Origin of the sequence: Haemophilus sp. SZY H8, assembly GCF_018829755.1 — a bacterium.
Lineage (GTDB): Bacteria > Pseudomonadota > Gammaproteobacteria > Enterobacterales > Pasteurellaceae > Haemophilus > Haemophilus haemolyticus_K.
In genome coordinates this window covers 115,343-173,013 of sequence record NZ_JAHKJY010000004.1, presented here as the reverse complement: position 1 = coordinate 173,013, position 57,671 = coordinate 115,343, and the positions used below count along the sequence as shown (strand labels likewise).

The 57,671-nt window shown below is 38.3% G+C and carries 53 protein-coding genes (2 of these 53 running past the window's edge); 26 read left to right on the top strand and 27 right to left on the bottom strand.

All coding sequences use genetic code 11. From position 1 onward, the window contains the following. From glgB to glnS, 4 genes are all read right to left on the bottom strand, one after another. Positions 1-1,024 carry the beginning of a 1,4-alpha-glucan branching protein GlgB gene (glgB, locus tag KKW16_RS07855; RefSeq protein WP_065264946.1) on the bottom strand. The gene continues 1,166 nt to the left of window position 1, outside the view, so the window shows 1,024 of its 2,190 coding nt (coding positions 1-1,024); its start codon is at positions 1,022-1,024; the stop codon falls past the left edge of the window. Between the two features lie 9 nt (positions 1,025-1,033). Further along, on the bottom strand, positions 1,034-3,124 hold the full coding sequence (gene malQ, locus KKW16_RS07850) for a 4-alpha-glucanotransferase (RefSeq protein ID WP_165818754.1): 2,091 nt from the start codon (positions 3,122-3,124) through the stop codon (positions 1,034-1,036). Positions 3,125-3,194: 70 nt separating this feature from the next. Further along, the gene (locus KKW16_RS07845) at positions 3,195-3,647 is read right to left on the bottom strand and encodes a YcgN family cysteine cluster protein (protein WP_005631793.1); all 453 of its coding nucleotides are present in this window, start codon (positions 3,645-3,647) and stop codon (positions 3,195-3,197) included. Positions 3,648-3,724: 77 nt separating this feature from the next. After that, the gene (gene glnS, locus KKW16_RS07840) at positions 3,725-5,398 is read right to left on the bottom strand and encodes a glutamine--tRNA ligase (RefSeq protein ID WP_111407895.1); all 1,674 of its coding nucleotides are present in this window, start codon (positions 5,396-5,398) and stop codon (positions 3,725-3,727) included. 303 nt (positions 5,399-5,701) lie between these two features. Between glnS and tdeA the strand changes: the two genes are divergently transcribed. Together tdeA and KKW16_RS07830 are read left to right on the top strand one after the other, a co-directional pair. Beyond that, on the top strand, positions 5,702-7,069 hold the full coding sequence (gene tdeA, locus KKW16_RS07835) for a toxin/drug exporter TdeA (RefSeq protein ID WP_111407894.1): 1,368 nt from the start codon (positions 5,702-5,704) through the stop codon (positions 7,067-7,069). A gap of 89 nt (positions 7,070-7,158) precedes the next feature. Further along, positions 7,159-7,788: a histidine phosphatase family protein gene (locus tag KKW16_RS07830; protein WP_111407893.1), complete on the top strand. Its 630-nt coding sequence runs from the start codon at positions 7,159-7,161 to the stop codon at positions 7,786-7,788. Between the two features lie 159 nt (positions 7,789-7,947). Here KKW16_RS07830 and pepT read toward each other — a convergent pair whose 3' ends face one another. Further along, positions 7,948-9,186, bottom strand: coding sequence for a peptidase T (pepT, locus tag KKW16_RS07825; protein ID WP_111407892.1), 1,239 nt, complete (start codon positions 9,184-9,186; stop codon positions 7,948-7,950). A gap of 296 nt (positions 9,187-9,482) precedes the next feature. Here pepT and potA point away from each other — a divergent pair, with 296 nt between their 5' ends. From potA to KKW16_RS07805, 4 genes are all read left to right on the top strand, one after another. Continuing rightward, complete coding sequence (gene potA / locus KKW16_RS07820) at positions 9,483-10,601, top strand: spermidine/putrescine ABC transporter ATP-binding protein PotA (RefSeq protein ID WP_165818753.1); 1,119 nt, start codon at positions 9,483-9,485, stop codon at positions 10,599-10,601. Continuing rightward, complete coding sequence (potB, locus tag KKW16_RS07815; protein ID WP_005638601.1) at positions 10,585-11,445, top strand: spermidine/putrescine ABC transporter permease PotB; 861 nt, start codon at positions 10,585-10,587, stop codon at positions 11,443-11,445. The genes potA and potB overlap by 17 nt, the downstream gene beginning before the upstream one ends. Beyond that, positions 11,445-12,215, top strand: a complete 771-nt coding sequence (gene potC, locus KKW16_RS07810) for a spermidine/putrescine ABC transporter permease PotC (RefSeq protein ID WP_005628794.1) — start codon at positions 11,445-11,447, stop codon at positions 12,213-12,215. The genes potB and potC overlap by 1 nt, the downstream gene beginning before the upstream one ends. 126 nt (positions 12,216-12,341) lie before the next feature. Beyond that, positions 12,342-13,424 carry an extracellular solute-binding protein gene (locus KKW16_RS07805; RefSeq protein ID WP_065264952.1) on the top strand — a complete coding sequence of 361 codons (1,083 nt, stop codon included), beginning with the start codon at positions 12,342-12,344 and terminating at the stop codon, positions 13,422-13,424. A gap of 48 nt (positions 13,425-13,472) precedes the next feature. Here KKW16_RS07805 and KKW16_RS07800 read toward each other — a convergent pair whose 3' ends face one another. From KKW16_RS07800 to pheS, 4 genes are read right to left on the bottom strand one after another with little or no spacing between them, the layout of a single operon-like run. Further along, positions 13,473-13,958 carry an NlpC/P60 family protein gene (locus KKW16_RS07800; RefSeq protein ID WP_204714030.1) on the bottom strand — a complete coding sequence of 162 codons (486 nt, stop codon included), beginning with the start codon at positions 13,956-13,958 and terminating at the stop codon, positions 13,473-13,475. A 52-nt stretch (positions 13,959-14,010) separates the two neighbouring features. Continuing rightward, positions 14,011-14,301 (bottom strand): integration host factor subunit alpha, encoded by a 291-nt coding sequence (locus KKW16_RS07795; RefSeq protein ID WP_048953654.1) that lies wholly within the window; start codon positions 14,299-14,301, stop codon positions 14,011-14,013. A gap of 1 nt (position 14,302) precedes the next feature. After that, entirely contained in the window at positions 14,303-16,690 is a 2,388-nt protein-coding gene (pheT, locus tag KKW16_RS07790) for a phenylalanine--tRNA ligase subunit beta (RefSeq protein ID WP_215768158.1), read from the bottom strand. Positions 16,691-16,723: 33 nt separating this feature from the next. After that, entirely contained in the window at positions 16,724-17,713 is a 990-nt protein-coding gene (pheS, locus tag KKW16_RS07785; protein WP_021035163.1) for a phenylalanine--tRNA ligase subunit alpha, read from the bottom strand. Between the two features lie 262 nt (positions 17,714-17,975). On the opposite strand from pheS, the gene KKW16_RS07780 reads away from it, so the two are divergent. Then, positions 17,976-21,257, top strand: coding sequence for a TonB-dependent receptor domain-containing protein (locus KKW16_RS07780; protein ID WP_065264965.1), 3,282 nt, complete (start codon positions 17,976-17,978; stop codon positions 21,255-21,257). 60 nt (positions 21,258-21,317) lie between these two features. Here the strand turns inward: KKW16_RS07780 and KKW16_RS07775 are convergent, their stop codons facing one another. Next, positions 21,318-21,995, bottom strand: coding sequence for a hypothetical protein (locus KKW16_RS07775; protein WP_226385877.1), 678 nt, complete (start codon positions 21,993-21,995; stop codon positions 21,318-21,320). Positions 21,996-22,043: 48 nt separating this feature from the next. On the opposite strand from KKW16_RS07775, the gene yfaE reads away from it, so the two are divergent. Next, positions 22,044-22,292, top strand: a complete 249-nt coding sequence (gene yfaE, locus KKW16_RS07770) for a class I ribonucleotide reductase maintenance protein YfaE (protein WP_044232385.1) — start codon at positions 22,044-22,046, stop codon at positions 22,290-22,292. Here yfaE and dapB read toward each other — a convergent pair. The 6 genes from dapB to ribH form a co-directional block, all read right to left on the bottom strand. Beyond that, positions 22,287-23,099, bottom strand: a complete 813-nt coding sequence (gene dapB / locus KKW16_RS07765; protein WP_065264967.1) for a 4-hydroxy-tetrahydrodipicolinate reductase — start codon at positions 23,097-23,099, stop codon at positions 22,287-22,289. The two genes, yfaE and dapB, sit on opposite strands and share 6 nt — an antisense overlap. Positions 23,100-23,115: 16 nt before the next feature. After that, positions 23,116-23,745, bottom strand: coding sequence for a LysE family transporter (locus KKW16_RS07760; protein ID WP_048953643.1), 630 nt, complete (start codon positions 23,743-23,745; stop codon positions 23,116-23,118). Beyond that, positions 23,745-24,236, bottom strand: coding sequence for a phosphatidylglycerophosphatase A family protein (locus KKW16_RS07755; RefSeq protein WP_048953642.1), 492 nt, complete (start codon positions 24,234-24,236; stop codon positions 23,745-23,747). Before KKW16_RS07755 ends, KKW16_RS07760 begins: the two co-directional genes overlap by 1 nt. Beyond that, positions 24,233-25,219, bottom strand: a complete 987-nt coding sequence (gene thiL / locus KKW16_RS07750; RefSeq protein ID WP_048953641.1) for a thiamine-phosphate kinase — start codon at positions 25,217-25,219, stop codon at positions 24,233-24,235. The genes KKW16_RS07755 and thiL overlap by 4 nt, the downstream gene beginning before the upstream one ends. A gap of 66 nt (positions 25,220-25,285) precedes the next feature. Further along, positions 25,286-25,720: a transcription antitermination factor NusB gene (gene nusB / locus KKW16_RS07745; RefSeq protein WP_005628659.1), complete on the bottom strand. Its 435-nt coding sequence runs from the start codon at positions 25,718-25,720 to the stop codon at positions 25,286-25,288. A gap of 3 nt (positions 25,721-25,723) precedes the next feature. Beyond that, positions 25,724-26,197 (bottom strand): 6,7-dimethyl-8-ribityllumazine synthase, encoded by a 474-nt coding sequence (gene ribH, locus KKW16_RS07740; protein WP_048953640.1) that lies wholly within the window; start codon positions 26,195-26,197, stop codon positions 25,724-25,726. A 156-nt stretch (positions 26,198-26,353) separates the two neighbouring features. Here ribH and KKW16_RS07735 point away from each other — a divergent pair, with 156 nt between their 5' ends. From KKW16_RS07735 to KKW16_RS07690, 10 genes are all read left to right on the top strand, one after another. Continuing rightward, on the top strand, positions 26,354-27,022 hold the full coding sequence (locus KKW16_RS07735; RefSeq protein ID WP_048953638.1) for a curli polymerization inhibitor CsgI-related protein: 669 nt from the start codon (positions 26,354-26,356) through the stop codon (positions 27,020-27,022). Between the two features lie 101 nt (positions 27,023-27,123). Then, positions 27,124-29,256 carry a YccS family putative transporter gene (gene yccS / locus KKW16_RS07730; protein WP_048953637.1) on the top strand — a complete coding sequence of 711 codons (2,133 nt, stop codon included), beginning with the start codon at positions 27,124-27,126 and terminating at the stop codon, positions 29,254-29,256. Between the two features lie 91 nt (positions 29,257-29,347). Next, positions 29,348-29,926 (top strand): electron transport complex subunit RsxA, encoded by a 579-nt coding sequence (rsxA, locus tag KKW16_RS07725; protein WP_048953635.1) that lies wholly within the window; start codon positions 29,348-29,350, stop codon positions 29,924-29,926. Between the two features lie 87 nt (positions 29,927-30,013). Beyond that, positions 30,014-30,595: an electron transport complex subunit RsxB gene (gene rsxB, locus KKW16_RS07720; RefSeq protein ID WP_048953632.1), complete on the top strand. Its 582-nt coding sequence runs from the start codon at positions 30,014-30,016 to the stop codon at positions 30,593-30,595. Then, entirely contained in the window at positions 30,596-32,971 is a 2,376-nt protein-coding gene (rsxC, locus tag KKW16_RS07715; RefSeq protein ID WP_048953630.1) for an electron transport complex subunit RsxC, read from the top strand. Between the two features lie 4 nt (positions 32,972-32,975). Continuing rightward, on the top strand, positions 32,976-34,052 hold the full coding sequence (rsxD, locus tag KKW16_RS07710; protein ID WP_048953628.1) for an electron transport complex subunit RsxD: 1,077 nt from the start codon (positions 32,976-32,978) through the stop codon (positions 34,050-34,052). After that, the gene (rsxG, locus tag KKW16_RS07705) at positions 34,052-34,675 is read left to right on the top strand and encodes an electron transport complex subunit RsxG (protein WP_048953626.1); all 624 of its coding nucleotides are present in this window, start codon (positions 34,052-34,054) and stop codon (positions 34,673-34,675) included. The genes rsxD and rsxG overlap by 1 nt, the downstream gene beginning before the upstream one ends. A gap of 1 nt (position 34,676) precedes the next feature. Next, positions 34,677-35,375, top strand: coding sequence for an electron transport complex subunit E (locus KKW16_RS07700; RefSeq protein ID WP_048953625.1), 699 nt, complete (start codon positions 34,677-34,679; stop codon positions 35,373-35,375). 1 nt (position 35,376) lies between these two features. Further along, positions 35,377-36,012, top strand: coding sequence for an endonuclease III (gene nth / locus KKW16_RS07695; RefSeq protein ID WP_005626177.1), 636 nt, complete (start codon positions 35,377-35,379; stop codon positions 36,010-36,012). Between the two features lie 59 nt (positions 36,013-36,071). Beyond that, entirely contained in the window at positions 36,072-37,445 is a 1,374-nt protein-coding gene (locus KKW16_RS07690; RefSeq protein ID WP_048953623.1) for a sodium-dependent transporter, read from the top strand. Between the two features lie 51 nt (positions 37,446-37,496). Here KKW16_RS07690 and qseC read toward each other — a convergent pair whose 3' ends face one another. The 4 genes from qseC to KKW16_RS07670 all read right to left on the bottom strand — a co-directional run bounded on the left by qseC (position 37,497) and on the right by KKW16_RS07670 (position 40,964). Beyond that, a complete protein-coding gene (qseC, locus tag KKW16_RS07685) occupies positions 37,497-38,852 on the bottom strand; it encodes a quorum sensing histidine kinase QseC (protein WP_048953622.1) in 1,356 nt (451 codons plus the stop codon). Then, positions 38,853-39,515, bottom strand: coding sequence for a response regulator (locus KKW16_RS07680; protein ID WP_048953620.1), 663 nt, complete (start codon positions 39,513-39,515; stop codon positions 38,853-38,855). Positions 39,516-39,579: 64 nt separating this feature from the next. Next, positions 39,580-39,945: a YgiW/YdeI family stress tolerance OB fold protein gene (locus KKW16_RS07675; RefSeq protein ID WP_005636761.1), complete on the bottom strand. Its 366-nt coding sequence runs from the start codon at positions 39,943-39,945 to the stop codon at positions 39,580-39,582. Between the two features lie 131 nt (positions 39,946-40,076). Continuing rightward, the gene (locus KKW16_RS07670) at positions 40,077-40,964 is read right to left on the bottom strand and encodes a Dyp-type peroxidase (protein WP_048953618.1); all 888 of its coding nucleotides are present in this window, start codon (positions 40,962-40,964) and stop codon (positions 40,077-40,079) included. A gap of 203 nt (positions 40,965-41,167) precedes the next feature. On the opposite strand from KKW16_RS07670, the gene KKW16_RS07665 reads away from it, so the two are divergent. From KKW16_RS07665 to KKW16_RS07630, 8 genes are all read left to right on the top strand, one after another. After that, the gene (locus KKW16_RS07665) at positions 41,168-43,051 is read left to right on the top strand and encodes an FTR1 family iron permease (protein ID WP_048953690.1); all 1,884 of its coding nucleotides are present in this window, start codon (positions 41,168-41,170) and stop codon (positions 43,049-43,051) included. Positions 43,052-43,078: 27 nt separating this feature from the next. Further along, on the top strand, positions 43,079-43,600 hold the full coding sequence (locus KKW16_RS07660; RefSeq protein WP_005626197.1) for an iron transporter: 522 nt from the start codon (positions 43,079-43,081) through the stop codon (positions 43,598-43,600). A 96-nt stretch (positions 43,601-43,696) separates the two neighbouring features. Continuing rightward, complete coding sequence (locus tag KKW16_RS07655) at positions 43,697-45,112, top strand: Fe-S-containing protein (protein WP_048953616.1); 1,416 nt, start codon at positions 43,697-43,699, stop codon at positions 45,110-45,112. A gap of 2 nt (positions 45,113-45,114) precedes the next feature. Beyond that, positions 45,115-46,455: an ABC transporter permease gene (locus tag KKW16_RS07650; protein WP_048953614.1), complete on the top strand. Its 1,341-nt coding sequence runs from the start codon at positions 45,115-45,117 to the stop codon at positions 46,453-46,455. After that, positions 46,442-47,596, top strand: a complete 1,155-nt coding sequence (locus KKW16_RS07645) for an ABC transporter permease (RefSeq protein ID WP_111407878.1) — start codon at positions 46,442-46,444, stop codon at positions 47,594-47,596. The genes KKW16_RS07650 and KKW16_RS07645 overlap by 14 nt, the downstream gene beginning before the upstream one ends. 41 nt (positions 47,597-47,637) lie before the next feature. Next, entirely contained in the window at positions 47,638-48,312 is a 675-nt protein-coding gene (locus KKW16_RS07640) for an ABC transporter ATP-binding protein (RefSeq protein ID WP_005636775.1), read from the top strand. Next, positions 48,299-48,781, top strand: a complete 483-nt coding sequence (locus tag KKW16_RS07635) for a TlpA family protein disulfide reductase (protein WP_111407877.1) — start codon at positions 48,299-48,301, stop codon at positions 48,779-48,781. Before KKW16_RS07640 ends, KKW16_RS07635 begins: the two co-directional genes overlap by 14 nt. A 33-nt stretch (positions 48,782-48,814) precedes the next feature. Continuing rightward, positions 48,815-49,102 carry a c-type cytochrome gene (locus KKW16_RS07630; protein ID WP_373454881.1) on the top strand — a complete coding sequence of 96 codons (288 nt, stop codon included), beginning with the start codon at positions 48,815-48,817 and terminating at the stop codon, positions 49,100-49,102. A 42-nt stretch (positions 49,103-49,144) separates the two neighbouring features. On the opposite strand, the gene KKW16_RS07625 is transcribed toward KKW16_RS07630, so the two are convergent. The 7 genes from KKW16_RS07625 to KKW16_RS07595 form a co-directional block, all read right to left on the bottom strand. Beyond that, a complete protein-coding gene (locus KKW16_RS07625; RefSeq protein ID WP_215768157.1) occupies positions 49,145-50,320 on the bottom strand; it encodes a multidrug effflux MFS transporter in 1,176 nt (391 codons plus the stop codon). A gap of 20 nt (positions 50,321-50,340) precedes the next feature. Continuing rightward, a complete protein-coding gene (locus KKW16_RS07620; RefSeq protein ID WP_215768156.1) occupies positions 50,341-51,681 on the bottom strand; it encodes a replication-associated recombination protein A in 1,341 nt (446 codons plus the stop codon). A gap of 60 nt (positions 51,682-51,741) precedes the next feature. Next, entirely contained in the window at positions 51,742-52,359 is a 618-nt protein-coding gene (gene lolA, locus KKW16_RS07615) for an outer membrane lipoprotein periplasmic chaperone LolA (RefSeq protein WP_106014212.1), read from the bottom strand. A gap of 17 nt (positions 52,360-52,376) precedes the next feature. Beyond that, a complete protein-coding gene (locus tag KKW16_RS07610; protein ID WP_215768155.1) occupies positions 52,377-55,184 on the bottom strand; it encodes a DNA translocase FtsK in 2,808 nt (935 codons plus the stop codon). Between the two features lie 8 nt (positions 55,185-55,192). Beyond that, positions 55,193-55,672 (bottom strand): leucine-responsive transcriptional regulator Lrp, encoded by a 480-nt coding sequence (gene lrp, locus KKW16_RS07605; protein WP_048953599.1) that lies wholly within the window; start codon positions 55,670-55,672, stop codon positions 55,193-55,195. Between the two features lie 122 nt (positions 55,673-55,794). Further along, the gene (gene radA, locus KKW16_RS07600; protein ID WP_215768154.1) at positions 55,795-57,171 is read right to left on the bottom strand and encodes a DNA repair protein RadA; all 1,377 of its coding nucleotides are present in this window, start codon (positions 57,169-57,171) and stop codon (positions 55,795-55,797) included. Positions 57,172-57,296: 125 nt separating this feature from the next. Beyond that, on the bottom strand, positions 57,297-57,671 hold the 3' portion of the coding sequence (locus tag KKW16_RS07595; RefSeq protein ID WP_215768153.1) for a CYTH domain-containing protein. It continues 663 nt past the right edge of the window; only the last 375 of its 1,038 coding nucleotides appear in the window; the start codon falls outside the window, past its right edge; the stop codon is at positions 57,297-57,299.

The following is a 57,671-nucleotide window of genomic DNA, read 5'->3' as shown; positions in this document are numbered from 1 at the left end:
GGAAATGCCCTGGCACCCAATCTAAAATCACGTTGATGCCTGCTTCGTGAGCACGTTTTACTAAACAGCGGAATGCCTCAGGTGAACCAAAGCGACTGGTTGGAGAATAAAGTCCAAGTGGTTGATAGCCCCAAGAACCATCAAATGGAAATTCAGAGAGCGGTAAAAATTCTATATGGGTGAATCCCATATCTTTTACATAAGGAATTAATTCATCAGCAATTTGATCGTAATCTAGCCAAAAATTATTTTCTAAATTACGACGCCAGGATCCTAAATGCACTTCATAAATGGAAATCGGTTGATTCGCTTGATTTGCTTGACGACGTTGTTCCGTCATTTCCACCACATTTGGTAATGCACTGACTTGCGATGCTGTATCAGGGCGAAGTTGCGAACTAAAGGCAAATGGATCGGCTTTCAAACGCAAGTTTCCAAAGCAATCAATCAATTCAAATTTATAAAGCTGACCAAGACAAACTTTCGGTAGGAATAGTTCCCACACACCGCTTTTCGGGTGGAAACGCATTGGGTGGCGGCGACCGTCCCAATAGTTAAAATCGCCCACGATGGAAACCCGTTTCGCATTCGGCGCCCACAAACGGAAATTCACCCCGCTCACACCATCACATTCCATAAAATGCGCACCCAGCACTTCATACGGGCGGAGCATCGAGCCTTCAGAAAGCAGCCATTGTTCTAAATCATCAATCATAGGATGAAAACGATAAGGATCTTCGACTATTTGCGATTCATTGCCCCAAAAAACCTGTAATTGATAAGCAAAAAAATGACGACAATTTGGAATAACACCAACAAAAAAGCCACGCTCATCGACACAATCCAGTTCCGTTATTTCTTTACCACTTTCACGCTCAATCACCACCACTCGATTGGCATCTGGCAATAACGTACGGATTTCAATTCCTCGCTCAGTTTCGTGCATACCAAGCGTAGCAAAAGGATCGCCATTGCTCGCATCAAAAAAACCATCAATAATTGCTTGTGTTACTGCGGTTGTCATATTTACTCCTTATACATTTCGCCCTTGGTTAATTTGCACAAAGAACGTTTTTAAAGCTTCATTGCTAAAAATAAACTCTAACAGTTGAGCAAGTTTCTTACACCAATTTGGGTATTCATTTGAGGTGCCCGGCAAATTAAAACTGATTTCTTGGCTAAGTAAATTTTCTAATTGCACACCAATCAATCGGCTGTTACTTTCCGCTAAATAATGATGAATCATTCGGTTTAAATGATCATGCATCGCCATAGAAAGCGCATCACCTTCATAATGCGGTGGTAAATAATTATCACGATGTAAACTATTTAATAAGGCTTGTTTATCCATGACGCGTTGATCATATTTTTGCTTGAGCACTTCCCCATTCAGAATACCGAGTTGATTAAATAATTCTAAATCACGGCAATGCCAAAAACTTTGTAATGAGGGAACATCATGCGTGCCAATGGTGGCATAAGCATTTCGAGGATAATCAGATATAAGAGGAAATTCGCCATTTCGTTGGGCAAAATACAATACAAAATAAGAGAAAATTTGAAACTCGTTTAATTTCCACCGCACTTCATCAGGCACGGTGCCGAGATCTTCACCAATAATTAAACATTCATTACGTACACTTTCAATGGCAAGAATCGCCATTAATTCATCAAAAGGATAATGAACATAAGCGCCATCAGCCGCGTTTTTTCCTTCTGGAATCCACCACAAACGGAATAAGCCCATAACATGATCGATGCGTAGCACACCGAAATATTGCATATTGGCACGTAGCATATCAATAAATGGTGCAAAGCCACGTGCTTTTAGCACGGTTGGATTATAAGGTGGCAAATTCCAATTTTGCCCGACTGGGCCTAAGGGATCAGGCGGTGCGCCAATAGAGGCATTTACACAATATAAATCAGGATCGCTCCATACATCAGCACTACCACGAGAACTATTCACCGCTAAATCGCCATAAATACCCAACTTCATACCAGATTGTTTACAAAGATTTTGTAATGCGGAAAGCTGTTCTTCCGAAAGCCATTGCAACCAAGCAAAAAATTGAATTTGCTCATGGTGTGTTTTTAATAGGGCTTTTCTTTTTGCCGCACTTAAATGTTGCCATCCCTTACGCCAGCCAAGCCAACCGATGGTATTTTCTTCTACTTGATGGTCGGCATGTTCTTGTAAATCTAATACATTAAATAAGCCCTGCAACAACAAAGGTTCACCTTTATTTTTTAAATAATCGGCAAAGATTGTTCGACGTGTCACAATTTCAGCGGATTGACTACGTTGAAAGAAATCAAACAGGGACTCAAGTGCGGTTAATTTTAAAGCCAGTATTGAAGAATAATCGACGCAATCACTTTCACGTAAAGCAGCAATTTTTGCTTGAATATCCTCACGCTTAAACCAATTTTGCACTGAACGGCAACGCTTAAATTCTGGTAAATCAGGAATTGCCAAATATAAGAAATTCAACCAACGACGAGAGGATGAACTATAAGGACTGGCCCAGTTTGGCACAGCAGGATATGGCAAATGTAATGGATTAATTCCCACATAATCCGCACCTTGTTTTGCACTTTGTTCGATCAAATAAGCTAAATCACCAAAATCGCCAATGCCCCAGTTTTGTTCTGAGCGTAAACTGTAAAGTTGCACATTCACGCCCCACACTTTTTTATTTTTTAATACGGGTGGTTGAAAAGCTGCTTTAGGAGAAATAAGTAAACGAACGCGGTACTCTTCAGTATCGGAAAAAATAGATAATTGATAATAGCCAAAAGGAAGTGGAGGCAAGGAAAGTGCGGATAAATTTGAAAGTGTTTTTTCTAACAGAATAGCATTAGATTCATCAATCAGATGATAACGATATTCATCGGCAGGAGGCAAATCTAGACGATTTAGTCGATAATCAATCGGTTCATTTTCAAATGCAGCCAGTACATCGTCAAACTGTACTTTCGCTTTTGGCGGAGGTTGCAAAAGCTCAACAAAAGTTGAAATCGTCTTTTCATCTGCGAAAATAAGATGTCCATCAATATCATAATGAGAAAGCGCGATACCGCATTTTTCTGCTTTTTGTTTGAGAGAATCCGAGATTTGCATAGACACCACATGACAACTGTATAACTCTTGTTAGGGATTATAACCAAGCTGAAAGTGATGACAACCGGCTTTATTTAAAAGTGTGATCTTCGTCAATAATAAATTCAAACCAATCAATTACATCGCGTTCATGCACACCATTTTTGATTAAAACATCAGCATTTTTTAAGGAATCCGCATGGCCAGAAATGAGTGGATGCCATTCAGGGAGTGTCTTTCCTTCATAAAGCAAACGATAGGCACAAGTATCAGGCAACCAATGAAAATCAGGTAAATTCTTTTTGGTGAGTTTGGTGCAGTCGGTTTCAATTTTAAAACGCTCTGAATAATTACCGCACTTTCCTGTTTCCACATCTAAAAGGTTGCAAGCAATTCGGGTGTAATAAAGTTTTTGGCGTTTTCCTCGCCCTTGAATATATTTGCGATAACAGCATTTGCCGCAGCCATCACATAAGGCTTCCCATTCAGATTCGGTCATTTCAAGCAGGGATTTTGTTTGCCAAAAATTAGGTTCAAGTTGCATACTGGATTGCATAGTAGATACAAATAAAAAGTGCGGTCAAAATCGCATTTATTTTGACCGCACTTGGTTGATTAAAATTAGAAGCCTTCTTTTAAACTTACTGTTAAGTTAAACACCAAATGTTCAGGTCGGCTATCTTTACTATCCGCACAGAAATAACCTTCACGTTCAAATTGATAACCTTTCTCTGCTTCCGCAGCCGCCAAGCTTTGTTCTACAAAACCATGTTTTACCACGAGAGAATGCGGATTTAACACGCTTTCAATATCATCTTCAGCACCTGGATTTGGTACGGTAAATAAGCGATCATACAAACGGAATTCAGCTGGGTGATTATGTGCTGCAGAAACCCAGTGAATGACACCTTTGACTTTACGACCATCAGCAGGATTTTTACCTAAAGTTTCAGGATCGTAAGTACAAAAGATCGTAGTAATTTCATCATTTGCATCTTTTTCGACACGTTCAGCTTTAATCACATAGGCGTTACGCAAACGTACTTCTTTACCTAATACTAAACGTTTATATTGCTTGTTCGCTTCTTCACGGAAGTCTGCGCGATCAATATAAAGCTCTTTCGTAAACGGTAATTGACGCTCCCCTAATTCAGGACGATTAGGGTGATTTGGTGCCGTTAAGGTTTCTTCCCCTTCAAAGTTTTCAATCACAACACGAACAGGATCAATCACCGCCATTGCGCGTGGTGCATTTTCGTTTAAATCTTCACGAATGCAGGCTTCAAGTGCAGAATACTCTACGACGTTATCTTGTTTCGTCACACCGATACGACGACAGAATTCACGTAACGAAGCCGGCGTATAACCGCGACGGCGTAAACCAGAAATCGTCGGCATACGCGGATCGTTCCACCCATCAACAATGCCATCATTCACTAATTTCAATAATTTACGTTTAGACGTTAACGTGCCTTCTAAATTCAAACGAGAGAATTCATATTGATGCGGTAATGGACGCTCAATACTGATATTTTCCAATACCCAGTCATATAAACGACGGTTATCTTGGAATTCTAATGTACAGATTGAATGTGTGATACGTTCGATTGCATCAGAAATACAGTGGGTGAAATCGTACATTGGATAAATGCACCATTTATCACCTGTTTGGTGATGGCTCGCAAATTTAATACGATAAATTACTGGATCACGCATGACCATAAATGGCGATGCCATATCAATTTTTGCACGTAAACTTGCTTTACCCTCTGCAAACTCACCGTTCTTCATTTTTTCAAATAAAGCTAAGTTTTCTTCAATAGTGCGGTCACGATATGGGCTATTTTTACCAGGCTCGGTTAAGGTACCGCGATATTCACGCATTTCTTCTGGAGAAAGCTCATCCACATAGGCTAAGCCTTTTTTGATTAATTCAATAGCATAACCATAAAGCGCATCAAAATAATCAGATGCATAACGCGGTTCGCCTTCCCATTTGAAACCTAACCATTCCACGTCAGCTTTGATGGAATCCACATATTCCACGTCTTCTTTTACAGGATTGGTATCGTCAAAACGTAGGTTACATAAACCTTGGTATTCTTTGGCTAAGCCAAAGTTTAAACAAATAGATTTCGCATGACCGATATGTAAATAGCCGTTCGGCTCAGGCGGAAAACGGGTATGAACGCTTTTATGTTTACCCGAAGCTAAATCTTCATCAATAATTTGAGTAATGAAGTTATGTGTGCGGGTATTTTCCGCATTTTCTAGAGTGTGTTCTGTATTGCTCATAAATTTCTCAATAAATTGAAAATAATTTTCCCATTCTATACGAAAAGTCAGGCGTTGTGAATTTGATCCCAAAACTAACCGCACTTTCTATTTAATAGCTTATGACTTTTTCAGCATTTTTTGTTTAACCGCAAGATTTTTCGTGCAAAAAATAGAATAAATCATTACAATGCCGCCTCTCATGAACAATCGTTCAGTGGTTTGTTTTATAATTGGGTTCGCAAGGGAATAATTTTGTAAAACACAAAAGTGCGGTTAAAATCATCCGCACTTTCCACTCATTTTCGTAAGAAGGAAAACTCAATGTTTAAAATGAAAAATATCACGCTTACTTTGTTGATGTCTAGTGCATTGGTGGGATGTGCCAATATTGGCGATTCTTATCAAGCAAGCCTTGAAGATTACAAGCAATATGAAGAAATTACCAAGCAATATAATGTAAAAGAAAATTGGTGGTCATTGTATAACGATGTGCAATTAAATCGCGTCGTAGAACAAGCGTTAATAAACAACAAAGATTTAGCTAAAGCAGCTGTGGCAGTAAACCGTGCGCTTTATAGTGCAAATTTAGTGGGCGCAAATTTAGTGCCTGCATTTAATGGTTCAACTTCATCAGCGGCACAACGTCGAGTTGATACCAGTGCAAACTCTGCCATTTCACACAAAGGTTCTTTAAATGTGAGCTATACATTGGATCTTTGGCAACGTTTAGCCAATGCCGCTGATGCTGCGGAATGGTCGCACAAAGCAACCGCAGAAGACATGGAATCTGCTCGTTTATCATTAATCAATTCTGTAGTAACAACTTATTATCAAATTGCTTATTTAAATGATGCAATTAGCACAACCAACGAAACGATCAAATATTACACTGACATTGGTAATATTATGCAAACGCGTTTAGCACAGGGTGTGGCAGATGCGGTCAGCGTAGATCAAGCGCAACAAGCAGTATTAACGGCGCGTAATAACAAATTAAATTTTGAAACCCAACGCAAAACGGCAGAACAAACCTTGCGCAATCTGCTAAACTTAAAACCAAACGATGCGTTAAATATCACTTTCCCACATATTATGAATGTGAAAACAGCTGGGGTGAATTTGAATGTTCCTGTATCTGTGATTGCAAATCGTCCTGATGTAAAAGCAGCACAATTCCGTTTAAGTAGTGCATTCAAAAATGCGAAAGCAACTCAAAAAAGCTGGTTCCCAGAGGTTAATTTAGGTGGAAGTCTATCTTCAACAGCAAGTACTGTTGGCACGGCGTTACACAATCCTGTGGCTGCAGGCACGGTCGGAATTAGCTTGCCATTCTTAAATTGGAACACCGTAAAATGGAACGTTAAAATTTCTGAAGCTGACTATGAAACCGCGCGTTTAAATTACGAACAACGTATTACCACCGCTCTCAATAATGTGGATACCAACTACTTTGCATTTACCCAAGCGCAAAGCACATTAAGTAATTTACAGCAAACCCATAGTTACAATCAACGTATCACGCAATATTATCGAAATCGCTATAATGCGGGCGTGTCCGAATTGCGCGAATGGTTAGTTGCAGCCAATACTGAAAAATCATCACAACTTGCAATTTTGAATGCAAAATATCAAGTGTTGCAAAGTGAAAATGCGGTATATAGCTCAATGGCGGGATATTACTCTCGTTAATAAAACTAAACATAGGGCGTTTTTAAACGCCCTTTTTAATATTACATTCCTCATTAAGGTATAAACCTTACCAATAAATATTCCTAAAAATGAAAAAACAACTTACTTTTTATTTTATTCGTCATGGCCGCACTGTTTGGAACGAACAAGGATTAATGCAAGGCAGTGGAGATTCTCCATTAACAGAAGAAGGCATTCAAAGTGCGGTCAAAACTGGGCAAGCTTTACAAAATGTCGATTTTATTGCGGCCTATTCGAGCTGTTTACAACGTACCATTGACACGGCCAATTATATTATTGGCGATCGAAACATTCCCTTATTCCAACATCGTGGATTAAATGAACATTATTTTGGTAGTTGGGAAGGAACAAATGTGGAACTGATCCGACCTTTGCCCGAATTCCAACAAATGATTAATGATCCTGCAAACTATAAAGCTGAATCGAATAGTGGAGAAACCTATGAACAACTAGCCAAACGCGCTATCGTAGCTTTACAAGATATTATTAAGATTCATCAAGAAGGGAATATTTTAGTGGTATCGCATGGCCATACCTTGCGTCTATTGATTGCTTTACTCAATGGCGCAACTTGGCAAAATCACCGAGATAAAGATAAATCAGTATCTTTATTAAATACTGCTATTAGCATCATGCATTATGACAGTGAAAAAGGCTTTAGCCTTAAAAAACTAAATGACACAACGCATTTACAATAGGTAAAAAAAAGCCCCTAAATAATTAGGGGCATCAAAAAGGAATTTATGAATAAAATCTCTAAAGTTTAGCTTTATCAAAGGAATCTCGATAAAACAAGGTCATTATATTGATTAATCTAAAGAATAGCAAGAGAAACCCTTACATTTCTTTACAAATCTTTACAGTTCTTTACATTTTAACATTTCGATAATTACTTGGACCGTCTTTTCCATGCCTTGTAAAGAAACCAACTCGTGTTTACTATGGAAATTATAGCCGCCCGTAAAAATATTGGGACATGCTAAACCTTTAGAGGCTAAAAATGCTCCATCTGTACCGCCTCGAATCGGCTTATGACTTGGTTTAACCCCTACCGCTTTCATTGCTCGATCAGCAAGTTCAATTGATTGAGGAACATTTTTTACCACATCATACATATTTTGGTAGCTATCTTGAATGTCTAACTCAATAGGCTTTTTCAAACCTTTTTTAGCATTAAATTTTTCCACCTGACTTTTAATAAAAGCTTTTCTTTGTGCGAAATTCTGCTCATCAAAATCACGAATTAAATAAGTGAGCTCTACTTGCTCAATATCGCCAGAAAAATCTTCTAAATGATAAAAGCCCGCTTTCCCATCTGTTTTTTCTGGTACTTCATCAACTGGAAAAACTTGCTGGAACTCGCAAGCTAAAGTCAGTGCATTCACCATTTTTCCTTTTGCGTAACCAGGATGAATACTCCGCCCGAAAAACCGCACTTTTGCCGTGGCAGCATTAAAGTTTTCGTATTCTAATTCCCCTACTTCTCCCCCATCAATGGTATATGCCCAATCACAGTAAAACTTTTCCATTGGGAAATAATGGATTCCCAAGCCAATTTCTTCATCAGGCGTAAAAGCAACGCGAATATTGCAATGAGGAATATTCTCTTTTTGAAGAATGGAAAGTGCGGTCATAATTTCTGCAATTCCCGCTTTATTATCCGCCCCAAGCAAAGTGGTTCCATCGGCAACAATCAGAGTCTGCCCGACCAATTTTTGCATAAAAGAATAGTAAACAGGACTAATAAATTCCTCGCCAATACCTAATGCAATATCTCCGCCACGATATTGCTCTATCACTTCAGGGCGTACATTTTTACCACTACATTGCGGAGATGTATCAAGATGCGCAATTAAACCAATGGTTTTCGTTAAGTTAGGATCATTAGCCGGTAAAAATGCGGTCACAACCGCGTATTTACTTACTTGAACATTCTCTAAACCAAGTTGGATGAGCTCTTTTTGCAACTGCATGGCTAACTTCATTTGCCCGACAGAGCTGGGGGAATGCTTCGCATTAGGTTTTGATTGAGTGTCAAAAGACACATAATGTAAAAATCGTTCTAAAAGTTCTGTTTTATCTGTTTGAGAAATCATATTCTCGCTCCTTTTAAAAATATCTTTTTTAGTTTAACGAGAAAAATAGAAAACATCTTGATATATAACAATATTTATAAAATTAATGAAGTAAAATTCATCGAAAGTGCGGGTAAATTTCTTGTTATTTTTATGAACGGCAGTTTTTTTACTTTCTAAGGTATTAAGTCCTTTTAATTATTAACAATTCACTATATCATAGGCGTCTATTTTTATATGTCGCCCCTGCAGTCTTGCAGGTTTTATTTCTACTCAGTACCAAATCATTGGTGAAATTAGGGAGAAAACCAAAGCTAGTGGAAAATCAGCTTCAAAACAAGCCTATTATTGAGCTTCGTTCAATCAAAAAATCCTATGGTTCTAACACCATTATTAACGATTTCAATCTTACAATTAATAACGGTGAATTTGTCACTATTCTCGGCCCTTCAGGCTGTGGTAAAACCACAGTTTTACGCTTACTTGCAGGCTTAGAAGAATTGGATTCAGGTAGCATTATTTTAGATGGTGAAGATATCACCAATGTACCAGCGGAAAAACGTCACATTAATACTGTATTCCAAAGCTATGCGCTATTTCCACATATGACAATTTTTGAGAACGTGGCTTTTGGTTTGCGTATGCAAAAAGTACCAAACGACGAAATTAAACCGCGTGTTTTAGAAGCCTTGCGTATGGTACAGCTAGAAGAAATGGCTGATCGTAAGCCAACCCAACTTTCTGGCGGACAACAACAACGTATTGCCATCGCTCGCGCCGTAGTAAATAAACCAAAAGTGTTGTTACTTGATGAGTCTTTATCTGCATTGGATTACAAATTGCGTAAACAAATGCAAAATGAACTCAAAATGTTACAACGTCAGCTTGGCATTACCTTTATTTTCGTCACCCACGATCAAGAAGAAGCAATTACAATGTCTGATCGTGTTGTGTTGTTGCGTAAAGGTAAAATCGCACAAGATGGTTCTCCACGTGAAATCTATGAAGATCCAGCTAACTTATTCGTTGCTCGTTTCATTGGCGAAATTAACGTATTTGAAGCAACGGTGATTGAACGTAAGTCAGAACAAGTTGTACTCGCGAATGTTGAAGGTCGAGTTTGTGATATTTACACAGACATGCCTGTTGAGAAAGATCAAAAACTTCAAGTACTCCTTCGCCCTGAAGATATTGTGATTGAAGAATTAGATGAAAATGAACATTCTAAAGCGATTATCGGCCACATTGTTGACCGCACTTACAAAGGAATGACATTAGAATCAACTGTAGAATTTGATCATAATGGCATGCGTGTACTTGTAAGTGAATTCTTTAACGAAGACGATCCACATATGGATCATAGCGTAGGTCAACGCGTAGGCATCACATGGCATGAAGGCTGGGAGGTTGTTCTCAACGATGAAGATAATCAATAATAAATTCCAGAAAATTACTGTTGCGATTATCTTCAGTTGGCTCATCTTCTTTGTGTTGATTCCAAACTTATTGGTATTCGCCGTAAGTTTTCTGACTAGAGACGGTAGCGACTTTTACGCTTTCCCAATCACCATTGAAAACTACACAAACTTGTTTAATCCGCTTTATGCACAAGTTGTGTGGAATTCATTGTATATGTCGGGCATAGCTACCATTATTTGCTTATTAGTTGGCTATCCATTTGCTTTCATGATGAGCAAAATTAATCCTAAATATCGACCGCTCTTATTGTTCCTTGTGGTTTTACCATTCTGGACAAACTCGTTGATCCGTATTTATGGAATGAAAGTGTTTCTCGGTGTGAAAGGTGTGCTTAATACCATGTTGATGGATATGGGAATTTTGAGTGAACCAATTCGCATTTTGAATACAGAAATTGCGGTAATCATAGGCTTAGTTTATTTGCTATTGCCATTTATGATTTTGCCGCTCTACTCTGCGATTGAGAAATTAGACGGTCGCTTATTAGAGGCAGCAAGAGATTTAGGTGCAAATGCATTCCAACGTTTCTTCCGTGTTATTTTACCACTAACCATGCCAGGCATCATCGCAGGGTGTTTATTAGTGTTATTACCAGCAATGGGTATGTTCTACGTTGCAGACTTACTTGGCGGAGCAAAAGTATTGCTAGTTGGTAACGTAATTAAGAGCGAATTCTTAATTTCTCGTAACTGGCCATTTGGTTCTGCAATCAGTATTGGTTTAACTGTTCTAATGGCATTGTTGATTTTCGTGTACTACCGCGCGAACAAACTATTGAATAAGAAAGTGGAGTTAGAATAATGAGTCGTTTACTACGTAATGCATTTATGTTTGTGGTATACGCTTATTTGTATATCCCAATTATTATTTTAGTCACTAATTCCTTTAACGAAGATCGTTATGGTTTAAGCTGGAAAGGCTTTAGCTGGAACTGGTACGAGCGTTTATTTAATAACGACACCTTAATACAAGCAGCGATTCATTCGGTAACTATTGCATTTTTTGCGGCTACACTAGCGACTATTGTAGGTGGATTAACTGCAATCGCACTTTATCGCTATCGATTCCGCGGTAAACAAGCGGTAAGCGGTATGTTATTTATCGTCATGATGTCACCAGATATTGTAATGGCAGTATCTTTGCTTGCATTATTTATGGTTGTGGGTATTTCATTAGGTTTCTGGTCTTTATTATTGGCTCATGTGACCTTCTGTTTACCGTATGTGACCGTAACTATCTTCTCTCGCTTAAATGGCTTTGACTCTAGAATGTTAGAAGCAGCGAAAGACTTAGGTGCAAGCGAAGTGACTATTTTACGTAAAATTATCCTTCCTTTAGCATTACCTGCAGTTGTATCTGGTTGGTTATTAAGTTTCACTATTTCACTAGATGATGTTGTGGTTTCATCATTCGTCAGTGGTGTAAGTTATGAAATCTTACCATTGAGAATATTCTCTCTGGTGAAAACCGGTGTAACACCTGAAGTTAATGCTTTAGCAACAATTATGATCGTGCTTTCACTGGCTCTTGTCGTTTTAAGCCAGCTAATTACACGAAAAAATAACCATTAATAAACAAAAGGTTTCACAAACCTTTGAATTTAAAATAGAATACGCCTTGACGCACAATCAAGGCGTTTTTTATGCCTGTCATTCGGCAGGTGGTTTTTTACGACTCTTTACGGAGAACAAACAAAAATGAAAAAATTCGCAGGTTTAATTACTGCAGGCTTAGTAGCTGCAACTTTAACTGCTTGTAATGATAAAGATAGCAAAGCTGAAGCTGCAAAATCTCCGGCTACTGCCAATGACACCGTGTACCTCTACACATGGACTGAATATGTACCAGATGGTCTTTTAGATGAGTTTACTAAAGAAACTGGCATCAAAGTTATCGTTTCAAGCCTAGAATCAAACGAAACAATGTATGCAAAACTCAAAACTCAAGGTGCTGCTGGTGGCTATGATGTGATTGCACCATCTAATTACTTTGTTTCTAAGATGGCTAGAGAAGGCATGTTAATGGAGCTAGATCACAGCAAATTACCTGTTATTAAAGAATTAGACCCTGATTGGCTTGATAAACCTTATGATAAAGGTAACAAATACTCTCTTCCACAATTATTAGGTGCACCAGGTATTGCATTCAATACCAACACTTATAAAGGCGCTCAATTCACTTCTTGGGCTGACTTGTGGAAACCAGAATTTGCAAACAAAGTTCAGTTATTAGACGATGCACGCGAAGTATTCAACATCGCTTTGTTGAAAATTGGTCAAGATCCAAATACTCAAGATCCAGCCATTATCAAACAAGCCTATGAAGAATTATTAAAACTACGTCCAAATGTACTTTCTTTCAATTCCGATAACCCAGCGAACTCTTTCATCTCAGGTGAAGTTGAAGTAGGTCAATTATGGAATGGTTCTGTACGTATTGCTAAAAAAGAAAAAGCACCTTTAGACATGGTATTCCCGAAAGAAGGCCCTGTACTTTGGGTTGATACTCTAGCAATTCCTAAAACCGCTAAAAACCCAGATGGCGCTCATAAACTTATTAACTACATGTTAGGCGCTAAAGCTGCGGAAAAATTAACCTTAGCAATTGGCTATCCAACAGCTAACTTAGAAGCGAAAAAAGCATTACCAAAAGAAATAACTGAAGATCCAGCGATTTATCCACCGGCTGATGTATTAAAAAATAGCCACTGGCAAGATGACGTTGGCGATGCAATTCAATTCTATGAGCAATATTATCAAGAATTAAAAGCAGCTAAATAATTCTAATAAATATAAGTGCGGTTAAAACCGCACTTATACTTAAATCATCTAAATCCGTCTAACCTGCCAAAATGCCTTAGACCAATAAGGATTATTCATTGAAGAATAGACAACTCCCCCTCTGGTGGAAGCATGAAGGAATTTATCTTCTTTTACATAAATTCCCACGTGATAGCCATTAGGGCCTCGTCCAGTTTTAAAGAAAATTAAATCACCAGTTTGAATATCTTCTTTGCGTACATGTTTACCATAATTAGCTTGTTCAGTTGTACTTCTTGGCAAATGAAGATTAAAACGATCGAAGAAAGTTTTCTGCACAAAACCGGAACAATCTACGCCACGACGTGAAACACCACCGAGCACATAAGGTGTACCCGCCCATTCATGTTGTTGTTCGCTCAACATGGCTATGGCCATAATAGGATCACCGATTTGACCTTTATAGTTCATCGCATAATCATCGTTTTGAAAGCTGGAACAAGCGAATAAAAACAGCGAGGCAGTAGCGATTAAAAATGATTTATATACTTTCATACCTTTTCATATGAAAAGTGCGGTAGAAATTCACCGCACTTTTTGTTGCTTACTATTTAGTTTTTTCTACACGAGCACGTAACTTTTGCCCTGGTTTAAATGTTACCACTCGGCGAGCAGAAACTGCCACTACATCTCCAGTTTTAGGATTACGTCCTGGACGTGAAGCTTTATTACGTAATTCAAAGTTACCAAACCCTGATAATTTTACATCATGACCAGATTCAAGTGATACCCGGACTTCCTCAAAAAAGTTTTCTACAACTTTTTTTGCTTCATTTTTAGGTAACTGATATTTTTCAATTAAATTCTCAGTAATATCAATTTTAGTTATCGTAGCCATATTAATCCCTTAATTCAGCATTAAAGCGTTGTTTTACCTCCGCTAATACTGCTGAAATCACTGCATTAATTTCTTCATCTTCAAGTGTTTTTTCATTATCTTGGACAGTCAAGCTAATGGCTAAACTCTTATAGCCTTCAGCGACGCCCACACCTTGATATACATCGAACAAGTTCACTTGCACCAATTTTTCGCCGCCTGCTTGTTTACATGCTGCGATTAATTCCCCTGCTGGTACGCTATCCGCGACGACTAAAGCTAAATCACGACGGTTTGCTGGGAATTTAGAAATTTCTTTTGCTTGCACCACATTACGTGCCGCAATTGCATTCCAAAGAATTTCAAATACAAAAGTTTTGCCATTTAAGCCAAGTTTTTGACTAATAGATGGATGAATTGCACCAATAAAACCAATTTCTTGACCATCTAATTCAATAACAGCTGATTGGCCAGGGTGTAATGCATCAAATTGTTTTGCAACAAAACGAACTCTATTACCACCTTCTGTTAAAGAAAGTACTGATTCTAAATCACCTTTAAGATCAAAGAAATCAACAGACTCTGCTTTGCCTGCCCAATGTTCAGATTTTGCCGTTCCAGTAATCACCGCACTTAAAACAAATTCTTGACGCACGCCAAATTCAGCATTGGCATCTGGTACAAAACGTAATCCTGTTTCAAATAAACGAACACGAGATTGTTGGCGATTTTGGTTATAAAGCACCGCACCTAATAAACCACTCATTAAAGACACGCGCATTACTGACATTTCCACAGAAATTGGGTTTGGCAATACAAGTGCTTCTTGATGTGGATGTAATAAACTTTGAATTTTTGGATCTACAAAGCTATAAGTAATGGCTTCTTGGTAATCAGCATCCACAAGTGCAGTCTTAATTCGAGCTAAATCTAAATCAGATTCTTTATGCTCACGCATGCGGAGATGCGCTAATGGCGCATTGTTTGGAATGCTGTTATAACCATAAATACGCGCCACTTCCTCAATTAAATCTTCTTCGATTTCAATATCAAAACGCCAGCTTGCAGAAGTTACCGTCCAAATATCATTTGCATAAGTAACATCGAAACCAAGACGATGGAAAATTTCTGTTACGCTTTCTGTTTCAATATGATGACCTAAAAGTGCATCTAATTTACTACGGCGAAGTTGAACGGTATTGACTTTAGGAAGATGAGCTTCACTGCTTGCTTCACAAATCTCACCCGCTTCACCACCACAGATTTCAAGCAATAATGCGGTTGCGCGTTCCATTGCTTTACGTGCTAATTCAAAATCCACACCACGTTCAAAACGGTGTGATGCATCCGTATGTAAACCATATTGTCTTGCACGGCCAGCAATAGCTAATGGAGCGAAAAATGCGGATTCTAAAATCACATCTTTCGTTTCGCTATTCACGCCACTGGCTGCACCACCAAAGATTCCTGCCATTGCTAAAGGACCATTTTGGTCGGCAATTAATAAAGTATTTGATTGAAGTTTTGCTGTTGAGCCATCTAATAATACTAATTCTTCACCTTCTTTTGCGAATCGAACTTGAACAGGTTGCGCAACTTTAGCCGCATCAAACGCATGCATTGGCTGACCAAGCTCAAGCAAAATATAGTTAGTAATATCAACAATCGGATCAATAGAACGAATACCACAACGGCGCAATTTTTCTTGCATCCACATTGGCGATTCAGCCTTCACATTAACGTTTTTCACCGCACGCAATAAATAACGCGGGCAGGCTTCTGGTGCTTGTAAATCAATTTGAACTTTATCAGAAATTGTTGCGGGAACCGCTTCAAAGTGCGGTTGATTTACTGGCTGTTTATTTACCACACCAATTTCACGCGCAATACCCGCAATGCTCAAACAATCCGCACGATTTGGCGTTAAGCTAATTTCGATGGCATTATCGTTTAAACCTAAATATTCACGTAAATCTGTACCGATTGGTGCATCAACTGGCAGCTCAATAATACCGTCTGCTTCAACATCAATACCTAATTCAGAAAATGAACAAAGCATTCCTTCTGATGGTTGACCGCGTAATTTCGTTTTCTTAATTTTGAAATCGCCCGGTAATACCGCACCTTCTGTTGCACAAGCGACTTTTAAGCCTTGACGACAATTTGGTGCGCCACACACGATATCCAATAAACGATCACCACCTACGTTCACTTTAGTTACACGTAATTTATCTGCATCTGGATGTTGTGCACATTCCACTACTTCACCAACAACGACACCATTAAATTTACCCGCAACGGTTTCCACGCCATCTACTTCTAAGCCAAGCATGGTAATTTGCTCGCATAATTGCTCGGTGGACACCGCAGGGTTCACCCATTCTCTTACCCACTGTTCACTAAATTTCATTTGTTGTTATCCTTTTAATTCAAATCCGAGAAATTACTTAAATTGTTTTAAGAAACGTAAGTCGTTTTCAAAGAACGAACGTAAATCTGTTACGTTATAACGTAACATTGTTAAACGCTCAACGCCCATTCCCACGGCAAAACCAGAATATTCATTCGGATCAATACCAACGTTACGCAACACATTTGGGTGCACCATACCGCAGCCCAACACCTCTAACCATTTACCGTTTTTCCCCATCACATCCACTTCGGCTGAAGGTTCTGTAAACGGGAAATAAGATGGACGGAAACGTACTTGTAAATCTTCTTCAAAGAAAGCGCGTAAGAAATCGTGCAATAAACCTTTCAATTCTGTGAAATTTGCTTTTTTATCCACATAAAGTAGTTCAATTTGATGGAACATTGGCGTATGCGTTTGATCGTAGTCATTACGATATACACGTCCTGGAGCCATAATGCGAATTGGTGGCTGCATTTTTTCCATAGTACGAATTTGCACGCCAGAAGTTTGAGTGCGGAGTAATAATTCTGGATTAAACCAGAAAGTATCGTGATCGGCACGTGCTGGGTGATGTTTAGGAATATTTAAAGCATCAAAGTTGTAATAATCACTTTCAATTTCAGGGCCATTTTCAACTGAAAAGCCAAGTTCTGAGAAAAATTTTGTTACGCGATTAATCGTCATAGTGACTGGGTGTAAGCCACCTGTTTCAACTTTGCGACCAGGTAAACTGACATCAACACGTTCTTTTTCTAATTTTGCGTTAAGTTCAGCCTGTTCCCACTCCGTTTTTTTTGCATTTAAAAATTCTAACGCAGCTTGTTTTGCTTCGTTAATTTTTGCACCCATAGCCGGACGTTCTTCTGCTGACACATTACGCAATTCTTGCATTAATTGAGTAAAATGCCCTTTCTTACCAAAATATTCGACACGGATTTCATCCAAAGCCGTTAAACTTTTATCCTGAATGGATTCAATCGCTAATTTCGCTTTCTCAACAAGCTCGTTCAGATGTTGCATAGTTTCCCCTGCTTCTCTTTTCTCTATAAAATAAAAAACCGAGTAATGATAATACCAAGTACTTAAAAAGTAAAAGAATAATACGAAAAATCATTGGTTTATCAGATGATAATATTTAAAGTATTTAAATGTTGACTCAAACTCTAAAAACAAAAATTGTGATCATCTTCTCATTTTTAATGTAAAACCAAGTTATATAGTAGGATTTTCATTAACTTAAGCGTATGATAAGCGTTATCATTCTCAAAATTAAGGGGTTTATATGAATGATCCACAAAAACGATATAACACTGCTACTTTATTATTTTTATCTTTAATCGGAATCCTCCCATCTCTTAGCCAAGCTGAGTCGATACGTCAATTAGACACAATTAATGTTAATGCTTCATCAGATGATATAGCATTAAAAGGAAAAGATTCCATTTATAGCAAAAACAACGTAACAGAATATAAAAGCAAAAAAGAAATTGAAACTTATCATTCTCAATCTGTATCTGATTTATTAAGTGGTATTACAGGCGTCTATAGTGGCGATGCGCGTAATGGCGGTGCGATTGATCCAATCATTCGAAGTTCTTGGGGGCAAGGGCGAATTCCTGTATTAGTTGATGATACTGAACAAGCGATTACCGTTTGGCGTGGTTATTCTGGAGTAAGCAATCGTAACTATCTTGATCCATTTTTAGTGAGTGAAGTGAATGTGGAAAAAGGCCCAAATTTAGACCGCACTTTGCGCTCTGGGGCGGCAGGCACGATTCGTATGTCGACGCTAAATCCTAATGAGATCATTAAGCCTGGCAAAAAATGGGGTATTGAACTTAAAACGGAGACAGCCAACAATTCCATTAAGGCTCATCCTTATGAAGGTGTACCTATTGGTCAGGATTATCGACTTGTTTCACCAGACGGGCGTGCAGAATTAGCTGAATGGGCGTTGTATTTTAAAGATGATGATCGGATTAGCCCAAGAAAAAAAGGCAGAAACAAACCTTTACACGATAATGCCGTACGTTTGGCGTTAGCCGCAAAAGATGATGGTTATGAAGTCTTAGGGGCGTATGCTTATCGCAACAAAGGCAATTATTTTGCTGGTAAACGGGGAGGGAAAAAATACGGTGAAGGAACAACTGGCCCGCTTGATTTAGATAAAAACTCCGATGACCCTTATATTCCACTCATTGCTCGAATTTATAAACCGGGTGAAGAAGTACCAAATACATCTTATGAAAGCCGATCTTGGTTATTAAAGGGGAAACTCCACTTTAATAAATATGCTTCACTTTCTGCGAACTTCCGAGACACGCAAATAAATTACGGCGACATTATGCCTTCCCGACTTGGCTATAACTATGCTGCGCGTAATACCGTCACACAATGGCCACTAGCAGATGTAAAACAAAAAACAGGTAATGTTGAGTTTTCCTATAACCCGCCGGATAACAAATGGCTTGATTTAAAAATAGGTGTATGGGCAGTAAAAAATGATACGGCAACTAATACATCGGGCGGCTCACCGGGTGATGTACTTTTTAGTGATTATAATACTCAACTGATTGGTACTTTATCTCAATTTGATCTCGCAAATGAGTTTGGTGATAAAGCCTATGAATTAGATCAAGTGAAAGATCCCGTTGAATATAAACGTATAAAAGATCGTTTTTACGAAATTTTTAATAGCAAAATAAAGGAATATATGAAAAATCCTAAATTTAAAAATATTGATGGGATTTTTAATACTCAACCCGCGCAAGTGCAATTTGCCCGTGATAATCATATGGGAATAACCTTTAGCAATGTCACGGAACTAAGTCCAAAACTTCGTTTAAGTGTCATGACAAATTATCGTCGTGAAACTTTAGACAGTACCAATGTTTATGAACTTTGGGATAAATATCAACTTACTGCATTTAATCAATACGAGACTGATGCTAAAATAGAAGGGGAAAATTATACCTGTGTGGAAGGCGATATACATGGTATTTGCCGAGTATCAAACACTGCTCGTTCAGGAAATCGAAAAGGCAACCGAAATGAATTTAATGCAGGCTTCAAATTTGAATATTCACCAACCGATTGGTTATTACTGACTGCTGGGATGAAATATACCCATTACAAATCTAAAGATCGCGGTTTGCAGGAAAAAATTGCACACTTAAAACAGGAAGAGGTATTAACCGAATCACGTATTCCATTTACAGTAAGAAAATTGAAGCAAGTCGCCCCTAAAATAACACAAGACTATATAAATTTTGAAAGGAAAAATGATTTAATAATTTCACTTCAGGAAAAATTTAAAGAATTATATCCAATACCTGCTGATGATTCACCAGAATTACAAAAATGGCTTGATGATCGTGATGAGTATGTTGTTTCACATGGCGGGACTCCAACCACAGATGAGGAATATGATAGTTGGTCACAGCTCAGTGGTGATAAAGGTGAATGGGATCAATCTGCAACGCAGACCATTTATTGGGAACGAGACGAATATGGTAATTTTTCTGTTGAGCATTTTCCGCTTACGGATGGACGCATTACAAAAGAAATGTTAGAAAAAAAAGTAATCCATCCACAAACTGGGAAAGAAGATTATTTATATGACATTAGTACTGATTTTTCCGGTTCGCCAGAAAAAACACCAGTAACCAAAGAACAGTGGGAAAAAATGAAAAAGGCGGAGCGTAAAGATCACGCTTGGGCACCTTCCTTTAGTGCTACCGCATTTTTAAGTGATAACGCCAGAATTTATGTGCGCTATGATGAAACCAAACGTATGCCGAGTATTTTTGAAGATACCATTGGCTATTCCATTGATATTCTCACGCCGCTCTATAAACGTAAACCGGAACACAGCAAAAATATTGAAGTGGGATATGTGCATGATTTACGTGGTTTCTTCCCAAGTTTACGCCGTGCGGATATTCGACTAAATTGGTACAAAAATACCACGAAAAATATTTTTGACCGTGATATTAATTATGAGATGAAGCAGTTTGATAAACGGATTTTAGAAGGTGTAGAATTATCCGCTCGTTATGATCAAGGTCGAATCTTCGGTGATATCGGTATTAGCTACAACATCAAAAATAAATTCTGCGATAAAAGTTCAGCAATTCGAGATGTTGGTGGTATAGGTGATATACATACATTTGAAGCCTATCCTGAATGCGTTAATGGTGGTAATGAAAACGGCTACTTAAAAAATGCCATTTTGCCGAAATACAGCATTACCTCAAATCTCGGTGTACGTTTCTTAGATGAGCGATTAGAAGTTGGCACCCGTATGGTATATCACACTAATGTGAAAGAAACTCGTAACAAATCTTTACGTGATGCAGGCTGGTTTGCCAATAGCAATAACAACCCACGTTGGCAGCCAGTGTTCTTGGTTGATGCGTATATGAACTACAAAGTGAATGAGAATCTTGCGCTGTCATTGTCTGCGACAAACTTAACTGATCGTTATTATCTTGATCCAATGACTCGTTCATCTATGCCAGCGCCAGGAAGAACCATTAAATTTGGTTTAACAAGTACATTCTAACCATATATGGTTTATCATACTAAAAATGGAATAACGTTATCGCTATTCCATTTTTTCTTATTACCAACAAAATCGTTCATTCACAAAATTTTCTGACCGCTCTTTTTGCCATTTTTCTTTATTGTTTGGATTGGCAAAAAAATGTGCTTGTTCCTGTAAACGTTGAACTAATTTTTCTTCTGCTTCTTTTAACGCTTTTCTACGATCTGCAAATTTTGCGGACAATGTTGGTAAGAAAATAACTTCATAAGGATGCGTAATTGTCCATTTCACCGCATTTTCGGCGGCACGACTTTGTTTATCAAAATTGCAAAACGCATAAGCATTAATAAACTGCCCTACAACATGGCTGAACCCTGTATTATCCTGCACCGTTTGTTTTGGTAAATCCAACACATAAAGTGCGGTAATCAAACGGTTTTGTCCACGATAAAACCAAGTAACAGCTTCATCTCTTAATCCAAAATCGTACGCCCGCGCGGCTAACGTGAACATCGTCATTGGTGAAATGCGAGCCGGATTTTCTTCTACAAATTTCACCGCACTTTCATAACCTTTTATCGTATTTTCACGTAGCATAGGATCGATTTCTTTATGTACAAATACATTTTCTGCTTTTCCATTTTCAGCAGAATAATAAGGTTTAATATAAACATCCACCGTCTTCACTGGTTCTTTGCTAATAGAACTACAAGCCGTAATAAAAAGTGCGGTTATAAAACACAGTATTTTTAACATATGGATTTTCCTTATATAATGCCCAGCAAATTTCACTGCATTGTTATTATGAAAATTCATCTAATCTACAGTAAAACCACATTAGAATTCAATAATGAAACAAGTTTACTCGATCATCTCGAGAAAAATAATATTCATCATGAATATCAATGCCGTAGTGGCTATTGTGGTTCTTGTCGTGTGAAGATCAAAAAAGGCAAGGTATCATATAAAGATACGCCCCTTGCCTTTATTCAACCTGATGAGATTTTATTATGCTGCTGTCACGTAGAAAGTGACATTGAAATTGATTTATAAATTATTTAAATCTAATACATCGGTCATATCAAATAAGCCATTCGCTTTATTTTCTAACCATTTACCAGCACGCACTGCACCATTAGCGAAAGTCATACGACTTGATGCTTTATGGGAAATCTCTACACGCTCGCCGATATCAGCAAACCACACCGTGTGTTCCCCCACCACATCCGAAGCGCGAATAGTTGAAAAACCAATTTCATCGCGTTTACGTTCGCCTGTGATTCCTTCTCGGCAGAAGACTCCGTGAGTTTTTAAATCGCGACCTAAGGTTTTTGCGATATGTTCGCCCATAGAAAGTGCGGTGCCAGATGGCGCATCAACTTTATGACGGTGATGTGCTTCGATCACTTCAATATCGCAATAATCGCCCATCACTTTTGCTGCTTTTTCTAAAAGCTTGAAGACTAAATTCACACCAACACTGAAATTTGATGCAAACACAATAGCAATTTTATCTGAAGCGGTTTTAATCGCCGCTTTACCATTTTCATCAAAACCAGTTGTACCGATCACCATTTTTTTATTATTCGCTACGCAAAATGCAATATGTTCAAGGGTGCCTTCTGGTCGAGTAAAATCGATTAATAAATCGAATTTATCTTTTTGGCTTTCAAGATCGTCTGAAACTGTTACACCAAGTTGACCAATTCCCGCCAATTCTCCCGCATCCGTCCCGACTAAAGATGATCCTTTGCGTTCAAACGCCGCACCTAGTTCTACACCCTCCGCAGAATGAACCGCTTGAATTAATTGACGCCCCATTCTTCCGCCAGCGCCGGCGATTGCAATTTTTAATGTCATTTTACTTCCTTTTTTATTAATGAATTATTTCGTTGATGCCATTATAAACAAGCACACAACCAAAAAATAAAAATACAATACCTGCCATATTATCAATATAACGACTGTATTGACTGTATAAACGCTTGGCAATATTACGTGAAAAAATCAATGAAATCACATAAAAATAACAAAATGTTTCAACCACAATTACCATAAAAGCCAAGATAATTTGCCACATTTCAGTGATATTTACTAAGACAAGCGACATCACGCTACTAAAATACACCACGACTTTTGCATTGGATAAATTCACTAAAAGCCCTTTCACAATTTCTTTTTTAATCGTGGTTTGCTGATTAAATTCAGTATCAGAGTGCGATTCAAATTGAGCGTGTTTTTTACTGCGAGCCATTAAAAAACCGAGATATGCTAAGTAACTACCGCCTAGCAACATAATAACGCCATGTAATGCAGGAATAGTAACGAATAACACCGCCAATCCCAACATAGAAAGCATTCCCCAAAAGGCGATGCCAAGCGTTATGCCTAAAATGCCACAAACTGTATTACGACGAGAGTTACTTGCCGCCATTCGGCTTACATAGAAGAAATCTGGCCCTGGTGTCATTAATCCAAATAAATGCACAATGATTAAATTTAGCATCACAACATCCAATACTGAATAGCAAATACGACAATCACCGCATAAATTGCCGCTAAAACATCATCGACCATAATGCCAAAACCACTTTCTAGTCTTTCGTCAAAATAACGAATTGGGAACGGTTTTAAAATATCGAAAAAGCGGAATAACGCAAAAGCAGTCAAAATCCATTGCCAAGATAATGACGGTATCGACGCTAATACAATAAATACACCGACAAATTCATCCCAAACGATAGAACCATGATCGTGAACCCCCATATCTGCAGTAGTTTTTTGACAAAGGTAGCAGCCGAGCAGAAAACAAAGTGCGGTAAAAATTAAAAAGGTTTTTACGTCTAGTAAAGAAAGTAAAATCACGCCTAAAATTGTTCCAGCCAAACTCCCCCAAGTACCGGGAGCAGGATGAATTAAGCCCGATCCAAAACCAACGGCAAGCAAATGAATAGGATTTAAAAGAGAGATTTTTTTAAGAGGATTATTTTCTGTCATTTTGATTCCTTAAAATGATCGAAACCACTTGAAAAAGTTATATTCACAGGTTTTCCATCCCATAAAAAACGGGTCGAAAAGTCACCGTACTTTTCAATGATTTTACCAATGCAAGTGCAAGGTATGTTCAATTTTTTCAAGCGTAATTCTAATTCATCTTTAGATTCGGGCGGTATGGTAAAACAAAGTTCATAATCTTCTCCACCACTTAAGGCAAATTGTTCCGCTTGAGTGCGATCATATTTATGCAAAATCGCGGATGAAAGAGGTAAAGCAGAAAGTTCAACTTCTGCGCCACATTGACTTCGTTCAAGAATATGCCCTAAATCAGAGATTAACCCATCGGAAAGATCAATGGCAGCATGAGCAATATCAATTAACGCCTGTCCAAGTTCTATTCTAGGTGTGGGTCTAAGATGACGTTGTTGCAGAAAAACATCATCAGAATCAACCGCACTTTTGCTCGATAAAATTTGCGTTAAACCCGCCGCACTATCGCCTAATGTGCCTGAAACATAAATTAAATCACCAACTTGCGCTTTATGCCGACAAATTCCTTTGCATTTTTCGACAAAACCTTGTGCCGTAATCGTAATAGATAAGTTGCCTTTTGTGGTATCACCACCAATTAATGTGACGTTGTATTGTTTTAACGTGTGCAATAAACTTTGACTAAATATTGAAATCCAATTTTCATCTACATTTGGCAAAGTTAATGCCAGAGAAACCCATTTGGGCTGTGCCCCCATTGCAGCAAGATCACTTAAATTTGTTGCAACGGCCTTATAAGCTAAATCTTCAGGTGAAATGATTGGTAAAAAATGTGTATTTTCCACCATTGTATCAGTCGTAATGGCAAGCTGATAATTCTCTGGCACGGAAACCAGCGCACAATCGTCGCCAATAGATAATTGAACTGAATCATCAACTAATATTTGTGGCTGAAAATATCGTTTAATTAAATCAAATTCACCCATTGCCATTTTTCACCTATCTTATAAAAGAAAAGGCACGCGTTAAAAACGCGCGCCATTTTCAATTTAAAAGGATTATTTACGCCCTAATGCTGGTGCGATTTTATCAAGTACGCCATTGATATATTTATGGCTTTCATCTGCACCGAATACTTTTGCCACTTCAATCGCTTCATTGATAACCACTTTATATGGCACATCTAACTCGAAGCGCAATTCATAAACGGCCAAACGTAAAATTGCAGTTTCAATAGGATCAAGCTCATCAAAAGCGCGGTCAATATAAGGCGAAATTGAAAAATCAACGGTTTCAATATTTTCTACTGTTTGACGAAATAATTTACGGAAGTAAGGTTTATCTACCCCATCCATATCTTGATCTAACACAAAGGCTAATTCAACTTGTTCTGCAGTATTGCCAGATACCGCCCAAGAATACAAGGCTTGAACAGTGCATTCACGCGCACGACGACGAGCAGAAGGCTTTTTCACTTGTTTTTGTTCTGTCATGATTTATGCCGCATCAATTTGTTGAATAAGATTAACCATTTCAAGTGCGGTTAAGGCTGCTTCTGCACCTTTATTACCTGCTTTAGTACCAGCACGTTCAATTGCTTGTTCAATATTTTCTGTGGTTAATACACCAAAAGCTACGGGGATTTCAGCATCCATTGCAACTTTTCCTAAACCGCTGCTTGCTTCCCCTGCTACATATTCAAAATGCGCAGTACCACCACGGATAACTGTACCTAATGCCACAATCGCATCAAATTTTTTACTTTCAGCTAAACGACGCGCAACTAATGGCAACTCATACGCACCCGGGGCACGCACGATAGTGATATTTTCATTTTTCACTTGGCCGATACGTTTTAATGCATCAATTGCACCATCTAATAAACTTTCATTAATAAAACTGTTAAAACGAGCAATTGCTACTGCAACTTTTGCATTAGGTGCTGCGACTGAGCCTTCTAAAACTTTCATATTTTTTCCTATTAAAAAATCGCTATCGTTAATTTAGTAGAGAATTCTAGCATAAAAAAACTTTTTTAAAACCAACCGCACTTTTTTATTTTCATTTTAGTGAATTTAGCATAGCATAAGCATTGTTCTCATTTTTATCTATTAAAAGGAGCAATTATGAAATTACGCACTATTGCATTAAGCCTAGCGGTATTATGTGCTAGCTCAACGAGCTTTGCTGGAATGGTTTCAACGTCATCTAATCTTGAGTTTTTAGCCATTGATGGACAAAAAGCATCAAAAGCATTATTAAAAGAAACAAAATCATTTAACATCAATGATACTGAAACACATCAAGTAGTTGTTCGTTTAGGTGATATTGTTGGTTCAGGTTCTAATCAATCTTTATTTGAATCTAGTCCTATCATTGTTACATTCAAAGGTTCCCCAGAAGATATTACTATCTCTGCACCTTCAATCCGTAGCCGCTCCGAAGGTGAAAAATTTAATAGTACACCAACAATTAATATTACTAGCAAATCAGGTAATACTATTGCAGCGAAAGTGGATGTTTTAAAACAAGAGGGTTTATTCCCTAGTGCAAACGTGGTAAACGATCTTTCTACATATAATTCCTCAGGTGCAATCGCATCTGTTGCAGCATTTTCGACTGCAGCAATACCAACCACAATGCCAATTGCTTCTGCAAGCAATGCTAAAATAAACAAAGGGAAAGTTGTTGTTCAAGGTGAGAATGTTGCAGAACAGCAACTTCAATACTGGTTCCAACAAGCAGATAAGGAAACTCAAATACGTTTCTTAAACTGGGCAAAATCCCACAATTAACGCATCATCTCGTTCAAAAAGCTTTGATGTTTGAGTACGCTTATATAGATAATAAAAGTGAGCCTTGCTGCTCACTTTTTCTATTGTAATAAGGATGAATAATGAACAACTGGTTAAATGCTAAAGTGATTGCTGCCATTCCTATTTTTATTGCTGTAAATATTGCCGCAATTAGCGTATGGGCATTTAATATCTCTCAACAGTCTATGCCTTTAATTCTAGGTATTATTGCAGGAGGGTTAGTTGATTTAGACAATCGTTTAACTGGGCGTTTAAAAAATGTCTTTTATACATTGATAGCTTTCTCTATTTCATCCTTTATTGTCCAATTAAATATCGGCAAGCCAATACAATATATTGCCTTGATGACTGCGCTTACATTTATTTTTACTATGATAGGTGCTGTTGGGCAACGCTATAGTACCATTGCATTTGGTACACTAGTTGTGGCACTTTATACTACACTAACCTATACACCTGAAATACATGAATGGTTTATCAACCCTGTCATGATTCTATGTGGTACACTACTTTATAGTGTAATAACACTCATTGTCTATTTATTCTTTCCAAATCGTCCCGTACAAGAAAGTGTTGCTAAAGCTTTCTGTGCGCTAGGTGATTACTTAGATGCCAAATCTTATTTTTTTGATCCCGATGAAATAAATGAAATAGAAAAAAAACATCTTAATTTCGCTATGAAAAATGCAAATGTAGTTTCTGCATTTAATATTGTTCGTACAGCACTATTCTATCGTATTCGTGGTCAACATCGACATCCTCGCACACAACGAATGCTCCGCTATTATTTTGCTGCGCAAGATATCCATGAACGTGTAAATTCTACTCATTTTGATTATCAGCAAATTACTGAAAAACTAAAAAATACAGACTTAATTTTTCGTATTCAGCGCTTACTAGAATTACAAGCACAATCTTGCCGAGAAGTAACAACGAGTTTACGCCAAAATAAAAACTATCAATTCAATGAACGAGTTGAGCGCGCACTATCGGGGACATTGCACTCATTCCAGCTATATCGAGAACAACACATCCACGATAAAGATCAGCTTATTGAGATTCAGACCCTACTAGACAACTTGCAAAGTATTAACTGGCAACTTCGACAACTTACTCAAGAAACAGATGATGCTGATCATTTAGCAAGAATTCATACGGATCAAATTACAGGCTTAAAAAATATCTCTACTGCAATTTTTAGCCACTTTACCTTTGAATCTCAACTCTTCCGCCATGCAATACGTTTATCGATAGTGGTTTTTTTATGCTGTGTCATCGTAGAGTTTTTCCAATTTAATCTTGGTTATTGGATTTTACTCACCGCTGTCTTTGTCTGCCAACCAAACTATTCTGCCACCAAAACACGTTTACGCCAGCGGATTATCGGCACTTTTCTTGGCGTGGTAATAGGATCGCTTTTACCCTATTTTAATCCAACCTTAGAACTTAAGCTGGGTCTTGTAGTCCTTACTAGTACACTATTTTTCTTCTTTCGCAGTAATAATTACAGCTTCTCTACCTTTTTTATCACATTACAGGTCTTGTTAAGCTTTGATGTTATGGGTTTTAATACTTCAGCTGCACTCATGCCTCGTTTGTTTGATACATTACTAGGTTCGGCTATCTCATGGTTTGCTGTTTCTTATTTATGGCCTGATTGGAAATATTTACAATTAGATAAAGTTAGCCATAAAGCGGTTCAAAGTGATGCAACTTATCTTTTACATATTATTAGTCAACTACAATTTGGTAAAAGTGATGATCTAAAGTATCGCATTGCTCGTCGTAATGCACATCAATATGCAGCAGCACTTAGTACAACGCTTTCAAACATGAATAATGAACCTGAAAAATACAAAGCATTTTTACAACAAGGGTTTGATTTACTTAAACTGAATTATTCCTTATTAAGTTATATTTCTGCGCTAGGTTCCTATCGTGAAAAAATGAATACTCTACAACAAACTACACAATTTTTATCTGGTTTCTATCCTGTTGCCAAAAAAATTATTTATTCTCTTGAAAATATCGAAAAAATACCGCCAGATATATTTGCTAAACTCCAAAAAAACATTGAAACCCACCTAAAGGAGTTAGAGAAACAAGAAATGACAGAACAAGATCGCACAGCATTTAGCTTGCCTTATCAGCAACTAAATTTAATCACACAATTATTGCCCGCTTTTTATGGTTATTTTCACAAAGAATACTGATAAATAGTAGGGTTATCCGCATTTAAAAATACCTATTGTTCTTCAATTCATAAATAGCGATAATACTTCCCTACATAAAAGGCAAAGAAAAATGACAAATTATATTTTATTGATTATCGGTACTGCATTAATTAACAACTTTGTACTTGTAAAGTTCTTAGGACTATGCCCGTTTATGGGGGTATCAAAGAAAATTGAAACCGCAGTAGGTATGGGACTAGCAACAATGTTTGTATTAACCGTCGCCTCCCTTTGCGCATATTTAGTTGATCATTATATTCTTGTTCCCTTGAATGCTACTTTTTTGCGTACATTAGTATTTATTTTGGTTATTGCCGTAGTGGTACAATTTACCGAAATGGTAATAAATAAAACTAGTCCAACGCTATATCGTTTACTTGGAATTTTCTTGCCTTTGATAACCACAAACTGTGCAGTTCTCGGTGTCGCATTATTAAATGTAAATCTTGCTCATAATTTAACGGAATCTGTCGTTTATGGTTTTGGTGCATCTCTTGGGTTTGCACTTGTATTAGTGCTTTTTGCTGCGCTTCGTGAACGTCTTGTAGCGGCCGATGTCCCTTTAACTTTTAAAGGTTCATCTATCGCACTTATCACAGCTGGTTTAATGTCTCTTGCTTTTATGGGATTCACAGGACTAGTGAAGTAATAAAATGATCTATCTTTTAATGGCTATTACCATTTTGATTTTATTTATTGGGTTCTCTCAGTATTTTTCAGGAAAAAGAAAGAAATAATGACCCTTCTATTCATCATAATCACTTTACTCGCTTTAATTTTCGGTGCGATTTTAGGCTTTGCTTCACTTAAACTCAAAGTTGAAGCCGATCCCATTGTGGAAAAAATCGACGCTATTTTGCCACAAAGCCAATGTGGACAATGTGGTTATCCTGGATGCAAACCATACGCTGAAGCTATTTGCAATGGAGATGACATCACAAAATGTATTCCTGGAGGTCAACCTACTATCGTAAAAATCGCAGAGATTTTAGGTGTTGATGTGCCAGCTATGGACGGCGTAGAAGAACCTATCGAGAAAGTCGCTTTTATTGATGAAAATATGTGTATTGGCTGCACAAAATGCATTCAAGCCTGCCCTGTTGATGCCATTATTGGTACAAATAAATTCATGCATACGATTATTCCAGATCTCTGTACAGGTTGTGAACTTTGCGTAGCGCCCTGCCCGACAGATTGTATATCAATGATTCCCGTGAAAAAAAATATCGATAATTGGGATTGGAAGTTTGATGCAAAATTAGTCATTCCAGTAATAAATGTAAATGGTACTGAAAAAAAATTGGTTGTGGGGGAATAAATGGCGGACGTATTATCTCGTTTCAATTCCGGTAAATTATGGGATTTCAAAGGTGGCATTCATCCACCTGAAATGAAATCACAATCTAATACACAACCATTACGTCATCACCCTTTAGTCACAGATTTTTATATTCCTCTTAAACAGCACGCAGGAACAACAGGTCACCTTTTAGTAAAGGAAGGCGATTACGTATTAAAAGGTCAAGCTTTAACGCAAGGCGATGGCTTGCGTATGCTACCCGTTCATGCGCCAACTTCAGGCACAATTAAATCAATTAAACCTTATGTTGCCGCGCATCCGTCTGGTCTTGATGAACCTGCAATTCATTTGCAAGCGGATGGCTTAGATCAATGGCTAGAGCGTAATCCTATTGATGATTTTTTAACACTCTCGCCAGAACAACTCATTAACAAAATCTATCAAGCTGGTATAGCTGGCTTGGGCGGTGCAGTATTTCCGACGGCCGCTAAAATTCAATCAGCAGAGAAAAAAGTCAAACTTTTAATTATCAATGGTGCTGAATGTGAGCCTTATATTACTTGTGATGATCGTCTTATGCGTGAACGCGCCGATGAAATCATAGAAGGCATTCGTATTTTGCGTTATATCCTACGACCTGAAAATGTAGTCATCGCCATTGAAGATAACAAACCTGAAGCAATAGAGGCAATCCGCAAAGCGCTACAGGGAGCAAATGACATTAGCATTCGAGTGATTCCAACAAAATATCCTTCGGGTGCCGCAAAACAGCTTATTTATCTGCTTACAGGAATGGAAGTACCTAGTGGTGCACGTTCTTCTAGTATTGGCGTACTGATGCATAATGTTGGTACAGCCTTTGCAATTAAAAGAGCGGTGATAAATGACGAACCTTTAATCGAACGTGTCGTCACCCTTACAGGTGATAAAATTCCTGAAAAAGGTAATTATTGGGTCCGACTTGGTACACCAATTTCTCAAGTATTGACGCATGCGGGCTATCAATTTGATGAACGTTATCCAGTGTTTGCGGGTGGCCCGATGATGGGATTGGAACTTTCCAACCTCAATGCACCGGTGACAAAAATTGTCAACTGCTTGCTTGCACCAGACTATTTTGAATATGCAGAACCAGAGCCTGAACAAGCTTGTATTCGCTGTTCTAGCTGTTCTGATGCCTGCCCAGTCAACTTGATGCCACAGCAACTCTACTGGTTTGCTCGTAGTGAAGATCACAAAAAATCGGAAGAATACGCCCTCAAAGATTGTATCGAGTGCGGGATTTGCGCCTACGTATGCCCAAGCCATATTCCACTGATTCAATATTTCCGCCAAGAAAAAGCAAAAATTTGGCAAATCAAAGAAAAACAGAAAAAATCAGATGAAGCCAAAATTCGCTTTGAAGCGAAACAAGCGCGAATGGAACGCGAAGAACAAGAGCGTAAAGCACGTTCACAACGTGCAGCAGAAGCACGTCGAGAAGAATTAGCGCAAACCAAAGGTGAAGATCCTGTTAAAGCAGCGCTAGAACGCTTGAAAGCGAAAAAAGCCAATGAAACAGAATCAATACAAGTTAAAACAATTACCTCAGAAAAAGGGGAAGTTTTACCTGATAACACTGATTTAATGGCACAACGTAAAGCCCGTCGTCTGGCTCGTCAGCAAGTAGAATCTCAAGTTGAAAACCAAGAACAACAAACTCAACCAACCGATGAGAAAAAAGCAGCGGTTGCAGCCGCACTTGCTCGAGCAAAAGCGAAAAAACTTGCACAAGCAAATGAAACCGCTGAATCAGTCTCAAATATTCAAACCGTAGAAAATGCGGTAGAAAAAATAGACGACAATTCAACCGCACTTGATCCGAAAAAAGCGGCGGTAGCGGCAGCGATTGCCCGTGCAAAAGCAAAAAAACTTGCACAAGCAAATGAAACCGCTGAATCAGTCTCAAATACTCAAACCGTAGAAAGTGCGGTAGAAAAAACAGAAGAAAATTCAACCTCACTTGATCCGAAAAAAGCAGCGGTAGCTGCAGCGATTGCCCGTGCAAAAGCAAAAAAACTTGCACAAGCAAATGAAACCGCTGAATCAGTCTCAAATACTCAAACCGTAGAAAGTACGGTAGAAAAAACAGAAGAAAATTCAACCGCACTTGATCCGAAAAAAGTGGCGGTAGCCGCTGCGATTTCTCGTGCAAAAGCAAAAAAACTTGCTCAAGCAAATGAAACCTCTGAATCAGTCTCAAATACTCAAACCGTAGAAAGTGCGGTAGAAAAAACAGACGAAAATTCAACCGCACTTGATCCGAAAAAAGCAGCAGTAGCTGCGGCTATTGCTCGAGCAAAAGCGAAAAAACTGGCAAAAACACAAGCAACATTAGAAAACAATCAGGAATAAAATAATGTTTAAAATGGTTAGCTCTCCTCATACTCATTCGGGGAAACTCACAGCACGTATTATGCTTTGGGTCATGTTGGCAATGATGCCAGCTTTTTTCACGCAAATTTATTATTTTGGATTTGGCGTGGTGCTCCAATCCGTATTAGCTATTGGTACAGCAATCATTGCAGAATTTATTGCAATAAAATTACGTGGTAAAAAACCGCTAAATTATCTTTCAGATTTCAGCGTATCCCTAACTGCTTTAATTTTGGCGATGGCTATTCCACCTTATGCGCCTTATTGGATCATCATCATTGGAACACTTTGTGCAGTTTTATTAGGTAAACAGGTTTATGGTGGCTTAGGACAAAATCCATTCAATCCAGCGATGATTGGCTATGTAATTCTTCTAATTTCATTTCCGTTACAAATGACAACTTGGATGCCAGCAATTAATTTATTACAGGAACCACCGACTTTTTCAGATGCGTTCTCATTAATATTTTCAGGTTTAACCACTGATGGATTTACGCTTTCACAACTTACACATAACATTGATGGCATCACCCAAGCAACGCCTTTGGATAGTGCAAAAATTTTCTATAAAAGTCACACTCAATTAAATGATTTTTATGAATTAATTAAACTCCCGATTTTTATGGGTAATGGAACCGACTTTGCTCAAGGCTGGTGGCAAGTCAACGTGGCTTTCTTAGTGGGCGGAATTTTCCTTATTTTAAAACGTGTCATTCATTGGCAAATTCCAGTGGCGATGCTTGTCACCTTTTTCTGTTTAGCCACCGCGACCGCTTTTACTGGCTTCACGCATTTAAGTGCAATTAGCCAACTAGTTAGTGGCGCAATGATGTTTGGCGCATTTTTTATTGCGACAGATCCTGTCACAGCTTCCATTACACCACGAGGAAAAATTATTTTTGGCGCATTAGTGGGGTTATTTGTCTATCTCATTCGCTATCACGGAAACTTTCCAGATGGTGTAGCATTCGCAATTTTATTAAGTAATATTTGCGTTCCACTTATCGATCATTACACGCGTCCTCGAGTATCTGGTTATCCAACAAAAGGGAAAAAATAATGGGCACAGTAAAAATCACATCGCGTTACGGGATATTATTAGGCTTTGTCGCCCTACTCTGCACAGCAATTTCTGCGGGTATTTTTTTCCTAACAAAAGATAAAATTGACGCGGTGATGGCGGCACAACAACGAGAATTACTTTTACAAGTCATTCCACAAGATTATTTCAATAATAATTTGCTAGAAAGTGCGGTTATCCCTCAAGATAAAAATTTGGAGGGCATTCAGAAAATTTATTTTGCGAAAAAAGATGGAAATGTTTCTGCCTATGCCTATGAAACCACTGCACCTGATGGCTATTCTGGCGATATTCGCTTGCTTGTGGGATTAGATCCAAAAGGTGAAATATTAGGTGTACGAGTAATCGAACACCATGAGACTCCTGGTTTAGGCGATAAAATTGAACTCCGTATTTCCAACTGGATTCTAAATTTCACTCATCAATCGATTAATGAGCATAATTTAAGCGAATGGGCGGTAAAAAAAGATGGTGGGAAATTTGATCAATTTTCTGGTGCAACCATTACACCTCGCGCAGTGGTGAATCAAACTAAACGATCCGCATTAATCATGCTAAATAACCAAGCCTTGTTACAACGGCTTTCAACACAAGTGAAATAATATGACAGATTTAACTGAAAAAAATACCGCACTTGAAGAAGAAAAAATAGAAAGTACGGTTGAAAATCAACAAAAATCCATGTGGAAAGAAATCTTTGCTCAAGGAATTTGGAAAAATAATCCAGCGGTTGTTCAACTTCTCGGGCTTTGTCCGCTTTTAGCGGTGTCTAGCACCGCCACCAATGCACTTGGTTTAGGTTTAGCGACAATGCTTGTGCTCACTTGCACAAATACGGTTATTTCACTTTTCCGTAAATATATTCCGAATGAAATCCGCATTCCAATCTATGTGATGATCATTGCGACAACAGTAACTGTCGTTCAACTTTTAATGAATGCTTATACCTATACGCTTTATCAATCACTTGGGATTTTTATTCCACTCATCGTTACCAACTGTATTGTGATTGGTCGAGCAGAAGCGTTCGCCTCAAAAAACAGCTTACTCCATTCCGTTTGGGATGGTTTCTCAATGGGATTAGGGATGGCACTTAGCTTGACAGTACTTGGTGCATTGCGTGAAATTATTGGGCAAGGTACGGTTTTTGATGGTATCGAAAATCTATTTGGCGAACAAGCTAAGTTTTTAACGCTCCATATTTACCATACAGACAGTAGCTTTTTACTTTTCATTCTGCCACCAGGCGCATTTATAGGATTAGGCTTGCTCCTTGCAATAAAAAATCGAATTGATAAATAAGATGAATAAATTAAAAAGAATCGAAATATTAACCCGATTAAGAGATCAAAATCCCCACCCGACTACAGAATTACAGTATAATTCGCCTTTCGAATTATTAATTGCGGTAATTCTATCGGCACAAGCAACTGATAAAGGTGTGAATAAAGCGACAGAAAAACTATTCCCTGTTGCAAACACGCCTCAAGCGATTTTAGATTTAGGATTAGATGGTTTAAAAAGCTATATTAAAACTATCGGGCTTTTTAATAGCAAAGCAGAAAATATTATCAAAACCTGCCGTGATTTAATTGAAAAGCACAACGGCGAAGTGCCCGAAAATCGCGAAGCCCTAGAAGCATTAGCAGGTGTGGGTAGAAAAACAGCCAATGTTGTACTAAATACGGCATTTGGTCATCCAACCATTGCGGTGGATACCCATATTTTCCGTGTATGCAATCGAACTAATTTTGCACCGGGTAAAGACGTGGTAAAAGTAGAAGAAAAACTGCTTAAAGTCGTACCTGATGAATTTAAAGTGGATGTTCACCATTGGTTAATTTTACATGGGCGCTACACTTGTATCGCACGTAAACCTCGTTGTGGCTCATGCATTATTGAAGATCTGTGTGAATATAAAGAAAAAATTGAGTTTTAATTTTTGCGATAAAACACTCTAATTATTTACCGCACTTTTTATTAAAAATAGGAAAACAAATGACAACAAATAATAAACAGCGACAAACTTGGTCGAGCCGACTCACTTATGTCATGACTGTCGCAGGCGCAACTGTCGGTTTCGGCGCTACTTGGCGCTTCCCTTACCTTGTGGGCGAAAATGGTGGCGGAGCCTACGTTCTACTTTTCTGTATCGCAATGATCGTAATCGGTATTCCGATGATTCTCGTTGAAAACGTGATCGGTCGTCGATTACGTGTAAATTCCATTGATGCCTTTGGCGATAAAATTCTGGATAAAGGAAAAGGCATTTCCAAATATTGGAAAATCCTTGGCTACATGGGCTTACTCGGTTCATTCGGTATCATGGCGTATTATATGGTGCTTGGTGGCTGGGTTATTTCTTATATCATTAGCCTAATCAGCGGTACCTTAGATATCTCAACACCTATTACTAAAGATGTCGCCAAAGATTTCTACGAACTTCATATCGGCAATAGCCCTTATGAAATTATGCTGTACACCTTCTTATTTGTTGTGGTGAATTACATTATTTTAGCTAAAGGGATCATTGGTGGGATTGAGCGTTCTGTAAAATATTTAATGCCATTGCTATTCATCTTCCTCATTGGAATGGTTATTCGCAACGTCACATTACCAGGTGCAATGGAAGGAATTACATTCTATTTGAAGCCAGATTTCAGCAAAATTACACCACAATTATTTATCTTTGTTTTAGGTCAAGTATTCTTCGCATTAAGCCTTGGTTTTGGCGTATTAATTACGCTTTCCAGTTACTTAAATAAAGAAGAAGACTTAATACAAACTGCAGTTATTACAGGTTTCACCAACACAATTATTGCCGTACTTGCTGGCTTTATGATCTTCCCATCACTTTTCACCTTTGGGATTGAACCAAATGCAGGTCCAACTTTAGTATTCCAAAGTTTACCTATCGTATTCTCTCACTTATGGGCGGGTAAATTCTTTGCAATTATTTTCTTCGGCTTATTATTAATAGCTGCGCTAACTACTTCTATCACAATTTATGAAGTAATCATTACCGCATTACAAGAAAAGCTCAGAATGCGCCGTGGCAAAGCGATTGTCTTAACCCTTGGTGGTATTTTTGTCTTAGGTAATATTCCAGCAATTTTAGGGGATAATGTATGGAAAGATGTCACCATTTTCGGCAAAAGCATTTTTGATTTCTATGATTATGTCAGTGGAAATATTCTCTTTATGCTGACCGCACTTGGTTGTGCTATTTTCGTTGGTTTCGTGTTAAAAGATGAAGCGAAAAAAGAACTTTCTCCAACACCTAAGTCAACATTTACTAAAATCTGGTTTAACTATGTGAAATTCGTTGTACCAGTGATTATTTTAGTCATCTTTATCAGCAACCTATTCTAAAAAAGAAAAACCGAGTCTTTACTCGGTTTTCTTTTTTTTTAAAGAAAATGTCTATAAAAATATTTGTGCCTTTAAGCCAATTCGCTGCCCTTCTTTTATCACATTTTCTAACCGCACTTTGAATCCGTGTAATTCTGCAATTCGCATGACAATAGAAAGCCCTAGACCACTGCCCTTTTCATTTTGCCCAGCTGGGCGATAAAAACGCTGACCAAGTTTTTTCAAATCTTCAGGTTCAACACCACCACCATTATCTTCAATAATAATCTGAGAAGATGCGATTTTCACTGAAACAATTGTGTCTTCTGGGCAATATTTAATGGCATTATCGAGTAAATTTCTAAGCATCAATGAAACTAAAATTGGTTGCCCTTGTTTCTGCTTTGGTTCAGATTCTTTCTCAAAAGCCAAGGTAATTTTACGCTTTTCAGCCACAAAATAACGCTCAGCAATCAGCGATTGAATGATGCCTTCCCAATCAATAGGCTGTAATTCTTCCAATTCTTGTAAATTATCCAGTTTTGAAAGCGTCAAAAGTTGCTCAATTAACTGCGATGCACGATCAATCCCTTGTGTTAAATGCAAAAGTGCTTGTTCTCGCAATTCCCCATCATCACCCGCCAGTTGAGCAACTTCAGTTTGAATACGCAATGCCGCCAATGGACTACGCAATTCATGGGCGGCATCAGAGGTAAAACGGCGTTCACGTTGTAGCATAGCCGAAGTGCGGTCAAAAAATTGATTTAAATTTTTTACTAAGGGTAAAATCTCAACAGGTAAGCCCTCTGTATTCAACAATGACACATCACCAGATTTTCTCGTTTGAACTTCTTGGCTTAAACGTTTAATCGGTCGAAGTTCTTTATGAATCAACCATCCTAAAACGATGATCAAAATAGGCAAACTCGCAAACCAAATCCACATTTGCCCAAAGATCATTTCCTCAATTAGATCTTCTCGATAATCAAGCTCTTGCCCAACGGCAATAATCAAATTTCCATTTGCTACAGGCTGCCAGAAAATACGCCATTCATCGTCATCATTCAGCATATAGCCTTTCGCAAATCCAATTTCATTATCAAACACAAAATTATCGCCATTACGTCCATCTGTTAATAAACGTTTGCCATCCTTAGAAAAAATAGCAAAAGCTAATGCGTCATCATCATAGTTTTTCTTGAACGAATGTGGCTGGATTTTATTAATATCTTCCACATGCTCTAACAGAATATGACTAAGATCTGAATTGGCAAGGCGTTCAGCAAAAAGGATTTGTTGGGCATCGAAAACATCATTCACTTCACTACGCACCTGCCACCATGCGACAGCAGTAGATACGCCCCACACAAAAAGTGCGGTGAAAGAAAGAACAGAAATAAGACGAAAACTTAAACGTTTGTTTTTCATTTATTGGGTTACTCCCAACGCATATCCAACGCCGTGTACTGTTCGAATAAATTGCTTACCTAATTTCTGACGCAAATTATAAATATGCACGTCTAACGCTCCGCTGCTAATTTCTTCATCCCAGCTTGATAATTTTTCTTCAATAGATGCGCGAGACAGTACGCGATCTTTATTCAGCATAAATAATTCAAGTAATTTATATTCACGGCTTGTTAAAGAAATGGGTTGATTATTCAACCAAACAGAACGCTGATTTGGATCGAGTTTAACGCCAGCATGCTCAATCACAGAATGATGATGACCATAACGACGACGAATAAGCGCTTGCAAGCGCGCTGCAACTTCAGCCAAAGCAAAAGGCTTGCAAAGATAATCATCCGCTCCACTTTGCAATCCTTTTACACGTTCATCTAAGGTATCACGGGCAGTCAAAATTAATACTGGGACATCTTGATGCTTGGAGCGCCATTGTTGCAATACATCTAATCCATCAAGCTTCGGCAAAGTTAAATCTAACACAACCGCATCATAAGGCGCAGAGGTTAAGGCATCCATTCCTGTTTTTCCATCCGTAAACCAATCCACAGCAAAACCTAGTTTCGTTAAACCAATCTGTAAACCATTGCCGATTAGATTATCGTCTTCTATCAATAAAATTCTCATAAAAAATTGACCGCTCTTTATAAACAAAAACAGCGAGCTAATGCTCGCCATTTTCAAAGAATGATTATTTTACTTTTTCGATACGTAATACTTCAAGATCTGCTTTCTCGAATGCTTCGTTATCTAGTTTACCGTAAACCTTCACTTTATCGCTTGGATCTACATTTAATCCATTCCAAACGTGACGTTCAATTTCTACTTTGATTTGACCTGTGCCATCGCTAAACCAGAATTCATCGTCATCAATTTGTTGTGTGATATTACCCACTAAAGTAATCATTGAATTATCTGCTGCAGATAAAGCTTGTTTTACACTAATTGCTGAAGGGGTTGCTTGTTGAAAACCGCCTTGAGTATTTCCGCCGTTAAAACCCGCAAATGCAGAAGTGGTTGCTAATGCGAAGATTGTTGCTAATGCAAATTTTTTCATAATGTTTCCTTTTTAATTAAGTTAATTTCAAGCACCATTGCTTGGATGTGTGTATTAAAACAAATAAATCTTAAGAAAAAGTTAAGAAACATAAAAAAACCTAAATTTTTTTAATTTAGGTTTTTCATAAATTAAAGTTTATTCAACTGCTCAATAGATGGTGCGTAATAATAAGCGCCCGTTACAGCCTTGGTGAAACCTAAAATGCGGTCAGTTTTTCCGTCTTTTTCACCAAACATATTAAGCAACTGTTGTTCAATGTTATAAAGCGTTGCACAGTAAGCAATAAAGAATAATCCGTGCGTACCGCTCGCTGTACCATAAGGTAAGCTTTGACGTAAGATTTTTAATCCCTTGCCATTCTCTTTCAAATCTGTACGACCAACATGAGAAGTATCCGCCTTGTCTTCCATTTCTACGCTATCCGTTTTAGTGCGTCCAAACACATTTTCTTGTTTTGCTGTATTTAATTTTTCCCATTTAGCGAGATTATGTTCATAACGTTGAGTAAACACATAACTCCCATCTTTATCATTGCCATTTGAAATTAAGGCAACTTCTGCTCGCTTTGCATCTTTTGGGTTTTCAGTTCCGTCAATAAAACCGGTGAGATCTCGTTCCTCCACCCAACGGAAACCATGAATTTCTTGCTGAACATCAATAGCTTGAGCAAAAGCATTCACTGCAGCTTGTGCCACAGAAAAATTAACATCAGGGCGTAACGATTGAATATGCACTAAAAGATCAGTTTGCGTACTAGGCGCAGATAGATCACCTTTGCCTAAGGTTACGAAAGGTTTAAGCTCTGCCGCACTTTGACCACCTAACTTTTTCCATGCGCTATCACCAAAAGCGAGCACAGCACCTAGACGAGCATCAGGATACGCTTGTTGTAACTGTTCAAGACTATCAAGGAATTGATGAATAGCTTTAGAGACAACAGAATAATCCGTAATATTTGCTTCTAAAAATACACCTGCTTTACAAGATTCAAGTAAAATACCCGTTTGCGCAGTCATAAAAATCTCCGTACATCAATAAAAAAACGGTCAAATTATACAAAAACACTGTATAAAAATCCTAAATATTTCAGCATAAATTGATTTCCATCACAAAAATACGATTTCATTATTGCGGTTTTTTATTATTTAATATAACCTCTAAATAAGAATAAATTTCATTTAAAGGATTAACTCTTATGTTTCGCGTTTTTCGTTACGTAATGATTCCCTTCCTCTTTCTTTTGTCTCAATCTGTTTTTGCAAACAACTATCAAAAATGGGTAGATGACATCACTCAACGCTTGAATCACACCGAACAACTTCTTAAAGAAAACAAAATTGATGATGCCAAAACAGAAGTACAAATGGCCTATTTTGAAATATTTGAAAATTTAGAAGGTCCGATTCGCATTAATTTTTCAGCGCAAAAAAGCTATCAAATGGAAGCCACTTTTGGTGAGATTCGCAAGATGATTGGCGAAGGTAAACCAATGAATGAGGTTCAAGCCAAAATCAACGGTTTAAAAAATGAATTACACCAAGTTTTACCTTCTCTTGTTGAAGGGCATCAACTCAATGCTGATAGTCAGCACGGCGTTTATGATAATCAAGCCATCAAACCTTATTGGCAACAAAGTTTCAAAACCATTGATGATTTTATTGCACAAGCCATTACCGCTTATGAAAGCGGTGATTTTGCCAATGCTAAAAAAGCATTCCAACAAGCTCAATATGACGGCTACAAAAACTCTGAAATGGAAATGTCGGTTAGAACTAACCGCTCTTCTGAAATTTCAGCCGCGATCAATCAACAATTCTATAATTTGATTCGTTTGAGTGAACAACCTGATCAAATGACAGAAATTGCTTACCAAAGCACACAACTCTTGCAAGATATTGAAGAGCAGCTTCCTAATTTGCCTACCACTCGCGATGAACAAAACGCTCAAGCGACACAATCACAAGCGCAAACTTCAGATAACGTTGCAGAGCAAGATTGGGCAAAAATTACGACTGAAATCAACCAACGTATTCAACAAGCTATTGCCCTTTATGAACAAGGCGATGCAAAAAAAGCCATGCTTTCTGTACAAGACACTTACTTTGATGTATTTGAAAATTCTGGTATGGAAAATAAAGTGGGCTCGCGCGATAGCAATTTTAAAGCAGAATTAGAAGGTTATTTCACCCGTTTAGTCAGTCTGATGAAAGCGGGAAATGGCGACAAATTACAGGAACAAGCTACAGGTTTAAGCCAAAACTTAGCGAAAGCCGTTCAAATATTACAAGGCAGAGAACAAAGTGATTGGTCCATGTTCTTATATAGCTTGCTTATTATTTTACGTGAAGGCTTAGAGGCATTATTAATTGTTGCCGCTATTGTGGCTTATATGGTAAAAAATAATCATCACGATAAATTGCCAGTTATTCGCCAATCCGTTTATGTGGCGTTAGGGGCAAGCGTCGTTACCGCATTCATATTCCAACTTATTTTTGAAAACTCAGGCCAAAACCGCGAATTGCTTGAAGGTTTCACAATGATTATTGCAGTCTTCATGTTGTTTAGTATGAGTTACTGGTTGCTTTCTAAAGTCGAAGCACAAAACTGGAAACGCTATCTCGAAGGTAAACTATCAACGGCATTAACAGCAGGCTCTCTATTCGGCTTATGGCTGACCAGTTTCCTTGCTGTATATCGTGAAGGCGCAGAAACCGTATTGTTCTATTATGCCCTAGTTGGCGATGCGAAAAGTGCGGTTAGTTTAGCCTATCTTTTTGCCGGCTTTATTTGCGGGGTGATTTTACTCGCGATTTGCTACTTTATAATGCGTTACACCGTGGTTAAATTGCCATTAAAACCATTCTTTATGTTTACTGGTTCATTTATGTATTTAATGGCATTTGTATTCGCTGGCAAATCTGTACTTGAACTTATTGAAGGTAAACTGTTTGAACCGACATTAATTAACGGTGTACCAGAAATCTCGTGGTTAGGTGTTTATCCTTATGTGGAAACCCTTGTACCACAAGCAATCTTAATTCTTGCTGCTATTTTTGCTTTGTTTGTTATGAAATATCAAAGCAAAAAAGCGGTTTCAAATTAACTCAAAACTCATCTCAGGAGAGAAACTATGAAAAAAGCACTTCTTAGCGCAAGTTTATTAGCAGGAATGTTTGCAGCAACTTCTGCTTACGCATTCCAAGAATATCCAATCGGTGAAGCAGTTACTATGAATGACATGGAAATTGCAGCGGTTTACTTAAAACCAGTAGATATGGAACCTCGCGGCATGGGCTTACCTGCAGCAAAATCTGACATTCACTTAGAAGCAGACATTCATGCAGTGAAAGGTAACAAAAACGGTTTTGGTGAAGGTGAATGGATGCCTTATTTAACCATCAACTATACCTTAGTTAATACCGATACTGGTGCTAAACAAGAAGGTACCTTCATGCCAATGGTTGCTGGCGATGGCCCACACTATGGCGCAAACATCAAAATGATGGGCGTGGGTAACTACAAATTAACTTACCATATCGATCCGCCACCAAAAGCTGGTATGCACCGCCACACTGACGAAGAAACTGGCGTGGGTCGTTGGTGGAAACCATTTGATGTAAATTATGAATTTAAATTTACTGGTTTAAAATAATAGTGCTGTAGGGTGGGCTTCAGCCCACCAATTAACAATCAGACATAAAAAAACGGTGGGCTAAAGCCCACCCTACCATTTAAAAATCCGCTTTCTATGACTTATTTTTTCATTTTTGTTTTGCAAGCTCTTTTGCCAATTTCGCTTTTACTCGGTGCATCTTGGGCAATTAAAAAAGGCAATATTTCGCCTAAAACGCTTATTTGGTTAAGCCTTATTGGCTTGGCTTTGGGTGTTGTCCTACGACTAAATATTCCTAATGGACAAACCACCAATCTTATTCTAACCATCGGCTTTTTAATTATCTTTTTACTTTTTGCAATCAGCCAATGGAGCAAATCATCAAACCTTGCCGCATTCTGGCAATTTGCATTAATGCTTATCGCGGGAGCAACTTGGGCGAAAGATCCAAACATCACCGCACTCACCAACACAGATGTCATCAACACTGATTTTATTTTAAATATAAGTGCGGTCATTTTTGGCGTAATTTTTAGTTTAGCCTCAAGTGCATGGCTCTATTTCTTACTTAAACAGCAACAAAAAACACAAGGAAAATCTACCGCACTTTTAGCACTCAGCTTTTTACTTTTTATCGCGTTAATTCTTCCGATTGTAGCAGAACTACTGCTTACCCTAATGAAATTACAACTCATTGAACTCACCAAAGTGCGGTTAAGTTTTGTGGCAAAATCAGGGGAAATCACCGCTTGGCTCAATATCATTTGTGTTGTGTTAATGCTCGCTGTTTTGTGTATTTTTACCATTCAAACACATTCAAAACGTTTAAGAGAAGCTAAAGCCGAAAAAGATCTGATTGAAAAACGCAAAAAATTAGCCTTCGTACAAACATCAAAACGCACCATTTACTGGGGCATATTGGGTATTTTATTTGTTGCTGCAAGCCAACTTTATTGGGAAAAAGTTGCCTCTCAACCACCACAGCTTTCTGAAGCAGTTCCAGTACAACTTAATGACAAAAATGAAGTGCATTTAGCTCTAGAGCCACTTAAAGACGGTAAACTTCACCGCTTTGTTTGGATTGCTGATGATGGCAAAGCCGTACGCTTTTTCATTATCAATCGCCAACCGAATAAAGTCAGTATGGCGGCAGTATTCGATGCTTGCCTACTCTGCGGCGATCAAGGCTATGTCATGCAAGGCAATCAAGTAGTCTGTGTTGGTTGTGGCGTGCATCTCTTTATTCCATCTATCGGTAAACCGGGCGGTTGCAACCCTGTACCGATTGAAAATTGGCAACAAACTGACAATGAAATCGTGATTTCTCGTAAAAGCCTTGAAGATGGCTTAAATCTATTCAGTACGATTGTGGAAATTGAAGTGCAAGATCCGATTAGTGGCGCCAAACTCAAAAACACTAAAACTGAATATAAATATAGCCACGAAGGGCATACTTATTTCTTTGAGAACGAAAAAAATCTCGATTTATTCCGCGATAATCCCGATAACTATCTCGGTATTAACAAAAACGAAAATCCAAAAGGGGAATAACAATGCTTGCTCGAATGTTATTTCAATCTTGGCGATTTGGTATCAAACGTAAATTGCTCGCCATTATCACTATTTTCTTAGCCGCTGGCTTAGTCTCCGCGCTGCTTGCCGTTTCCATTGATATTGGTGACAAAATGGCAAAAGAGCTGAAATCTTACGGTGCCAATATTTTGGTGGAGCCAGCCAGCAATGCAGCATTGCCTGATGAACTCAGTCATAGTGCTTCATTATCTAGCCAAGATTTTTTAGATGAAAAAGAGCTTCCCAATATCAAAGATATTTTCTGGCGAAATAATATCGTGGGTTTTGCCCCATTGCTTTCAGCAAATGTACAGGTGACAAAATCTTCACAAAATTCCACCGCACTTTCAGCGCCGAAAACGATTAATGTGCTTGGTACCTTCTTTGATCATAATATTGCCGTGCCTGATGAAGAAGATTACCACACAGGACAACGAATCATTAGCCCTTACTGGAAAGTAGAAGGGGAATGGGTTGATGATTTAAACAATGACTTTGGAGAAATCGTCCCTGCTCTTGCTGGCGAACAACTTGCCAAAAGTAATGGTTGGAAAATTGGCGATAAACTTAGCTTAAGCTACACAAACGATAACGGCGAAAGCCAACAAAGTGCGGTAGAAATTAAAGGCATTTTAAGTACGGGGGGAACAGAAGATAATCAGCTTGTGATGCCCCTCAGTGCGGTGCAAAATTTGCTAGGTTTAGAAGGCAAAGTGCAATCCGTCCGCGTATCTGCCCTCACTGTGCCAGAAAACGATCTTTCCCGTAAAGCGCGCGCCAATACGGATGCCTTAGATGCGGAAGCCTATGACCGTTGGTATTGCACCGCTTATGTTTCTTCAATTTCTCATCAATTAGAAGAAGCAATTTCTGGCGCAATGGTTCGCCCAATTTGGCAAGTTGCAGCTTCTGAAGGTGTAGTGATTGGTAAAATCCAACTCTTACTAGCGGTCGTTACCTTCGCGGCATTAATCGCCGCAGCAATGGGTATTGCTTCCTTAATGAGTGCAGGAATTATAGAACGCTCAAAAGAAATTGGCTTAATGAAAGCACTAGGCGCTTATCAATGGCAAATTACCTTACTGTTCTACTGCGAAGCGGTGTTAAGTGCATTAGTAGGCGGAATATTTGGCTGTTTAGCCGGATGGGGATTAGCCAAATTTATCGGTGCTGCACTATTTGGTGCACCTCTTGATTTTGCTTGGATCGTCGTACCTTGTGTTCTCGTACTCTCCATTCTTATTGCTGTAATTGGCACTTGGTTCCCTGCGCATAAAATCGCTAAACTTTACCCTGTCGAGGTGCTTTATGGCAGAGCATAAAAGCGCGAATACTCAAAGCATGTTCTGGCGATTAATTTTCCGCGCATTGCGACTACGCCTCCAACGAGTATTGATTATTTTCACTGCACTTACTGTGGGCGCAAGTATTGTCACTGCAATGGCTGCCGTTTACTTCGACATCAATACCAAAATGAGCCAAGAACTGCGTACTTTCGGAGCAAATTTCTACATTGGTTCAGCCGATGGCGGAATGATGAATCAAGCAGAATTAAACGCAATTTTGCAAAAAGCACCAGATGGTTTTATCACGGCTGCCAGTCCTTACCTTTATGGCGTCACACGCAGTGATTTAGAAAAAATTGTTCTGATGGGCGTAAATTTTGATGCCATGCGCATCCTCGCCCCTTACTGGCAAGTTACGGGATCCGAAATCAACGTAAACTTTGACGACCGCAATGCAATGATTGGGAAAACCCTTGCTGAACGATTACATGTTAAAGTGGGAGATAGCCTACAACTGTCTAAAAATGCCGTAGAAAAACATAGTTTTAACATTAAAGGAATTGTAGAAGCTGGTGATGCAACTGACAATATGCTTATTGTGAATGTTGAATTTGCACAAAATTGGTTAGATAAAGAAGGCGTAGTCAACAACGCATTACTCAATGTGCAAAATGAGCAAGGCGCTAATACAGTGGATCAATTTGCCGAAAAAATCATGCAACAATATCCCGATTTAACCGCTCGCCCGATCCGTAAAGTTTCCGCCTCAGAAGGACAAATTTTAGAAAAAATTAAAGGCTTAATGGGCTTAATTTCCCTTGTGATTTTGGTGCTTGCAACCTTATGTGTGAACACTACATTAATTGCAATTGTCGGTGAACGATCCAAAGAATTTGCCTTACAAAAATCACTAGGTGCAAAAAAATTTGACATCATTCGCCAAATCAGCACCGAAATTTTAATTATCGCGTTTTGTGCGATTATTATCGGGCTTGGCTTGGGGTATTTATTAGCTCAAGTATTAGGAATAACCGTGTTCAAATCTTATATTGATATGCGATTACCAGTGTTACCAATTACGGTTGTACTTTCGTTATTAGTGGCATTTGTAGCTGTTATTATTCCAACACGTCGAGCATTGAGTATTAATGTTGCGAATGTGTTGAAGGGTGAGTAAAACTGAAACGCCTATAAATTAGATAATAAAAGAGAAAAACCATGACCAACTTTGTAATAGAAACCCAACATTTATATAAACGCTTCGGGCAAGTTACCGCTCTGGAAGACATTAATATTCAAATTAAACAAGGGGAATTTGTGGCGATTATGGGGGCTTCAGGCTCTGGAAAAACCACACTGATGAATATTTTAACAGGCTTAGATACCGCTAGTGAAGGTAAAGTCATTTTAGATGGCGTGGATGCCGCTCAATTAGATGAAGTCGGTCGACAACGTTTCCGCGCTGAAAAAATCGGCTTGGTATTTCAACAATTCCATTTAATCCCTTATTTGACCGCACTTGAAAACGTTATGCTGGCACAACATTATCACAGCGTGATTGATGAAGCATCCGCCAAAGCGGTATTGGAACAAGTAGGCTTAGGCCATCGCATTGATCACCGACCAAGCCAACTTTCAGGCGGCGAGCAACAACGTGTTTGTATTGCGCGTGCGTTAGTTAATCAACCGCCCGTTATCTTTGCTGATGAACCAACAGGAAATTTAGATGAACAAAACGAATCTTTAGTGCTAGATTTGCTCACAAAACTAAATCAACAAGGGCGCACCATTGTGATGGTGACACATAATCCAGAGTTAGGTGAACTCACCGATCGTGTTATTTATTTACATCACGGAAAATTTGTAAAGGAAGAAAATCATGCGAACAAATAAACTATTGAAATTAGTTGCCATAAGTGCGGTTATTTTTGGTGCTGTTTCTTGTAAAGATGAAGTTGCCTCAGTAGGGCAAAAAGCGCCTGATATTGCCGCCTATGATCTTCAAGGCAATCCTGCAAACCTTGAGAATTGGAAAGGCACACGATTATTAGTTTTTTGGTCAGAAACCTGTGGACATTGTATTGCAGAGTTAAAAGAATTTGAAAAACTCGTAGAAGACAATCCTGGCAAAGTTTCGCTCATTGCAATTAATGTGGATGGCGATAAAATGGACACCAAAGCCGTAGTGGCTAAACGTGAACTCCACTTGCCTGTAATTAAAGATCAAATGAAAATTACCGCAGAGCGTTATCAGCTTATGGGTACGCCCACTTCATTTATTATTAGCCCTGAAGGAAACATTCAAGCTAAATATGAAGGCGCAATTCCATCTAATGATTTAGATAAATTGTTTAAAGGATAAACAATGAAAAAAACTAACCCAATAATTCTGATTATGATTTTCGGCCTTAGCTTAACTAAAGTGGCCTTTGCTGATACTAATCTTGCCCAAGGCGAAAAACTCTACAAACGAAGCTGCACTACATGCCATGGAAAATCTGGTGAGAAATCTGCTATGGGAGAATCAAGAATTATCAATAACCTGACTCCTCAAGAAATTTATACCGCACTTTCTGAGCGAAAAAGTGGAAAAATTGAAGGAGCGGGCAATAGGATAAAAAGCCAATTAAGTGAAGAGGATATAAAAAACTTATCTGAACTTGTTCCTACATTAAAAAAATAAAGAAAATGCGATTAATTTTTTGAAATTAATCGCATTTAAATTTTATTCTGTGTATGCCTTAATATTAGTACGAATTAAAAAATAAATTATCAAACTGATGAAAGCACAAACTAAAATTACCACAGCTGTTGCATAGAAAATATTACCAATACCGACTAATGGTGAAACAACGCCCCCTAGAAAAAAGGGAGTAAAACCAAGTAATGCAGAAGCACTTCCGGCATATTGACGTTCACTTTCCATTGCCAATGAAGAAATTGCAGGAAAGGTAAGCCCCATCATCAATAGCATAAGAAAGAAGCCAATTTCAACTAAAAACCAGTTAGGTTGAATAATAAGTGTCGAAATGGTGTAAAGAACGACAATCCCAAAACCTAATACCCCAAAAGAAAGTGCAGTACGATTTGACAACTTACCACCTATATTTGCTCCCATAACTAATGCAGCACCATTTGCTCCAAAACATAAGCTAAAGGTAAACACACTTAATCCGTAAAAACTTTGCAAAATAAAAGGTGAAGCGGCAATATACGCAAACATGGCAGCAAGCAAAAAGCTTTCAATACCAACATAACTCATAAACATTCTATTTTTTATAATCTTGCCAAATGTAAAGAATGTGGAAAGTACAGAACCTTTCAAACGTTTTTCAATAATTAGGCTTTCTTTTAAACGAAGACAAAATAGTAATACAACAATACCAATAATTGCTAAAAAGAAAAATACGCCTTTCCAACCAATATATTCTAATAATAAGCTGCCTAAAATAGGTGAAATGATCGGTGCGATACCATTAATCGTCATTAATAGCCCAAAAAAACGTGTCATTTCACGACCACGATATAAATCCGTCGCTACCGCACGAGAAATTACTACACTTCCAGCAGAAGCAAGCCCTTGTACCGCTCTTAATACAATCATCGTTTCAATATTAGGTGAGAAAATAAGTAAAATCGTACTGATGATATAAATTACCAGTGAAATAATCAGCGGCTTTTTGCGTCCAAATTTATCACTCATCGGCCCAAGTAATAGCTGCCCAACAGCTAAACCGATCATTGCTGTTGTGAGCGTTAATTGTGTCATTGAAGCTGTTGTATCAAAAAATTGTGCAAGCTGTGGCAATGATGGCAAATAAAGATCGACAACAAATGGTCCAAAAGCAGAAAGTACACCAAGTAAAATCACTAAAAAGGCTTTTGAATTTGTTTTTTGCATTTATATCTCCTAAATAAATATTATTTATACCGTTTTTTCACCGCACTTTTATCTTGCTCACGTAATCGTTCTAGTTTTTCCTTAATTTGAATTTCCATACCTCTATTCGTCGGAAAGTAATATTGAGTATCTTTTAATTCAGGCGGGAAATAATTTTCACCTGCTGCATAAGCGTTAGGTTCATCATGCGCATAACGATATTCAGCACCATAGCCAAGCTCTTTCATTAAATTAGTTGGTGCATTGCGTAAATGTGGTGGAACCTCATAATCGGGCAAATCTTTCGCTTGCTGTTTCGCAGTGTTAAATGCGGTATAGACCGCATTACTTTTTGGCGCTACCGCAAGATAGATAATGGCTTGGGCAATGGCTCGCTCCCCTTCATAAGCCCCGACTCGAGTAAAGCAATCCCATGCAGCCAATGCGACTTGCATAGCGCGAGGATCTGCATTTCCCACATCTTCTGAAGCAATGGCAAGTAATCGGCGCGCAACATATAAAGGATCTCCGCCAGCCGTTAAAATTCGTGCATACCAATACAATGCAGCATCTGGTGCAGAACCTCGAACAGATTTATGTAGCGCAGAAATTAAATCATAGAAACGATCGCCTTGTTTATCAAATCTCGCTTGACGTTCGCCTAAAACTTCTTTTAATAAAGTGCGGTCAATTTTCTTTCCATTTTCTATTTCATCTGCCATATCCACCATTAATTCGAGGCAATTCAAGGCTAATCGCGCATCTCCATTGACATATTCGGCAAGCACTTGCAATAAATTATCTTCTAAAATTAACCGCTCTTTACCCAATCCTCGTTCAGGATCTTCTACAGCTTGCTGCAAAACTTGTTCAATTTCAGCTGTTGTGAGTGATTTCAGTACATATACTCTGGCACGAGAAAGCAACGCATTATTTAGCTCAAAAGAGGGATTTTCTGTTGTCGCCCCAATAAAAATAACGGTTCCGTCTTCAATATGTGGCAGAAAAGCATCTTGCTGGCTTTTATTAAAACGATGGACTTCATCCACAAACAAGATAGTTTTACGATCCGCAAGACGATTTTGTTTTGCACGATCAATGGCTTCACGAATTTCTTTGATACCACTCGTCACCGCAGAAATTCGCTCAACTTCTGCATTAATACGCTGCGCTATAATTTCTGCGAGTGTAGTTTTTCCTGTACCTGGTGGCCCCCAGAAAATCATAGAATGAATATGTCCAGCTTGAATCGCTTTACGCAGTGGCTTACCCTCACCAATAAGATGAGTTTGCCCAAAATACTGCTCTAGACTCGTTGGACGCATCTTAGCTGCCAGTGGACGAAAATCATTTTCGGCAAAATCAAAATTGAGGTTAGACATTTTTATTTCTCACAAAATTGAAGGGCGTATTTCTACGCCCTTATTTAAAATAATCATTCATTATTTTTTACGTTGGTCATCCACTTCAACGCCTTTTTCTGGCTTGAATTGGAACAAGCTATCAGACAAGGTTTGATTAGTAATGTTACGTAAAACATAAAGATTGGTTTGCCCATCTTTCTCGGTCGTACTGAAATTTCTTAATACGCCATTGACATCGACACGAATATCAAATTGCTTGATATTACTTTTTGAAGATTTAGGTTTCAATACAAAAGTATCCACTTGTTGCATGACCGAATATTGATCCCAATGGCTTTTATCGTTACTTGTAAGCAAGACGAAAGGGGTGTTATTTACCGCATCTTTAACCCATTGTGCTGTTACTTGTTGCACAAATGGATCGTAGAACCATAAGGTTTTACCATCAGAAATAATCTGGGTTTCTTGAGGAGTTTTAGTATCCATACGGAATAAATTCGGGCGTTTAATTTGAAGTTTTCCACTTCCTTGTTGAACATTTTTGCCACTTCCAGAGGTCACTGTTTGCACAAATTCAGCGCTTAACACATCGACTTTAGCTAAACGCATTTGCAATTCACTTGCCGCATCAGCCAATGCCAAATTACTCAAACCAAGTAAGGCAAGTGCGGCAAATTTTAACGTTGTTTTTTTCATTTTACTTTCCTTTTAAATTAGTATTCCGGACGACGCGATAAAATCTCACGCTTACCATTTTGCATTGGGCTAACAATTCCTTGCTCTTCCATTTGATCCATAATACGCGCGGCTCGGTTAAAGCCTACGCTGAATTTACGTTGAATAGAAGATACTGAAGTTGTACCGGTATTAATAACAAAATCCATTACTTCATCAAAAAGTGGATCTAATTCTCCACCGCTTGATATTCCTTTTTCTGAACTTTCCTCATCGTCAGCACTTTCTAAAATACCATCAATATAATCTGGTTTACCACGTGCTCGCCAATCATCCGCAATACGAATAACTTCATCATCACTCATAAAGGCACCATGAACACGTACCAAATCCGATGAACCTTGCCCCGAATAAAGCATATCACCACGACCTAAAAGCGCCTCTGCCCCACCTTGATCAAGAATAGTACGTGAGTCAATTTTACTTGCAACCGTAAAGGCAATCCGACTTGGGATATTCGCTTTAATTAAACCTGTGATCACATCGACAGAAGGACGTTGTGTCGCTAAAATTAAATGGATACCGATAGCTCGCGCTTTTTGTGCCAAGCGAGCAATAAGTTCTTCAATTTGCTTACCCGCTACCATCATTAAATCAGCAAACTCATCGACAATAACCACAATATAACTCAATTTTTTCAACGCAGGTGGCATTGCATCCATTGTATCACCAGGTCGCCAAATTGGATTTGGAACTGGCATTCCCATTGCTTCGTATTCATCGATTTTTTCGTTAAAGCCTTCAATATTGCGTACACGTAGCGCAGAAAGCAACTGATAACGGCGTTCCATTTCATCTACACACCAACGCAACGCATTAGCAGCTTTTTTCATATCTGTTACAACAGGCGTTAGCAAGTGCGGAATATCATTATAAACGGAAAGTTCGACGACTTTAGGATCGATCATGATGAATTTCACATCTTCTGGTTGAACACGATAAAGTAAACTTAAGATCATCGTATTCACGCCAACAGACTTACCTGATCCTGTTGAACCTGCTACCAACAAATGTGGCATTTTCGCTAAATCAACAATCACAGCCTTTCCGCTAATATCTTTCCCTAAAGCCATTGGCAAAGTGGCATGAGTATCACGGAATTCACGGCTGTCTAACACGTCACGTAATGGCACCATTTGACGATGAAGATTAGGTGTTTCAATACCAATATAAGGCTTGCCAGGAATAGCCTCTGCCACACGAATCGAGCGGAACATTAATGCACGTGCCAAATCGGTATCAATACTCGTGACTTTTGATGCTTTCACTCCAGGTTGTAATTCTAATTCATAACGCGTCACAACTGGGCCAACAAGCACATCTTTTACAGTCGCTTTCACATTAAAATTACGTAATTGTTGCTCTATACGTTGAGATGTTTCCAAAACTTCTTCTTGCGTAATATTTTGTTCCACTGCTGGATGTTTTGACAATAACTCTAAACTTGGCAATGGCGTACTAGGCTTTTCACGTTTAGTTGTCGGCTGTTGGAATGCAGGATGAATTAGTGAACCACTATAACCTTGATAATGAGGTGTATTCTCTGTGGTTTTAACTTGCTCTTCAGTCACTTCATTCTGTAAAGAAACCATCATTTCTGAATTATTATCCGCTAAACGAACTTGTTCATCAGCTTGAGCAAAACGTACTGCTTCACGAGCTGCAAATTCTTCAGCAAGGTGTGAAAAATTATTTTCTTCATCATTCTGCTGCGCTAAACCTTCACGCAAGGAAACCGTTGGGATTTCATCATCTTGTAGTAAAGAAATTTCTGAAAAATTATCCGCACTTATTTCATTTTCTGATTTATTCAACTGTCCCTTTTCTTTTTTATTATTAATCCACACCGGAACAAAATCATTTTCATTCGGCATTTGATGATTTAAGTCATTTGAAATATGAACACTAGGCAATTTTTCCACGCCTAAATCAGAAATAAATTGTTCATCAATATTTTGTGAATTAAGTTCGTTATAATCTGTTTGAATAGCGATATTTTGTGTTAATCCACTAATATTTATCATTTGCTCATTAGATAACTTTTCGTTTTCTCCAAGCTCACTATCATTCTTATCTTCCACAAGTTTTGGATTATGTTCATTTTGTTCCGCAACTTCTGGCAATATCATATTTTGAATAAAATCCGGTTTCTGAATCAAAATTTGCTCTAATTCCTCTCCCGATTCATCTTGTTTAACATCTTCAGTTTGTTCATTTTTCATAGTAAGCCAATGATAAAACGTCACAAGCAATCGAATAAATGAGGCACCAGAACAAAAAATGAATCCAATGACAGCAAAGACCAGCCCAATTAATATTGCACCTAATTTACCGAGTACAGGATAAATCCAATTCACTACAAGTGAACCACCAAGCACACCGCCACTCAAATAAAAAGAATTACTTGATAAAAGCAACATGCTCATCACACAAAGACCGATGATTAAAGTAAAAAAACCAAAACTACGTAAAATAATTCGCGTACATGAAAGCTGTTTAACCGCTTTAATTTTTAATAGATAAACTGGTACTAAAAACGTAGCAAAAGGAAAAATATGTGCAACATATCCGAAAAAGACAAAAAGGAGATCAATTACCCAAGCGCCGAATGCTCCAGCCTTGTTAATTGTTCCATCATGAGATGCAGCCGTTGCCCAAGAATTATCTAAAGGTGTATAACTAGACCAAGCAATAATTAAATAAAGTCCAAAAAGTGCGGTTAATGCCAATAATAATTCAGCTAAATACTGTCTTGGTGTAAAGCGTTCTGTAATTCGTTTAATCATATAGTTTATTATTTCAATACAAGATAATTAGTTTGTTTTACTTCTTCCATCACCACATAAGTGCGTGTATCATTTACACCAGGTAAACGCAATAAAGTTGAGCCAAGCAATTTACGATACTCTGCCATATCAGCAACTCGAGTTTTTAGAAGATAATCAAAATCACCTGACACTAAGTGGCATTCTTGAATTTCATCTAACTCTTGAATTGCCGCATTAAATTCTTCAAATACATCAGGCTTACCACGTACTAAAGTGATTTCAACAATTACGAGTAACGGCGCATCTAATAATTCTGGATTGAGTAGGGCTCGGTATCCCATAATGACACCTTGTTTTTCTAAACGTTTAACACGTTCTAAACAAGGTGTGGGTGAAAGCCCTACTTTTTTCGACAAATCAATATTAGAAATTTTACCGTTGCGTTGTAATTCATTAAGAATTTTTATATCAATCGCATCCAGCGCTTTATTCAGTTTTTTTTCCATTTTCTTATTTTTCTTTGAATAAAAAGTATGTTTATTTTAACAAATTTTGCTAACGTTTTCAGTACAACGGAATTAGATAATTTATTTCCATTGAGGATATTATTTGTCTCTAATGGAATTATTTAGAAATTATCCAATACAGCTAACGCATCGGAAAGTTTCTTCACCGTAAAAACTTGCATATTTTCGACCGCACTTTTCGGCTTGTTACCAAAAGGAACAATGGCACGTTTGAAGCCATGCTTTGCCGCTTCACTAATACGTTCTTGTCCACTTGGCACTGGACGAATTTCTCCCGCTAATCCCACCTCACCAAAAATCACTAAATCTTGTGGCAAAGGGCGATTACGAAAACTAGAAATTAACGCAAGCAACAAAGCCAAATCCGCACTTGTTTCACTAACTTTTACACCACCAACGACATTGACAAAAACATCTTGATCAGCCATTTGTAAGCCACCATGTCGATGTAACACTGCCAATAATAGTGCTAAGCGATTTTGCTCTAATCCCACCGCAACACGGCGAGGATTCACTAGCATTGAATGATCCACCAAGGCTTGAATTTCAACTAAAAGAGGACGAGTTCCTTCCCAAAGTACCATAACGGAACTGCCTGATGTAATCTCATCCCCTCGACTTAAAAAGATCGCCGATGGATTTTTTACTTCTCGCAAACCTTGCTCGGTCATACCAAATACGCCTAATTCATTCACCGCACCAAAACGGTTTTTATGGCTACGCAAAGTACGATAGCGAGAATCGGCTTCGCCTTCTAATAGTAATGAACAGTCAATCGCATGCTCTAACACTTTCGGCCCAGCAAGGGTTCCGTCTTTCGTTACATGCCCAACCATAATAATGGCGACTTGGCGAGTTTTCGCATAACGAGTGAGGAAAGAAGCACATTCACGCACTTGCGCTACACTTCCTGGTGATGATTGAATATCTGCCAAATGCATTACCTGGATCGAGTCCACCACTATAATTTGCGGTTTTAACTGATCCGCCAAATTACAAATCTGTTCCACAGAGGTTTCTGACAACATTTTTAATTGATCGTTTGGCAATCCCAATCGACTTGCACGCATCGCAACCTGTTGTAACGACTCCTCTCCAGTTACATAAAGTGCGGTCATATTTTTCGCTAAACCACACATGACTTGTAATAGCAAGGTACTTTTCCCTGCACCAGGATGCCCACCAATTAAAATCGCACTGCCCGGTACGATCCCGCCACCCAGTACGCGATCTAACTCATTAAAGCCACTGGAAAAACGTGGTGTTTCTTGCAAACTAATTTCAGAAAGCGTTTGAATTTTTGCCTGAGTTTCACCTGCGTAGCCGCTAAAACGATCATTTTTTGATTTCGCCGTGAAAATTAACCGCACTTCAGTGATTGTATTCCACGCTTTACAAGCTGAACATTGCCCTTGCCAACGAGAAAACTCCGCACCACAATCGTTACATACATAAGCTGTTTTCGGGGCTTTAGCCATTTTTTATCCTTCTCATCCTTTAACCGAGTATTTATATGCCTACGGCTAAATATCATTATATTATTCAGGGCAAGCTTACATAATGCCTAGAAGTATGGCTTACCCATTTGCACGGTTGATTCGTATTATGCCGAGAATCTCATTAATTTGATGATTCGCTCAAAATAAACTCTACTTTTCAAAAGTGCGGTCAATTTTTCAATAGTTTTTTCATTGTCTTTCGTTTCACTATGAAAACGAATCAAATCACGGATTTCAGCAAAGATTTTCTGATTGCTTTCTAACAAAGCTGGTAAGAGCGTTTCTTTTTGTTTCTCTGTTGCCACCGCTTCTAGGTTTTTTCCATTTTCATCATAATAATGATAAAGATTAAAAAATGCCCCAACTCGCTCAACGGTTTTCATAAAATCTTGGCTAAAAAGTGCGGGAGAAAAGAATAAGGTTTCTTCCAAAAGTTTCTGTTCCATTTTCAACACGGAATTAAATTTTTCACAAAAATC

Excerpts from the sequence above, each read along its gene's own strand:
- KKW16_RS07670 (WP_048953618.1), bottom strand. The coding sequence starts at position 40,964 with ATGACTGCGCAAACGGGTATTTTACTTGAATCTTGTAAAGCAGGTGTA.
- KKW16_RS07655 (WP_048953616.1), top strand. The coding sequence starts at position 43,697 with ATGACTTATTTTTTCATTTTTGTTTTGCAAGCTCTTTTGCCAATTTCG.
- pheS (WP_021035163.1), bottom strand. The coding sequence starts at position 17,713 with ATGCAACATCTGAACGAGCTTGTTGAGAAAGCGAAATTAGCGATTGAA.
- nth (WP_005626177.1), top strand. The coding sequence starts at position 35,377 with ATGAATAAATTAAAAAGAATCGAAATATTAACCCGATTAAGAGATCAA.
- rsxG (WP_048953626.1), top strand. The coding sequence starts at position 34,052 with ATGGGCACAGTAAAAATCACATCGCGTTACGGGATATTATTAGGCTTT.
- glnS (WP_111407895.1), bottom strand. The coding sequence starts at position 5,398 with ATGAGCAATACAGAACACACTCTAGAAAATGCGGAAAATACCCGCACA.
- lrp (WP_048953599.1), bottom strand. The coding sequence starts at position 55,672 with ATGGAAAAAAAACTGAATAAAGCGCTGGATGCGATTGATATAAAAATT.
- KKW16_RS07610 (WP_215768155.1), bottom strand. The coding sequence starts at position 55,184 with ATGATTAAACGAATTACAGAACGCTTTACACCAAGACAGTATTTAGCT.
- KKW16_RS07755 (WP_048953642.1), bottom strand. The coding sequence starts at position 24,236 with ATGACAGAAAATAATCCTCTTAAAAAAATCTCTCTTTTAAATCCTATT.
- rsxD (WP_048953628.1), top strand. The coding sequence starts at position 32,976 with ATGTTTAAAATGGTTAGCTCTCCTCATACTCATTCGGGGAAACTCACA.
- KKW16_RS07830 (WP_111407893.1), top strand. The coding sequence starts at position 7,159 with ATGAAAAAACAACTTACTTTTTATTTTATTCGTCATGGCCGCACTGTT.
- KKW16_RS07625 (WP_215768157.1), bottom strand. The coding sequence starts at position 50,320 with ATGCAAAAAACAAATTCAAAAGCCTTTTTAGTGATTTTACTTGGTGTA.
- KKW16_RS07800 (WP_204714030.1), bottom strand. The coding sequence starts at position 13,958 with ATGAAAGTATATAAATCATTTTTAATCGCTACTGCCTCGCTGTTTTTA.
- KKW16_RS07660 (WP_005626197.1), top strand. The coding sequence starts at position 43,079 with ATGAAAAAAGCACTTCTTAGCGCAAGTTTATTAGCAGGAATGTTTGCA.
- KKW16_RS07680 (WP_048953620.1), bottom strand. The coding sequence starts at position 39,515 with ATGAGAATTTTATTGATAGAAGACGATAATCTAATCGGCAATGGTTTA.
- KKW16_RS07735 (WP_048953638.1), top strand. The coding sequence starts at position 26,354 with ATGAAATTACGCACTATTGCATTAAGCCTAGCGGTATTATGTGCTAGC.
- KKW16_RS07845 (WP_005631793.1), bottom strand. The coding sequence starts at position 3,647 with ATGCAACTTGAACCTAATTTTTGGCAAACAAAATCCCTGCTTGAAATG.
- nusB (WP_005628659.1), bottom strand. The coding sequence starts at position 25,720 with ATGACAGAACAAAAACAAGTGAAAAAGCCTTCTGCTCGTCGTCGTGCG.
- malQ (WP_165818754.1), bottom strand. The coding sequence starts at position 3,124 with ATGCAAATCTCGGATTCTCTCAAACAAAAAGCAGAAAAATGCGGTATC.
- KKW16_RS07700 (WP_048953625.1), top strand. The coding sequence starts at position 34,677 with ATGACAGATTTAACTGAAAAAAATACCGCACTTGAAGAAGAAAAAATA.
- KKW16_RS07630 (WP_373454881.1), top strand. The coding sequence starts at position 48,815 with ATGATTTTCGGCCTTAGCTTAACTAAAGTGGCCTTTGCTGATACTAAT.
- KKW16_RS07650 (WP_048953614.1), top strand. The coding sequence starts at position 45,115 with ATGCTTGCTCGAATGTTATTTCAATCTTGGCGATTTGGTATCAAACGT.
- KKW16_RS07690 (WP_048953623.1), top strand. The coding sequence starts at position 36,072 with ATGACAACAAATAATAAACAGCGACAAACTTGGTCGAGCCGACTCACT.
- potB (WP_005638601.1), top strand. The coding sequence starts at position 10,585 with ATGAAGATAATCAATAATAAATTCCAGAAAATTACTGTTGCGATTATC.
- KKW16_RS07620 (WP_215768156.1), bottom strand. The coding sequence starts at position 51,681 with ATGTCTAACCTCAATTTTGATTTTGCCGAAAATGATTTTCGTCCACTG.
- KKW16_RS07640 (WP_005636775.1), top strand. The coding sequence starts at position 47,638 with ATGACCAACTTTGTAATAGAAACCCAACATTTATATAAACGCTTCGGG.
- yfaE (WP_044232385.1), top strand. The coding sequence starts at position 22,044 with ATGAAAATTCATCTAATCTACAGTAAAACCACATTAGAATTCAATAAT.
- KKW16_RS07760 (WP_048953643.1), bottom strand. The coding sequence starts at position 23,745 with ATGCTAAATTTAATCATTGTGCATTTATTTGGATTAATGACACCAGGG.
- yccS (WP_048953637.1), top strand. The coding sequence starts at position 27,124 with ATGAACAACTGGTTAAATGCTAAAGTGATTGCTGCCATTCCTATTTTT.
- KKW16_RS07775 (WP_226385877.1), bottom strand. The coding sequence starts at position 21,995 with ATGTTAAAAATACTGTGTTTTATAACCGCACTTTTTATTACGGCTTGT.
- ribH (WP_048953640.1), bottom strand. The coding sequence starts at position 26,197 with ATGAAAGTTTTAGAAGGCTCAGTCGCAGCACCTAATGCAAAAGTTGCA.
- radA (WP_215768154.1), bottom strand. The coding sequence starts at position 57,171 with ATGGCTAAAGCCCCGAAAACAGCTTATGTATGTAACGATTGTGGTGCG.
- rsxC (WP_048953630.1), top strand. The coding sequence starts at position 30,596 with ATGGCGGACGTATTATCTCGTTTCAATTCCGGTAAATTATGGGATTTC.
- KKW16_RS07805 (WP_065264952.1), top strand. The coding sequence starts at position 12,342 with ATGAAAAAATTCGCAGGTTTAATTACTGCAGGCTTAGTAGCTGCAACT.
- KKW16_RS07795 (WP_048953654.1), bottom strand. The coding sequence starts at position 14,301 with ATGGCTACGATAACTAAAATTGATATTACTGAGAATTTAATTGAAAAA.
- KKW16_RS07665 (WP_048953690.1), top strand. The coding sequence starts at position 41,168 with ATGATTCCCTTCCTCTTTCTTTTGTCTCAATCTGTTTTTGCAAACAAC.
- KKW16_RS07645 (WP_111407878.1), top strand. The coding sequence starts at position 46,442 with ATGGCAGAGCATAAAAGCGCGAATACTCAAAGCATGTTCTGGCGATTA.
- KKW16_RS07780 (WP_065264965.1), top strand. The coding sequence starts at position 17,976 with ATGAATGATCCACAAAAACGATATAACACTGCTACTTTATTATTTTTA.
- potC (WP_005628794.1), top strand. The coding sequence starts at position 11,445 with ATGAGTCGTTTACTACGTAATGCATTTATGTTTGTGGTATACGCTTAT.
- thiL (WP_048953641.1), bottom strand. The coding sequence starts at position 25,219 with ATGGCAATGGGTGAATTTGATTTAATTAAACGATATTTTCAGCCACAA.
- rsxB (WP_048953632.1), top strand. The coding sequence starts at position 30,014 with ATGACCCTTCTATTCATCATAATCACTTTACTCGCTTTAATTTTCGGT.
- KKW16_RS07635 (WP_111407877.1), top strand. The coding sequence starts at position 48,299 with ATGCGAACAAATAAACTATTGAAATTAGTTGCCATAAGTGCGGTTATT.
- rsxA (WP_048953635.1), top strand. The coding sequence starts at position 29,348 with ATGACAAATTATATTTTATTGATTATCGGTACTGCATTAATTAACAAC.
- tdeA (WP_111407894.1), top strand. The coding sequence starts at position 5,702 with ATGTTTAAAATGAAAAATATCACGCTTACTTTGTTGATGTCTAGTGCA.
- lolA (WP_106014212.1), bottom strand. The coding sequence starts at position 52,359 with ATGAAAAAAACAACGTTAAAATTTGCCGCACTTGCCTTACTTGGTTTG.
- dapB (WP_065264967.1), bottom strand. The coding sequence starts at position 23,099 with ATGACATTAAAAATTGCAATCGCCGGCGCTGGCGGAAGAATGGGGCGT.
- pheT (WP_215768158.1), bottom strand. The coding sequence starts at position 16,690 with ATGAAATTTAGTGAACAGTGGGTAAGAGAATGGGTGAACCCTGCGGTG.
- KKW16_RS07675 (WP_005636761.1), bottom strand. The coding sequence starts at position 39,945 with ATGAAAAAATTTGCATTAGCAACAATCTTCGCATTAGCAACCACTTCT.
- pepT (WP_111407892.1), bottom strand. The coding sequence starts at position 9,186 with ATGATTTCTCAAACAGATAAAACAGAACTTTTAGAACGATTTTTACAT.
- qseC (WP_048953622.1), bottom strand. The coding sequence starts at position 38,852 with ATGAAAAACAAACGTTTAAGTTTTCGTCTTATTTCTGTTCTTTCTTTC.